The organism is Clostridiales bacterium (assembly GCA_018333995.1).
GTDB lineage: Bacteria > Actinomycetota > Coriobacteriia > Anaerosomatales > SLCP01 > JAGXSG01.
Window position 1 is genome coordinate 114464 of the sequence record JAGXSG010000016.1, and the last position, 41546, is coordinate 156009.

At 64.7% G+C, this 41546-nt stretch carries 40 protein-coding genes and 2 tRNA genes (1 of these 42 cut by a window edge); 12 read left to right on the forward strand and 30 right to left on the reverse strand.

The annotated features are described in order from the left end of the window. From KGZ40_05220 to KGZ40_05250, 7 genes are all read left to right on the forward strand, one after another. Positions 1 to 424 carry the final stretch of a serine/threonine protein kinase gene (locus KGZ40_05220; protein ID MBS3956910.1) on the forward strand. The gene continues 1310 nt to the left of window position 1, outside the view, so only the last 424 of its 1734 coding nucleotides appear in the window; its start codon lies beyond the left edge, outside the window; it ends in the stop codon at positions 422 to 424. 20 nt (positions 425 to 444) lie between these two features. Next, positions 445 to 1203 (forward strand): DUF3662 domain-containing protein, encoded by a 759-nt coding sequence (locus KGZ40_05225; protein ID MBS3956911.1) that lies wholly within the window; start codon positions 445 to 447, stop codon positions 1201 to 1203. Positions 1204 to 1207: 4 nt separating this feature from the next. Then, the gene (locus KGZ40_05230; protein MBS3956912.1) at positions 1208 to 1630 is read left to right on the forward strand and encodes an FHA domain-containing protein; all 423 of its coding nucleotides are present in this window, start codon (positions 1208 to 1210) and stop codon (positions 1628 to 1630) included. Continuing rightward, complete coding sequence (locus KGZ40_05235; protein ID MBS3956913.1) at positions 1627 to 2742, forward strand: Stp1/IreP family PP2C-type Ser/Thr phosphatase; 1116 nt, start codon at positions 1627 to 1629, stop codon at positions 2740 to 2742. Before KGZ40_05230 ends, KGZ40_05235 begins: the two co-directional genes overlap by 4 nt. Before the next feature lie 2 nt (positions 2743 to 2744). After that, positions 2745 to 5480, forward strand: a complete 2736-nt coding sequence (locus tag KGZ40_05240; GenBank protein ID MBS3956914.1) for an FtsW/RodA/SpoVE family cell cycle protein — start codon at positions 2745 to 2747, stop codon at positions 5478 to 5480. 99 nt (positions 5481 to 5579) lie between these two features. Continuing rightward, entirely contained in the window at positions 5580 to 7472 is a 1893-nt protein-coding gene (pknB, locus tag KGZ40_05245; protein ID MBS3956915.1) for a Stk1 family PASTA domain-containing Ser/Thr kinase, read from the forward strand. Between the two features lie 88 nt (positions 7473 to 7560). Further along, positions 7561 to 7636: transfer RNA gene (locus KGZ40_05250), tRNA-Arg, on the forward strand. A 140-nt stretch (positions 7637 to 7776) separates the two neighbouring features. Here the strand turns inward: KGZ40_05250 and KGZ40_05255 are convergent. The 3 genes from KGZ40_05255 to KGZ40_05265 form a co-directional block, all read right to left on the reverse strand. Then, complete coding sequence (locus tag KGZ40_05255) at positions 7777 to 8409, reverse strand: hypothetical protein (GenBank protein ID MBS3956916.1); 633 nt, start codon at positions 8407 to 8409, stop codon at positions 7777 to 7779. Positions 8410 to 8476: 67 nt separating this feature from the next. Next, a complete protein-coding gene (locus KGZ40_05260) occupies positions 8477 to 9103 on the reverse strand; it encodes a phosphoribosyltransferase (protein ID MBS3956917.1) in 627 nt (208 codons plus the stop codon). A gap of 70 nt (positions 9104 to 9173) precedes the next feature. Then, a complete protein-coding gene (locus KGZ40_05265; protein MBS3956918.1) occupies positions 9174 to 9776 on the reverse strand; it encodes a GNAT family N-acetyltransferase in 603 nt (200 codons plus the stop codon). A 143-nt stretch (positions 9777 to 9919) separates the two neighbouring features. Here KGZ40_05265 and KGZ40_05270 point away from each other — a divergent pair, with 143 nt between their 5' ends. Next, on the forward strand, positions 9920 to 10501 hold the full coding sequence (locus KGZ40_05270) for a 5-formyltetrahydrofolate cyclo-ligase (GenBank protein ID MBS3956919.1): 582 nt from the start codon (positions 9920 to 9922) through the stop codon (positions 10499 to 10501). A gap of 8 nt (positions 10502 to 10509) precedes the next feature. Here KGZ40_05270 and KGZ40_05275 read toward each other — a convergent pair whose 3' ends face one another. The 10 genes from KGZ40_05275 to KGZ40_05320 all read right to left on the reverse strand — a co-directional run bounded on the left by KGZ40_05275 (position 10510) and on the right by KGZ40_05320 (position 23179). Beyond that, the gene (locus tag KGZ40_05275; protein MBS3956920.1) at positions 10510 to 11652 is read right to left on the reverse strand and encodes a polysaccharide deacetylase family protein; all 1143 of its coding nucleotides are present in this window, start codon (positions 11650 to 11652) and stop codon (positions 10510 to 10512) included. Continuing rightward, complete coding sequence (locus KGZ40_05280) at positions 11649 to 12158, reverse strand: YbaK/EbsC family protein (protein ID MBS3956921.1); 510 nt, start codon at positions 12156 to 12158, stop codon at positions 11649 to 11651. The genes KGZ40_05275 and KGZ40_05280 overlap by 4 nt, the downstream gene beginning before the upstream one ends. 85 nt (positions 12159 to 12243) lie before the next feature. Further along, entirely contained in the window at positions 12244 to 12870 is a 627-nt protein-coding gene (locus tag KGZ40_05285) for a GNAT family N-acetyltransferase (GenBank protein MBS3956922.1), read from the reverse strand. Beyond that, positions 12867 to 13571, reverse strand: a complete 705-nt coding sequence (locus KGZ40_05290) for a hypothetical protein (GenBank protein MBS3956923.1) — start codon at positions 13569 to 13571, stop codon at positions 12867 to 12869. Before KGZ40_05290 ends, KGZ40_05285 begins: the two co-directional genes overlap by 4 nt. Before the next feature lie 103 nt (positions 13572 to 13674). Continuing rightward, complete coding sequence (locus KGZ40_05295) at positions 13675 to 14139, reverse strand: YtxH domain-containing protein (protein ID MBS3956924.1); 465 nt, start codon at positions 14137 to 14139, stop codon at positions 13675 to 13677. Between the two features lie 101 nt (positions 14140 to 14240). After that, a complete protein-coding gene (locus KGZ40_05300; GenBank protein MBS3956925.1) occupies positions 14241 to 15200 on the reverse strand; it encodes a D-alanine--D-alanine ligase in 960 nt (319 codons plus the stop codon). Further along, a complete protein-coding gene (locus KGZ40_05305; protein MBS3956926.1) occupies positions 15197 to 16468 on the reverse strand; it encodes a PLP-dependent aminotransferase family protein in 1272 nt (423 codons plus the stop codon). Before KGZ40_05305 ends, KGZ40_05300 begins: the two co-directional genes overlap by 4 nt. A 355-nt stretch (positions 16469 to 16823) precedes the next feature. After that, positions 16824 to 19601: a UPF0182 family protein gene (locus tag KGZ40_05310; GenBank protein ID MBS3956927.1), complete on the reverse strand. Its 2778-nt coding sequence runs from the start codon at positions 19599 to 19601 to the stop codon at positions 16824 to 16826. Between the two features lie 42 nt (positions 19602 to 19643). Next, a complete protein-coding gene (locus KGZ40_05315) occupies positions 19644 to 21035 on the reverse strand; it encodes an HD-GYP domain-containing protein (GenBank protein ID MBS3956928.1) in 1392 nt (463 codons plus the stop codon). Then, a complete protein-coding gene (locus KGZ40_05320) occupies positions 21032 to 23179 on the reverse strand; it encodes a HEAT repeat domain-containing protein (GenBank protein MBS3956929.1) in 2148 nt (715 codons plus the stop codon). The genes KGZ40_05315 and KGZ40_05320 overlap by 4 nt, the downstream gene beginning before the upstream one ends. Positions 23180 to 23311: 132 nt before the next feature. Here KGZ40_05320 and maf point away from each other — a divergent pair, with 132 nt between their 5' ends. Next, on the forward strand, positions 23312 to 24004 hold the full coding sequence (maf, locus tag KGZ40_05325; protein MBS3956930.1) for a septum formation protein Maf: 693 nt from the start codon (positions 23312 to 23314) through the stop codon (positions 24002 to 24004). Here the strand turns inward: maf and KGZ40_05330 are convergent. The 4 genes from KGZ40_05330 to KGZ40_05345 are packed head-to-tail and all read right to left on the reverse strand — an operon-like array spanning position 24001 to position 27445. Beyond that, positions 24001 to 24828: a class I SAM-dependent methyltransferase gene (locus KGZ40_05330; GenBank protein ID MBS3956931.1), complete on the reverse strand. Its 828-nt coding sequence runs from the start codon at positions 24826 to 24828 to the stop codon at positions 24001 to 24003. The two genes, maf and KGZ40_05330, sit on opposite strands and share 4 nt — an antisense overlap. A gap of 12 nt (positions 24829 to 24840) precedes the next feature. Beyond that, entirely contained in the window at positions 24841 to 25752 is a 912-nt protein-coding gene (locus KGZ40_05335) for an amidohydrolase (GenBank protein ID MBS3956932.1), read from the reverse strand. A gap of 2 nt (positions 25753 to 25754) precedes the next feature. Further along, positions 25755 to 27041 carry an HlyC/CorC family transporter gene (locus KGZ40_05340; GenBank protein ID MBS3956933.1) on the reverse strand — a complete coding sequence of 429 codons (1287 nt, stop codon included), beginning with the start codon at positions 27039 to 27041 and terminating at the stop codon, positions 25755 to 25757. A gap of 47 nt (positions 27042 to 27088) precedes the next feature. Next, entirely contained in the window at positions 27089 to 27445 is a 357-nt protein-coding gene (locus tag KGZ40_05345) for a hypothetical protein (protein MBS3956934.1), read from the reverse strand. Positions 27446 to 27638: 193 nt separating this feature from the next. Between KGZ40_05345 and KGZ40_05350 the strand changes: the two genes are divergently transcribed. Beyond that, the gene (locus KGZ40_05350) at positions 27639 to 28064 is read left to right on the forward strand and encodes a peptidylprolyl isomerase (protein ID MBS3956935.1); all 426 of its coding nucleotides are present in this window, start codon (positions 27639 to 27641) and stop codon (positions 28062 to 28064) included. A 53-nt stretch (positions 28065 to 28117) separates the two neighbouring features. Here KGZ40_05350 and KGZ40_05355 read toward each other — a convergent pair whose 3' ends face one another. Both KGZ40_05355 and KGZ40_05360 read right to left on the reverse strand, forming a co-directional pair. After that, on the reverse strand, positions 28118 to 28831 hold the full coding sequence (locus KGZ40_05355) for an FAD-dependent oxidoreductase (GenBank protein ID MBS3956936.1): 714 nt from the start codon (positions 28829 to 28831) through the stop codon (positions 28118 to 28120). Between the two features lie 28 nt (positions 28832 to 28859). After that, positions 28860 to 29597: a hemolysin III family protein gene (locus tag KGZ40_05360; GenBank protein MBS3956937.1), complete on the reverse strand. Its 738-nt coding sequence runs from the start codon at positions 29595 to 29597 to the stop codon at positions 28860 to 28862. 200 nt (positions 29598 to 29797) lie between these two features. On the opposite strand from KGZ40_05360, the gene KGZ40_05365 reads away from it, so the two are divergent. Together KGZ40_05365 and KGZ40_05370 are read left to right on the forward strand one after the other, a co-directional pair. Beyond that, positions 29798 to 32107: a cell wall-binding repeat-containing protein gene (locus KGZ40_05365; protein MBS3956938.1), complete on the forward strand. Its 2310-nt coding sequence runs from the start codon at positions 29798 to 29800 to the stop codon at positions 32105 to 32107. A gap of 71 nt (positions 32108 to 32178) precedes the next feature. Next, the gene (locus tag KGZ40_05370; GenBank protein MBS3956939.1) at positions 32179 to 32466 is read left to right on the forward strand and encodes an acylphosphatase; all 288 of its coding nucleotides are present in this window, start codon (positions 32179 to 32181) and stop codon (positions 32464 to 32466) included. A 59-nt stretch (positions 32467 to 32525) separates the two neighbouring features. On the opposite strand, the gene KGZ40_05375 is transcribed toward KGZ40_05370, so the two are convergent. From KGZ40_05375 to KGZ40_05425, 11 genes are all read right to left on the reverse strand, one after another. After that, entirely contained in the window at positions 32526 to 33449 is a 924-nt protein-coding gene (locus KGZ40_05375; protein ID MBS3956940.1) for a DMT family transporter, read from the reverse strand. A 108-nt stretch (positions 33450 to 33557) separates the two neighbouring features. Continuing rightward, the gene (locus tag KGZ40_05380; protein ID MBS3956941.1) at positions 33558 to 35300 is read right to left on the reverse strand and encodes a hypothetical protein; all 1743 of its coding nucleotides are present in this window, start codon (positions 35298 to 35300) and stop codon (positions 33558 to 33560) included. Positions 35301 to 35316: 16 nt separating this feature from the next. After that, complete coding sequence (locus KGZ40_05385; GenBank protein MBS3956942.1) at positions 35317 to 36816, reverse strand: monovalent cation/H+ antiporter subunit D family protein; 1500 nt, start codon at positions 36814 to 36816, stop codon at positions 35317 to 35319. After that, positions 36813 to 38309: a hypothetical protein gene (locus tag KGZ40_05390; protein ID MBS3956943.1), complete on the reverse strand. Its 1497-nt coding sequence runs from the start codon at positions 38307 to 38309 to the stop codon at positions 36813 to 36815. The genes KGZ40_05385 and KGZ40_05390 overlap by 4 nt, the downstream gene beginning before the upstream one ends. Next, positions 38302 to 38646, reverse strand: coding sequence for a cation:proton antiporter subunit C (locus tag KGZ40_05395; protein MBS3956944.1), 345 nt, complete (start codon positions 38644 to 38646; stop codon positions 38302 to 38304). The genes KGZ40_05390 and KGZ40_05395 overlap by 8 nt, the downstream gene beginning before the upstream one ends. After that, positions 38643 to 39371 carry a hypothetical protein gene (locus tag KGZ40_05400; protein ID MBS3956945.1) on the reverse strand — a complete coding sequence of 243 codons (729 nt, stop codon included), beginning with the start codon at positions 39369 to 39371 and terminating at the stop codon, positions 38643 to 38645. The genes KGZ40_05395 and KGZ40_05400 overlap by 4 nt, the downstream gene beginning before the upstream one ends. Then, on the reverse strand, positions 39368 to 39718 hold the full coding sequence (locus KGZ40_05405; protein ID MBS3956946.1) for a DUF4040 domain-containing protein: 351 nt from the start codon (positions 39716 to 39718) through the stop codon (positions 39368 to 39370). Before KGZ40_05405 ends, KGZ40_05400 begins: the two co-directional genes overlap by 4 nt. Continuing rightward, positions 39715 to 40017: a monovalent cation/H(+) antiporter subunit G gene (mnhG, locus tag KGZ40_05410; GenBank protein MBS3956947.1), complete on the reverse strand. Its 303-nt coding sequence runs from the start codon at positions 40015 to 40017 to the stop codon at positions 39715 to 39717. Before mnhG ends, KGZ40_05405 begins: the two co-directional genes overlap by 4 nt. Next, positions 40014 to 40298: a hypothetical protein gene (locus tag KGZ40_05415; protein MBS3956948.1), complete on the reverse strand. Its 285-nt coding sequence runs from the start codon at positions 40296 to 40298 to the stop codon at positions 40014 to 40016. Before KGZ40_05415 ends, mnhG begins: the two co-directional genes overlap by 4 nt. Next, a complete protein-coding gene (locus tag KGZ40_05420) occupies positions 40298 to 40858 on the reverse strand; it encodes a Na+/H+ antiporter subunit E (protein MBS3956949.1) in 561 nt (186 codons plus the stop codon). The genes KGZ40_05415 and KGZ40_05420 overlap by 1 nt, the downstream gene beginning before the upstream one ends. A 147-nt stretch (positions 40859 to 41005) precedes the next feature. Beyond that, positions 41006 to 41080: transfer RNA gene (locus KGZ40_05425), tRNA-Ala, on the reverse strand. Between the last annotated feature and the right edge of the window lie 466 nt (positions 41081 to 41546).

A 41546-nucleotide genomic window follows, 5' to 3' on the forward strand; every position in this document is an offset into this window, starting at 1 on the left:
GGCGGCGCTAACCCTCGTCGCATCAACCCTGTCGGGCGCCGACGTTCCGTACGCTGACGTACGGTGGCACTTCTTCGTCGATCCGTGGGGCGCTTTTGCGCACCCAGACACGGGCGCGAGGCTGGCCGAGCTCATCTCGACTCCAGCGCCCCTCGCCGTCATCGCCGCATGGGGGCTCGCGGCCGCGATCATGTCGCTCGGATGCGCCCGGGCAAGCCGGAGCGGAGCCGTTCTTGGCGGGACGCTCGGCGTGGCAACACTGGCAGCGGGTCACTCGGCGGCTCAACTCATCACGACCGTCGTCAACGGCTCCGTTACATGGTCAGATGAGCTCTTGCCTGTGCGGCTGGCGGCCTCTTCTATACTGATGATGCTTCTCATCGCGGCGGGACCCCCCGTGCGCGGCGAGGAACAAGCGCCGTAGCGACGAGGGATACGAACCACATGAGCCTCCTGTCAGATCTCGAGGACCGCATCGCCGCAGCTGTCGAAGGCGTGTTCGCAGGCGCGTTCCGCTCGCCTATCCAGCCCGCCGAGATCGCTAAAGCGCTCGCCCGTGCGATGGACGACCGCACGGCTGTCGGCGTGGGCAAAGTCTACGCTCCCCACGTCTTCACCGTCGCGCTCTCCGAGGAAGATGACGACGCGATCGGCCCGTTCCGGCCGACACTCGCAGGCGAGCTGGCAACCTTTCTCACCGGTCACGCCGCCGAGCGTGGCTACCATCTTGCGGCGCGTCCGCGGATCACATTTGCCGTTCACGACGACCTTAAGATCGGGCGCATCCGGGCGGCCGCTGAATCGGCGCCCGGCACCGAGCCCGAGCCCGACGCCGATGCCGATGCGTCCCCCGAGCCCGAGCCACTCGAATCACGATCGCCCGCAGCGCCGCCGCCGCTCATCCCGTCGCCGCACACGATGGCGACGGTCACGGTGAGCGGCATCGAGCACGACGTCGTGCTGACCGGTGACCGGGTAACGGTGGGACGGCTTGCTTCGTGTGACATCACGCTCATCGATGCAAACGTATCGCGAGAGCACGCCGCGTTCGTGCGCGAGGGTACCGGTTGGGCTATCGAGGACCTAGGCTCCACCAACGGGACGATGCTCGAAGGTGAGCCTGTGACGTGGTCACGCCTGCGAGACGGTGACCGCGTAACACTCGGAACGAGCGAGCTTACCTACCACGAGCCGAGGAGATAGACCTGTGGTCGACATCGTCTTACTCGTTGGCAAGCTCGTTCTTCTCGCTCTCCTCTACCTGTTCCTTTTCGCGGCGGTGCGTGCGGGACTTGGATACGTCCGCGCCGCCGGACCCGCCGCCCCGGGCGCGCGGCTTGCCCTTGCGGTGGTCGAGGGTCCGCGGGCGCTCATGGGCACTCGCATCCCGATCGCGGGGCCGGTCGTCATCGGGCGTTCACCCGGCGCTGACATAGTGATCGCGGATGACTTCGTCTCTTCGACGCACGCGCGTGTGACCCCGGACACTGAGGGCGGAGCCGTCATCGAGGACCTCGGCTCGACAAACGGGACCGTCGTGAACGGTGTCCAGGTGGTGTCGGCCGTCACACTTTCAGCTGGTGACGTGATCGATCTTGGCACCGTCCGGCTCAAGGCGGTGAAAGAGTGAGCGCGGTATCTCGCAAGCGATGGTACGCCGGCCTGACCGACGTAGGCCGCGTCCGTACCCACAACGAAGACGCTGTCTTGCTCGAGCCGCCGCTTTTCGCTGTCGCTGACGGCTTGGGCGGACACGAAGCCGGCGAGGTCGCGAGCAGTGTGGCGCTCGGCGCGCTCGTCGAAGCCGCGCCCCGCAGGCCCGACGCCAAAGCTCTCGGCCGAGCGGTGCGAGCCGCAAACCGGGCGGTTATCTCGGCGGCGCGCGAGGGACTCGGACGCAATGGGATGGGCACGACCGTAACGGCTGCGCTCGTCGAGGGCACGCGCATCGCGATCGCCCACGTCGGCGACAGCCGGGCGTACCTTCTGCACGGTGACGGGTTGGAGCGCCTGACTGAAGACCACTCGCTCGTCGCGGACATGATCCGCTCGGGCACCATCACTGAAGAACAGTCGCGGACACACCCAAACCGAAGCGTCATCACCCGCGCGCTCGGCACCGACCCCAACATGTACCCTGACACCTTCGAGGTCGAAGCCGGAATCGGCGACCGTCTCCTGCTGTGCTCCGATGGACTCACGGGCATGCTTCCCGACGCCCGCATCGAAGAGATCCTCGACTCATACCGCGACCCCGAGATGGCTGTGCGCATGCTCGTCGACGCCGCCAACGAGGCGGGTGGGCACGACAATATCTCGGTAGCCGTGGTCGACATCGTCACCGGCCAGCATCGCTCGCCCGCAACTGAGCGACCCGGGCGCGGTTGGCTCTCCGCGCTCGTGTGGGTGTTCGCGGTTGTCGCCGTGCTCGGAATCGCGGTGTGGGGCACGTACCGCTACGCATACGACCGCGCGTACCTGGTGACTGAAGACCAGTACGTCGTGATCTACCGCGGCATACCCGGCGATTTCGCCGGCTTGCGTCTACGATGGCTCGAAGCCGAGACGACCGTCACCGCGAGCGCGCTCGATCCGGTAACCGCGCAACGCCTCGCGACAGGCGTGCCCGTGGAGAGCGTCGACGCCGCCTTCGAACTCATCGAGCTGTACCGGGCGCACCTCGAAACCCAAGGTGTCGACCCGAACGCCGGGCCTCCCCCCGCGGAGACCGGGACACCGTAGCGGTGAGAACCCGCCGCCACACTGAGCTGCTCTTGCTCCTCGCGGCAGCGCCGGTGGTCCTACTCGTGTTCGGGCTTGTCAACGCGCGAGCGGCGGCCACGATCGGCTTTGCGGATCTTGCTGTGCCCGCGGGGCTTGTCGCCGCGTTCCTCGGCGCTCACCTCGCGGTCCGCCTCCTTGCGCCAGCCGCCGATCCGGTGTTGCTACCGCTCGCCGCGCTGCTCTCCGGCATCGGACTCGCATTCGTTACGCGCCTCGATCCTGAACTCGGCTCCCGGCAGCTCGTGTGGCTCCTCGTAAGTATCGGAGCGATGGTAGCAACCTTAGCCGCGGTGCGGTCGCTAGAGCGCGCCTCCCGGTTCAAGTACACGATCATGCTCGTCGCACTCGCCTTGCTTGTGCTGCCCACCCTCATCGGTGTCGAGGTCAACGGTGCCCGACTCTGGCTCAGGTTCGCCGGCTTGTCGTTCCAGCCCGGCGAAGTCGCCAAAGTGCTCATCGTCGTCTTTCTCGCCGCGTACTTGGCCGAGAAACGCGAGGTACTCTCGATATCGACCCGCCGAGTGCTCGGCGCGGGCGTGCCAGCGCTGCGCCACCTCGGGCCCCTCGTGTTCATGTGGGCGATATCGTTATTCGTGCTCGTCACGCAGAAGGATCTCGGCTCGAGCTTGCTGTTCTTTGGACTGTTTCTCGTGATGATCTTCGTCGCCACAGGACGGCTCGCCTACGTCATGGTTGGACTCGGACTGTTTGCCGCAGGCGCGGCCGTGGCCTACCAACTCTTCGGCCACGTGCAGTCCAGGGTCGCCATCTGGATCGACCCGTTCGCCGATCCGACCGGTCGCGGCTACCAGCTCGTCCAGTCGCTCTTCGCGCTCGCGGCCGGTCAGATGACGGGCGTAGGCGTCGGGCGCGGACTCCCTGAACGCATCCCGTTTGTGGAGACCGACTTCATCTTCACCTCGATCGCAGAAGAACTCGGTCTGCTCGGCGGCGCGGCTCTCATCATTGCTTACCTGCTCTTCTGCATGCGTGGCCTGGCGACGGCTGCGCGAGCGCGCTCCGACATGGCGGCATTCACCGCAGCGGGACTTGTCGCTGCGTTTGGACTTCAGACCTTCGTCATCATCGGCGGAGTCACGCGCCTCATTCCCCTCACCGGCATCACGCTCCCGTTTGTGAGCTACGGCGGGTCATCGATGCTCGCCAACTTCATGCTACTCGGACTGTTGCTGCGCGCTGGCGACGCCGGGACGGGCCGAGCCGCCGAGATAATCACCCTCGCCAGCGACGGCGGAGCGCTCGGCAGGGTCGCACTCGCGCGGCGGCTTGCGGGCGTGGCCACGCTGATTGGCGTACTGCTTGCGGCACTTGTCGTCAACCTCACCTACCTGCAGGTCGTGGTCGCTCGCGACCTCGACAGCCACCCCGCCAACACGCGCGGTCTCGCCTCCGAGATCCGGTCGCCGAGAGGCTCGATCGTAACCGCGGACGCCGTTGTTCTCGCGGATTCCGTAGCAAACGGCGAGCTGTACGCACGCCGCTATCCGCAGGGCTCGCTCGCGGCTCACGTCGTCGGATATCACACCCTCACGTACGGACGGGCTGGCATCGAGTCCTCCATGAACGGCGCGCTCACCGGGCAGCGGGTCTTTCGCACCTTCCGCGATGCGGTGGATGCCGCAGCCGGGTTGCCAGTGGCCGGCAACGACATCTGGCTCACCATCGACTCCCGGGTACAACAGGCCGCCGAGCAAGCGCTCGCGGGACGTCGCGGGTCGGTGGTCGCGCTCGATCCGCGAACGGGCGCGGTGCTCGCGATGGCCTCGGTGCCCGCGTACGACCCGAACACAATCGATGCCGAGTGGGACGCGCTTTCCTCGGCAGAGGGATCCCCGCTGTTCGATCGAAGCATCCAGGGCCTCTACCCGCCTGGCTCCACGTACAAGATCGTGACGCTTACCGGAGCACTTGCGGCGAACACCGTCTCCGCCCAGACCACGTACACAGCCCCTGGGCGCCTTGAGATCGGAGGCGCTCCGGTCACCAACTACGAGGGCGGCGAGTACGGTGTCACCGACGTGCGCACCGCGACGATGCGTTCGATCAACACCGTCTTCGCGCAGATCGCCGTAGACATGGGCGCCCGGGAGCTCGTCTCGGCGAGTGAGAGGTTTGGGGTGGGCAAGACCCCGCCGCTGGAGATCGAGGCGCGTGCGTCGCTCATGCCTGTCCCCGGCGAGATGACGACGTGGGAAACCGCGTGGGCGGGCGTGGGCCAGCCGGTGGGAGAGCACGAAAGCCCGCCTGGGCCGCAGACCACGCCGCTTCAGATGGCGCTGGTGGCGGCGGGGATAGCCAACGACGGCAACGTGATGCGGCCTCATCTCGTGCAGCGTGTCACCGACTGGGCCGGACGCGTGATCACGACGACCGAACCGCGTCGCTGGACTACCGCGGCGGACCCGGCGGTCGCGGCGACCGTGCGCGACATCATGGTCGCGTCGGTAGAGTCCGGCACGGGTACCCGCGCGCGTATCCCCGGCGTCGCGGTGGCGGGCAAGACGGGGACCGCGCAGGCGGGGCGCACCGTCGAATCGCACGCGTGGTTCATCGGGTTCGCCCCCGCGAACGATCCGCAGGTCGCGGTGGCCGTCATCGTGGAGAAAGCAGGGCCTGGCGGGCGGATCGCGGCACCGGTCGCCCGCTCAGTGATCGAAGCGGCGCTCGCGCGGTGAGACGCGCGGTGAGGCGTGATAAGAGAGTGCGTCGATGCGATAGAATAGCTGGGATGAGACGCCGCTGTCACTCGGCGGCCGACAGCTTGGAGCACGCACGTGGATGACATGGTATTCGGACGTAGATACCGGGTGACCGAGAAGATCGGTTCGGGGGGCATGGCGGATGTCTTCAAGGCCGTCGACGAGGTGCTCGGCCGTACCGTCGCTGTCAAAGTCCTCCACGCTCGCTACGCTGCCGACCCCGGGTTTGTGGCCCGCTTCCGCCAGGAGGCGCAGTCCGCGGCGAACCTGTCCCACCCCGGCATCGTCAACATGTACGACTGGGGCCGTGACGGCGAGACGTACTACATCGTCATGGAGTACGTGCGCGGCACCGACCTCAAGCACCTCATCGAGGAGCGCGGCCCGATCGACCCGATGAACGCCGCCGAATACGCCTCGCAAGTGTGCGCGGCGCTCGCCGTCGCTCACGGATACGACATCATCCACCGGGACATCAAGCCGCACAACATCGTGCTCACGCCTGACGGCGCGGTCAAAGTCATGGACTTTGGCATCGCGCGAGCGGGCAACACGACCATGACGCAGACCGGCTCAGTGCTCGGAACGGCGCACTACGTGAGCCCCGAGCAGGCACAAGGCCGCGCGCTCGGCCCCGCGAGCGATCTGTACTCGCTCGGCATCGTGCTCTACGAGCTCACTACCGGGCGGCTCCCGTTCGATGCGGACACACCGGTCGCCGTCGCGCTCAAGCAGGTAAACGAGCAGCCGGTTTCGCCGCGCCAGCTCAACCCGCAGATCCCCGCGTCACTCGAAGCGGTCATCATGCGAGCGCTCCAGAAGGATCCGGCGGCCCGCTACGCGTCCGCCGAGGAGATGCGCGCGGACCTGAAGCGAGTTCTTAGCGGGGGCGTCGTCGAGGCGGTCGCCGCGGTGGCCGCAACCGGTGCGCCGACGGGCGAGATGTCGTCACACACATCTGTCATGCCCGCGGTCGGCTCTGGCGGAAGAGGCGCATCCGCCCCTTCTACGCCGGGCTCAGGGCCTCCGCGCATAAGGCCGGTGCCACAGCGCCGCAACCCATGGCCGTGGATCGCGGCAATCGCACTCGTGCTCATCGCAGGACTCAGTGCCGCGTGGGCGATGGGCGCATTCGATATCACGCCAAAGGTTCCCGCGCCAGACCTTACCGGAAAGACCGTCGATCAGGCGCGTGAAGCACTCGAAGAGGTGGGCCTCACCCTCGGCACGATCGAGGAATCGCACAGCGATGAGTACGAGCCCGGTCTGGTAATCGACCAGTCGCCCGAACCCGGCATATCGATCCAGGAGGGTTCAGAGGTTGCCGTAACCGTTAGTCTCGGCGCAAACGTGTCCGAGGTACCCAACGTTGTCGATCTTCCTGAGAGCGAGGCCATCCGGATGTTGCGAGACGCCGGATTCGACTTCGATCCCCGCCGCGAATACAACGTGGACGTCGCGGCCGATACCGTCTTCAAGCAGGAGCCTGCTGCGGGGGCAATGGCCGCTCCCGGCGCAATCGTGACGATTTTCGTAAGCCGCGGCTCGGAACTGCGCCGGGTACCCGATGTCGTCGAGCGGACGGCTGAGCAGGCGACAGCGGACCTCGAGGCGGCTGGATTCAAGGTCGCGGTAGCCGAGGAGTTCAGCGACACGGTGCGCGAGGGCCGTGTGGTCAGCCAAAGCCCAGACGGCGGCGTATCGATCGACGTCGGATCGACGGTGACGATCCGCATATCGCAAGGACCAAACACCGTGACTGTTCCGGATGTCATCGGCAAGACGGAAGCCGAGGCGCGAAGCGCCCTTGCCGCTGTCAACCTGCGAACAGAGGTCACCTACCAAGAAGACCCGCGCGACGGTGTCGTGCTCACCCAAAGCCCAATACCGGGCGCCACCGCGCGCCCCAATGATCAGGTGCGCATCACTGTTGGCAAAGCCCCCGCGGTCGATGGCGGCGGCGAGTAGGCGGCTCGCGGCGGCATTGTGCTCACAGATTATTCCGCGCCCTGGAGCGAGCCGGGCTTCTCGGCTACCATGTACGAGCGCGTCATGGGCCCCCGTAGCTCAGGGGATAGAGCACAGGTTTCCTAAACCTGGTGTCGCACGTTCGAATCGTGCCGGGGGCACCACAGAAATTGCAGGCGGGAGAGGACAAGCCCCTCTCCCGCTTCCTGTTTCCCAAACCTCGTACCGGCCCAACACGCAGGCTGAACGTTCGGCCTTGTTGCCGCCGGGATGGGCGATCACCGTCAACGACGTGGACAGACGGTTACGCGATGCCCGTCTGGCGCCAGACCCCCGCAGCCAGCGAAAAAGACGGCAGGTACCACGTGAACGCCCCGGCGAAGTGTCCCACCATGTCCCGCCGCATGAACGTTCCCAGGGTGTCGCCCGAGTCGAGTGTCATGACCACAACCCACCCCACGATCACCATGACGGTTGCCAGCACCGCCAGATGCACTAACCCCCTCGCGCTGAATCCTTGCCGGATCGTGCTGATGAACGAGAACGCCATCGGTGCCGCAAGGATGATGACCGTGATCGCCGAGAGAACCGTCATGACCGCGAAGTTCTCAGGGACGAGAAAGACGCTCAGTGGGATCACGATCAACATCATCGCCAAGAACAGCAAGGTGACGCCGGTCAACGCGACGAGCGGAGCAAGCACCGCGCTGCGGATAGCGAGTGTGCGCGCGTCGTCTCTGGAATCGGTGGCAAAAACGACCGCGGGTCCAAGAACAAATGGGCCGACGATGAGCGCAAGGTAGGCTGGGGTGAACACATCTATCGAAAGAGTGTCGATCAGGAACAGCGCCGGGGCGAGAAGAAGAGCGGTACACGCGTAGACGAGCCCGTAGGTGCCAAGCACACGCGGTGCGAAACCTTGTGGCGGAAAGTCCACTCTGTCTCCTCTCGAAGGCGCTGAAGCCCTACTGAAGCTACCATCGCATCCGAGCTGAAGACATGACCTACGTCAAACCGTACTCCTCAAGCGTGTCGAGCACCTCATCGTCACTTGTCTGGCCGAACTCGCGATAAAACTGCCCGACCGCGTAAAAGATCTTGGGCCTCTCCACCGCGACGACCTCATCGGCAAAAAGCGACACCTCTTTGACCGCCCCGGCGGCAATCACCGGCGCTGCGAGGATTACGCGCGCGGCACCGTGCGAACGTACGTAGCGCAAAGCCGCCAGCGCGGTAAGTCCGGTGGCGATCCCGTCATCGACCACGATTGCGGTCATACCAGCGAGCTCGGGCTGAATTCGACCGCCGCGATACAGGTCTACCCGAGCAGAGACACGTTCCCGGGCGCCGCGGGCGAGGCGCTCGAGCTCGGAGATCTCGTAGCCGGCCGCAGGATTGGGCGTCACCCGTCCGTCGGCGTCCACGGCGCCTACCGCATACTCGGGGTTGCCCGGAGCGCCGATCTTACTCGCGACCACCACGTCAAGCGGTAGGTCGAGCAAGCGGGCAATCTCCCCGCCCACGACAACGCCGCCACGCGGAATACCGAGCAAGATGACATCGTCGCGCCTCGCATGCCCGCCGAGAAGCTCCGCCAAGCGCCGACCAGCGTCGTGCCGATCCCGGAACATGAATCACCCCGCTTCAACAGGGGAACTCTTCTACGAGGTTATGCCCTTTTCGCGACGCGTGGAGCGCGAGTTATCCGGCCGAGACCGAGCGGCGCAGATGAATCTCGTCTCTCGAGGGGATGCCGGAAAATCCAGCGACAGACGCGCCGGCGCGATCGGCAAGCAGGCCCACGGCTACTTCAGCTATGACGAAACCGTGACGCTGATAGAAGTAGAGTAGAGGGATGTCGTCGTTTGAGACCGCGACGCGAATCGATGGCAGCGCACGCTCGCTCGCGAACCCGACCGCCGCCCTCAGCAACGCGGCACCGACACCCTGGCCTTGATACTCGGGATAGACAGAGAGCAGCACGATCACCGCATCGCCGCGATCTACGGCCACTGAGAGCAGACCCGCCAGCTTCCCCTCAGCGTCTGCGATGAGGTTCTCGCCCGTGAGCACGTCGAATGTGCGATCGAACACGTCGACCTCGGTCTCCCCGAGGGCGCGATCGCAGATCTCTTCGATATCGCGGCGATCGGCCGGGGTTGCCTGCCGGACCTCAAACGTCACCGTGTCGGGAGTCTGGTGCTCGGCGCACGTGACCGTCATCCTCGCCTCGTTGAGCGGCAGATCGTTGCTGCACGTTGGACAGCGATATTGCGGATAAGGCAGATCGAAATCGTGAAGCATGATCCACGGCTCCAGAGTATTCGTCGGGACGTTACCGTTATACCGTTTCTTAGCGCCGGACGCACGCGCGCTTGTCCTGATATCCTGCTGCACAAGCACGGCCGCGTGCCGCCGCGACTCGTTCGCAAGCCCAAAGGAGCCCCGTGTCGAGCTCGCCCGCAGACAAGCACGCGTGCCGCGCCCTCGGCCAAGCCGCGCGCCGCCGCGTGCCTGATGGCGACCGGGCGCACCTCGCCGCCACCGCCGCGACACGGCTTCTCGCGTTACCGGAGATCGCTGGCGCACGCACCGTTCTGGCATACGCGGCGTGCGCTGAGGAGATCGACCCGGCGTCCGCCATCACCGCGTTGCGCGAGAGAGGAACCGCCATCGCGTACCCGCGGCTCGCCGGGCCAGGACGCCTCACCCTCCACCTCGTCATCGACGACACCACTCTTGTGACCGGTGCCTTCGAGATACGCGAACCGCCACCCGGCGCCCCAGAAATCAGCCCGACAGAGATTGACGCGGTGATCGTGCCCGGCGTGGCGTTCGACACGGCATGCGAACGCGTCGGCCACGGCGCCGGCTATTACGATCGGCTACTGCCCACGCTCGACCGCGCGTTCACGGTGGGGTACGCGTTCGACGAGCAGGTTCTTGACGCGATTCCTGCCGAGGACCACGACTTCCGTCTCGACGCCCTTGTGACCCCCACGAAAACGCTAAGACGCACGATCGCCTGACACGCGGCCTACCGCACCAGCTCATCTATCGTGAGAAAGACGTATCCGCGCGCCTTGAGCTCAACGATGAGGCGCGGCAGCAGCTCGACGGTCTGAGCCCGGTCGCCTCCTCCGTCGTGCAGCAATACGACCGACCCCGGCGCTATTGCCCTCAGTAGCTCGCCGAGCATGGGATCAACGCCGGGCTTGCGCCAATCCTGGGGGTCGACATCCCACATGACCAATCGCATGCCGAGACGCTCGGCCTCCCGCATGACCTCCGCGTCAATCGCTCCTCCCGGTGGCCGGAACCACGTGGGGGCGATTCCCGTCACGTTCTTGAGCGCTCGATTGCCCTCTGTTATCTCACGAGAGACTTCCTGGGGGGACAGCCGCGTGAGCCTTGCGTGAGAGTAGGTGTGGTTGGCGACAGTGTGCCCATCGTTCACGACGCGTCGCGTCAGCGTCGGGTATCGCTCGGCGAGATAGCCGACCATGAAAAACGTCGCCCGCACCTCGTGTGCACGGAGGATGTCGAGAATCGCTTCCGTGTGTCCCGGCCACGGTCCGTCGTCGAACGTGAGGGCGACCACCTTTGATCCGGGCGCTGGCACGTAGCGCCGGATGAGCATCGGCTCCATGGGCACGGATATCCGATCGGAGACGTGCTTGCCCGACAGCACTCCCACCACCGTCTCGCGCACGCCTACGACCCCAGGCGCCTCAAGGGAGACAAGCGGTCCCTTGCCGATCCGCTCGACGGCAACCGGTATGGGTGTCTCGACGACCTCGGTCGCTTCTGTGACGTCACTTCCGCGTCTGACAGAGACCGTGTCCCCGTCTCTGAGCCGAGCCGCACTCCAAGCCAGACGTCCATTGTGAAAGACGACGGGCGGGTTGCCGCCGCCGCTTTCGATCACTTCGCCCTCGACATCTCGCAGGTCCCCGGGAACAGGCGTGATGAGGCCATCGGAGACAAGATCGCCAAAGGCCGTTCCCATCGGCACTCGAAGCTCCGCGCCTGAGGCGTACACCGTGACAGAGAACGCCGGCGCCGCCACCGCGAGTATCGCGGCCCCCACAACGAGAGCGAATGCCACGTGAAGAAACGACGGTGGCGGATGATGGCGTGAGCGCGTCACCGTGCACAGACCCGTCGATCGTGACGTCATCGCGATATCCGCGCCACCCGGGCGCCAGTCATCTCGAGCAGGTGCGCAAGTCGCATCCGCACCATGGAAGACGGGGTGCCCGCGGCCGGATAGACGATCTCAAATCGTGCAAGTGATTCGTCAGCGAGCACGATGAGATCATCGGGCAGCGCAAATGGCGACACGCCTCCGATCGCATAGCCGGTCTTCTCTCTCACCGTTTCCGCATCGGCGAAGCGCGCCTCCTCCCCGCCGAGCAACTCTCCAATCGCCTCACCGTCACCACGCCTGTCACCTGCGACGAGCGCGACTAGCGGCGTTCCGCCCACAACAAACACGAGCGACTTCACGATCTGCCCAAGCTCGCAGCCCATCGCGTCCGCGGCCATCTGGGCGGTCTTGGTGGAGTGCTCGAACTCGACGATCTCCTCGGCGAGTCCGTGTGATTCTAGAAACGCGCGAACGCGGGCGGCCGAGCCTTTCTTGCGCGTCGGCCCTTCGTGCGCGTGGCAGTCATGAACGGTCACGTAACGGACTTCCTCTCTCGATTGGACGAATGATGTGCCCTTAGCGCCGACCACGCAATGGCGTGCGCACGGTCGCGCTCGATCACTACTCTACCGTTGGAGACGGCATGCGGCGAAGCAACGGGGCGCGCAGCGACTCAAGCACGGCTTCGAGGTTCTCGGTGATCACCGCGAGCGATCGCAGATCAAGACGCATCAGCGGGTACGCCGGATGCGGACGCTCAACCGTAAACCCGTTCCGCAGGAGGAAATCCATCCCCACCATCGGCGAGACCCGCACATCCGCCGGATTCGCGAGCGCATACGCCCAGACACGCCGCTCGCCGCGCCCATGCATGTCGCGCAACGCCGCATGCAGCAGCAATCTGCCGAGTCCGTGTCGACGCGCGTTATCGCGGATGTGAAGACACGCTATGAGCGGCGCGTCCGGATCCGGCGGCCGCACCGGCAGGTGCGCGGTCTGGGGGAAGTACTCGACCGGAGCGTACTTGATGAAGCCGAATACCTCGCCGTTTGCTGTAGCCGCCCGGCCACACTCTCCCCACTCCTCGTGCACGCGCCGGAACCACTCCCGTTGCGCTTCTTCGTCGCAGGTAGAGCCACACACGAACTCCTGGACCGCTACCGACTCCCAGTACATGCACCCAGCGCACACGTCATCGACCTGCGCGATGTCCGCCACACCGAGCGGCGCGAGGCGCCTGCCGCTCACTTCCGCGCCTCCCCGTCCCGCATACCTTCCTTAATGCCTTCCGCAAAACCCTTCCACGCCCCGCCCATACGCCCACGGCCCTTTGAACGCCGTGCGGCCTTCACGGCGGCCACTCCCGCGCTCACCGCGCCTTTCGCAGCCGCAGACGCGACGCGCTCTGCCGTCGACTTCGCCACGGCCGCACCTTTTCCGGCGCTCGCGGCAACGCCGCCGCTGAAGTGGGCCTCAAGAGCACTGTCGGACACACGAAGGACTTCGCCATCGAATCCAAGCAGGTGCTCAGCGGATATCCGCCGCGTCCCCACCGCGACGTTACGCGTCGCGCCGCCGGTGAGCTCTATCTCAATGACTGTTCCATCAGACGCCAGCTCGACGTCGCCCACGCACCCCATGTCGACGCCGCTCTCGGTCAGAATCTGCTGGCCGACCCACACGACCGAACTCTCCCACTCCTCCGTGGTGCGATTAGCACCCTCTCGTTCAGGCTTCTTTCGCGCGATAAGCCGCACGCCTGAGCGCTTGATTGAGGCCTGCGACGTAGCGACGTAGCGGCGAGGCCGCTCGATGAGGTGCAGCCACGGGCGCATGCGCACCTCGACACCGATGAGCACGGGCCTTTTGGCATCGAATACGCCGCGCGTGACCGTGCCCACGAGACGGTCCCGGCCGTCGTAGACGTTCACACCCTCGAGTTCCTTCACGCGCATCTGTACCTACCGTCCCGCTCGACAGCACACGAAAACAGGCCGACCGCTACAGCGGGAACGGCCTGTTCGCGCTTGTGCGCACGGATATCCTGGCTCCTTACCGCGCGCCTTCTCCGGGCCTTGTCGCCTTCTCCTCGACCGCTTCGAGCGCCTCGTCCACCTTTGCCTCAGCCTTGTCGAGCCCGGCCCTCACTACATCGCCGACCTCATGCATCTTTTCCCTTGCGACAGGAGCGACCGCAGCTACCTTCTCGCGCGCCGCCTCGCCCGCGTGACCAACCTGCTCCCTTAGACGCTCACGAGCCGAGTCTATCTTGACCTTGAGCTCCTCGGCCTTCTCGACGGCTGTCTCGCGACCGGTCTCGTAGACCTCGCTCACGCGCGCGCGCCCGGTCTCGTAGATATCCTTGCCCTCGTCAAAGTACTTGGACGCCGTCTCCGCGATCATTTCCCTGTTCTCCCTGCCAGAACGCGGCGAAAAGAGCAGACCTAACAGCGCGCCCACAAACCCGCCGAGAAGAAACGCGCCGATGACACTTCCTCCACCACGACGATCACACATATCGATGCACCTCCGCTGGGAACGGCCCGGACATAATACGCCACACAGGACGCGCGGCTCCGCCTGAATCTCGTCCTGTCAGTACTCTACTTTGTACCCGATTATCCCCGCTCTCCTCGCCGCTTCAGCGCACCCGCCAATACCCGTTCTACCACATCTTGGAAGGTCATGCCGCACGCGGCGGCGGCCATGGGCAGCAACGACGTCTCTGTCATGCCGGGAGAGGTGTTGCACTCAAGCACCCACACTCCGCCGTCACTGCCGACGACCATGTCGGCACGGCTCACGTCCCGGCAACCGAGTAGCTCGTGCACCTCTTGCGCATACCGCCGCACGGTAGCCGTCGTGTCATCTCCAAGACGGGCAGGCACGTAGTAGTCAGTCTGGCCCGCGGTGTACATCGCGTCGTAGTCGAACAGTCCGCTCTTTGCGACTATCTCGACCGGCGGCAGTACCTGGGGGCCCTCGATCCCGTCGAGCACGCTCACCGCGAGCTCGGTTCCCTCGATCCACTTCTCGATGATCGCAGCGTCTCCGTACGACAGCGCCGAGAGAAGCGCCTCCGCGAGCTCCTCGGCAGTATCGACACGTGTCAGGCCGAGCGCTGAGCCCTGCTTCGACGGCTTCACAACGACTGGGAATCCGCCCACCGCCCCTGGAACGAGATCGAGAGCCGTGGCCGCACCCATCTCCTTGAACGCGTCGGCCGTCAGCGTGATCCAGCGCGGCGTCGGGATGCCCGCATCGACGAAGAGGCGCTTGGCTACCGGCTTGTCCCATGCGAGTGCCGATGCCGTGACGCCGGGTCCCGTGTACGGTATGCCGAGGAACTCGAGCAGCTCCTGGATGGTGCCGTCCTCGCCGTACTTGCCGTGCAGCGCGATGTAGCAGGCGTCCGGTCTCTCGGCGCGGAGCGTCTCGACGAGTGCGGGTGTCACGTCAAGCGGCAGTACCCGGTAGCCAGCGGTTTCAAGCGCCTCGGCCACGCGCTTGCCGCTCGAAAGCGAGACATCGCGCTCAAGCGAGCGCCCGCCCATGAGCACCGCTATCTTCTCTCTCATGCGGCTCCCTCCTGCGCTTCCGGTAGCGCGCCCGCCGCGATGAACGCCCGGTACAAGCCGAGACGGTCCTCGATCACCTCGGCGAGCCGCCGGATGCCCTCTTCAATGGCCTCCGGTTCAGCGTAACAGAAGGCCAACCTCATGCAGTTGCGTCCGCGCCCGTCAGGAAAGAACGCTGAACCAGGCACGAACGTCACCCCGTGCTCGACCGCCTCGGCGAGCAGCGTGCCCGCATCGAGAAAGTTGGGCAGCTCGACCCAGACAAAGAATCCTCCCTCGGGCCGTGTCCACCGGACCTCGGCCGGAAAATGCTCGTGAAGCGCTGAGAGCATCGCGTCGCGGCGGCCGGAGTACGCCCGGTTCAGTCCCTGCAAAACGCGCCGCCAGCGGGTGCCGGCGAAGTAGCGCTCGGCGGTCACTTGCGCAAAGGCGCTGCCACACAGGTCGGCGGCTTGCTTGGCGAGCAGAACCTTGGCGAGGATGGGATGCGGCGCCGTCATCCAGCCAAGCCGTAGGCCGGGCGCGAAGATCTTAGAGAAGGTGCCCAGGTAGATGACATCTTCATCAAGTGCACGGAGCGGCTTTACGTGCCCGCCGTCGAAGCGAAGCCGACCGTACGGATCGTCCTCGATGACGGGAATGTCGTACGCTCGCGCGAGTTCGAGCAGTCGCCGACGACGCTCGGGAAGCAGGGTAACGCCGGCGGGGTTCTGGAAGTTGGGAATCGTGTAGATGAACTTCGCGCCGCGCGGCCCTAGCCGCGTGAGCGTCTCTTCGAGCGCATCGACCCGCATCCCGCCCTCGTCCATGGGCACGCACTCGATGCGCGGCTCGTACGCCGAGAAGGCCTGCAGCGCCCCCACGTACGTGGGCCCCTCGGTGACCACTACGTCACCCGGGTCGATGAATACCTTCGCAAGCAGGTCAAGTCCTTGTTGCGCGCCCGCGGTCACGATGATGTCATCGGCGCCGAGGCGCACGCCTATCTCGGCCATGAGCTCGGCGATAGTGACACGCAGCGCAGGGCGGCCCTCGCTCGAACCGTACTGCAACGCCGCCGCTCCCTCGTGCAAGACCGCCTCGCTAGCCGCCATCGCGGCCGCTTCCGCTGGTACGCGCGCCACGTCGGGCATGCCGCCGGCGAAGCTGATCATGTCGGGACGGCTGGCTGCCGCAAACAAGTCCCTGACCGCGCTTGAGCGCACACCCGCCATGCGCCGGGCGTAGCGCCCGTCCCACCTGTCGAACACGATCCTGGCGGTACCCATCTCGGCTCCCCTTTCCTGCCGAAGAAACACAAAAGCCCCTCCCTGGATAGGGCGAGGGGCTCTTCGCGGTACCACCTATCTTCGCCCGCCTGCACTCTCACCAAGTATCGTTGCGCTTCATGGCGCGTGCGGTGGGCCTCGTTGATGCCGGGATACCGGTCCGGCGCCGATCCGCTTCCAGCGCCCGCAGTCTGCGAAGCGCCCTGGCGGAAGACATGGGAGGGGTGGCTGGGCTGATGGCGCCCTCTTCCCTCACGTCTGTGATGTTGCTCTATTCGCCCCGGAAGCATTCCCGAGGTTGGGCGCGAGGATAGCACCGGGCCGCGTGCAGGTCAACGCGCTCAGTAGCTACAGGCTACTGCGTTCCGGAGTCCGGGGCGGGAGGAACCGCTTCCTCGTCTGTCGGCGGCGTTTCGAGGAGTGGGCCCGCGAGCTCTTGAAGCACCTCGCCCAGTTCATCGATGAGCCGTCCGTACTCTGCCCAGTCACCCGCACGCTGGGCTTCGATCGCCCGCCCGTACAGGTCAGCTGCGCGAGCGGCATCCGCCGGCAATGCGGGAGCTCCGGGGACCTGCGGCTCTCCGGGCTCTGCTGCGGACCCCTCGCCAAACACCGAGAGCAGCGCGGCTTCAAGATCAACCGCCATCTCGACCTTGTCTGCATAGATCACGAGCACACGAACGAGCTCAGGAATCGCCGTCTGTTCAGCTTGGAGATAGAGTGGCTGCACGTACACCACGGAATCTTCCAGCGGGACGACGAGCATGCTGCCAAAAATGACGCTGCTGCCACGCTGGCTCCACAGCGTCAGTTGTGGCGCAATCACGTCGTCTTGGTTGATTCGAGCGCTCACCTGCTCGGGCCCCAAAACCACACGGCCCTGCGGGAACGTGTAGACGACTCGCTTGCCGTAATCCGCTGGATCGGACTTGGCAGACATCCATCCGATCATGTTGTCCCGATTCCGCGGCACGAACGGTTGGATCATCTGGAAGTCCTCGACGGTCTCACCCGGCAAGCGCATGAGAACGTAGAACGGCTCCATGGGATTGCCCTCCCGCTCGCCGGGAAGCTCCCACGCGTCCTCTTTGTTGTAGAAGTCCCGCGGGTCGGTCATGTGGTACGTCTTGTAGACCTCGGCCTGGAGGGAAAAGAGGTCTTCCGGGTATCGAAAGTGGCTGCGCACCGAGTCCGGAATATCGGCGTATGGCGCGATGAGGCCCGGGAATATCTCGCTCCACGCACGGAGCACGGGGTCGTCTGGGTCGAAGCCCCACAACGTCGTCGTGCCGTCGTAGGCGTCAATGGTAATCTTCACCGAGTTGCGTACGTAGTTCACCCCTCTATAGAACTGCGAATACGGGTAGTGGCTCGAAGTGGTGTACGCATCGATGATCCACACGATGCGGCCGTCGATCAGCGCGGGATACGGATCGCTGTCGAGGGTCAACCAGGGAGCGAGCTTCTCCACCCGGGTTGTGATGTTGCGATCGAACAGCACGCGGCTGTCCGGCTTGATGAACTCGCTGAACATGATCTGCGCGTCACCGAAGCGCAGCGCAAACGCGGCGCGGCGTGCGAACGATCCCACCTCGACCCCGGCCGCGCCTTGGTAGAACGTCTCGGCGCGCCCCTCGCCTACCGGAAAGTCAAACTCGGGGATGCCGGTGTTGATGACGATGTAGTCTTGCGTCATCTCTCCAAAGTAGATTGCTGGTTGTTCGATCTCGAGCCCCTCTTTTGAAACAGGGGGGATGTCACGAACCCAGAAGTTAGGCAACCCGCGCCCGTCCACCTCATTGGCAGGACTGATCACGAGCCCGTATCCGTGAGTGTAGACAAGGTGCCTGTTGACCCACGTTTGGGCCTGCTCGGCGAGTTGCGAAAGGTCAAGCTCCCTGGCCGAGACGAGCACCTGGCGCATCCTCCCGTCAACCTCGTACCGGTCGATGTCCACATCGGTGAACTGATAGTAGGTCCGGATGTTCTGCAGCTGGCGATAGGTCTGCGCGGCTATGCTCGGATCCCACAGGCGCACGTTGTCGAGCGTCGACCGGTTCGCTGTCACGTCATCGGCGGTAAGTGTCTCGGCTGCCGGAAACGGCCTGGTCTCCACGTCGGTCAAGTCATACGCCGCACGTGTCGCCTGGATGTTGCGAGCGATAAACGGTTCTTCAAACGCGATCTCGTTGGGAGTGACCCGGAACTGCTGCACCAGTCCGGGGTAGACGCTACCCAGCAGGAACGAAGCCACCGCCCAGACTCCAACGGCGGCGATCGGCAGACGCCACCCTTTGAACCAAATGTTCACTAGCAGCGCCGCCGCCGCGAGCAGGGCAATCACGATAAGAATCTGCAGGGCGGGCAGTTGCGCGTTGACATCGGTGAAGGAAGCTCCTGTCACCTGCCCTCGTGGCGAGAAGTTGAGCTCGAAGATGTCCAAGTAGTAGTCGAACGCCTTACTCGCGATAATTAGGCCGAGCAGGGTGGAAAGGTGGGCCTTGACATGGGGGGCGAATCCTTTAAGACGCGCCCACGGCTGGATCGCGCCGCCGATAAGGTGAACCGCGGCTGTTGCAACGGTGGTGAGCAGCAAGATCGGGGTGAGCCAGTCCGCCACAAGCCGGAGAGCGGGCAACGTGAACACGTAGAAGCCGATATCACGACCGAACTGCGGGTCAACTTCGCCAAACGGTACCGCGGCAAACGCAAGGCGCATGATCTCCCAGTTGATCGAAGCGCCAAACCCTAGCAAAGCGGAGAGCGCGAGCGCGCCCCAAAGTATCACCTTGTCGACGATCGGGCTGACAGTTCCGCGGAGCTGCGCGACGAACTCCTCAAGCTGAGGCGGCACGTCAGGACCCATCGATGTCAGTACGACACGCGGTGCCATCGCACGGGCTACTCGCAGGTTCACGTAGAGAAGAACGAATGCTACGAGCCCGAAGGCCGCTCCCGTCGCGGCCCTGCTCGCCAGGGTGGTGACAAACACATCCCGCTGCCCGACATCGATGAACCACAGGTAATCTGTGACGAGCGTCGAGAGCGCCGTCAAGGTGGGGAGCCCAAAGAAGAGCAACACAAGCACGGTGGTGGTAAGCGCGCGTGAACGGCGTGGGGGGTTTGTGGACACGATGGCAGACACTCCTTTTCGAGACTCGCTAAGCTTAGGGTCTTAGACTACGTACCCCTCGACATCGATGTTTAGATCCGCAGTGTCGAGACAACGCACGACATCGAGCCCGCCAACCACTCCCAAGTCGATCACAACGGGATCCGCGAGCATCGCTCCGCTCCCATCAGCGATCAGATTCACAACTGGGCGCAGCGGGTTGCCTCTGTTTGGACGGAGCACCACGGCGGTCGATCCGTCGTTTAACCGTACCACAGAGCGTGGAGGATAGACCCCCATTATCGTCACGAACAGCCGAACGAGCGCCGGATCGAGCGCGGTGTCCGCGCTGCGCACGAGCAATTCCATCGCTTCATCGTGGACGCGGGCGGCACTGTATGCGCGACGCGAGGTCATCGCGTCGTACGCGTCGGCGACCGCGACTATTCGTGACGCGAGGTGCTGCGGCCTCCGCGAAGTCCTCGACGGGTAGCCCAAGCCGTCGTAGCGCATATGGTGCTCGAGAATGATGACTATCGCCGACTTGTCCAGCCCTCGTATGCGCGAGGCGGTTCTCGCTCCCGAAACCGAGTGGTTGCGGACAGCGGCCCACTCATCGGGCGTGAGGGCGCCGGGCTTGTTCAGTATCTCCAAATCGACCGTCATCTTCCCGAGGTCGTGAAGGAGCGCGCCTGCGCCAAGGGATGAGAGGAACCGGTAGTCGCTCGTGATAGCCGACCCAAGCGCGAGCGACAGAATCGCCACATTGGCCGAGTGATAGAAGGTGTACTCGTCATGGCTCTTCAAGCCGGTAAGCTCAAGCATCGCCTCCCTGCTTGCGATGACGTTGTCCACCAGCCCTCTCACCACGCTCTTGATGCGGCCGCAGCCGATCGCTCGATTGCGTCGTACGATGTCGTCGATCTCCCGCACCAAGTCGACGGCGCCCACGTAGGAGTCCCGTGCCGCTTTCTCATCGAACTCGCCTTGCTCGACCCTCTCAAACGCGCGAACCTGACCAAAGCGCACGCGCGACAGGCCCGTCTCGGCAGCCATCCGTTCGATCCCCCCGTGTTGCTCAACCGCGTGAGAATCGGCCGCAAGGATGGAGATTGCGGCGGCCAGCTCGGCGCGAGTACACCCGCGCTCAATCTCAATAACGCCTATGCCGAGCGCAGTGATTTCGCGAATCAGCTGATCGAATACGATGCTCTCTTGGGGCAACTGCTGCTCGTGGAAGAGTATCTCGCCCTCGTACAGAGAGAAGACGACGTCAACCCCTTCGTCATGGAAGCGCTCGATGACCTCAGCGAGGGCGTCGACGCCATCGGTCACCGCAGGGTGGTCGAGCGGATAGAACTGAGCCGCCCGGCGAGCGGCGTGCACTCGAGCAAGAAGCTCACTCACCCGTGCAAGTTGTTTCACCGAGAATGCCGTGGTTTGCTCGGCGCTCATCCGTCCGCCTCCGTCCTGCCCGTCGCTTTGATGGCGGCGACCGCGGACTCCGCTACCGCCCGCAAGCCCTTTGAGCGCCCACCCCCTATCAGACGACGCTTACCCGCGATAGTCTCGAGTGCGGGCAGCGCCTCGCGTGCCCCGATGACGCCGAGCGCCTCAATGGCTTCCGCCCGCGGAGCATGTTCTCGATTCCCGCGTCCGTCGCCCTGAGCGACCCTCAGGAGCCCGGGAACCGCGCTGCGAACCCTCAGGGCCCCCAAGTAACGAGCCGCGAGCTGGACATTTTGAGCGTCCTGGTCATCCAACGCGACCGCGATCATCTCGCGCGCCATCGCATCCGGTACGCTCGCGAGCGCACGGATGGATTCGCGGCGAACCCGTGCGTCGGAGTGGCGTACGGTTCTGCCAAGGTACGGCAGAATCGCCGGTTCGCGCGTGGCCCCGAGTATGGACACGACGTTGCGCACGAAGTACCAGCGAGGATCGGAGATTCGCTGGCCAAGCTCATCGATCTTTCCCGCCGCGACCGAAGAGATAAGGTCGACAAGAAACTTCCGGCCCGACATCTCCGGCTCATCTGCGAGAACCTCCAGTAGCGGATCGACCGCGTACATTCCAAGCGTCGCCAGCAAGCGTCCGCAGGCGTCGTGTTCAGGCGTGCCCTTCTCGTACATCTGGAGCGCGCGATACACGGTCCGCATCGCGTTTGTGCCGGTCATCGTGCACACCACTTCAACGAGGCGCGCGCGCTCCCGCTCGGACGCCTCCGTCACACCGGTCATGAGCGCCTCAGCGACGTCGGCGGCGACCACGTACTCACCGCGCTCGACAAGTAACCCCAAACCGACCTCGAGCGCGGCGACCGATTGGTCGAACTCTTCACTTCCCACATCGATCGTCGTGAGCACCACGAGTGCGGTGACCACATCGCCGTCGGTGATCCCCGCGCGCGCTTCTTCCTGAAGCGACACGATAGAAGGATCCTCCGCGCTGCTCATGACCTGCGACGGCGCCAGGTCCAAGAGCCGCAGGATCGAGTCCGCGGGGCGCGTTTCCCCAACGCCCCCGCCGCCGTCCGCGACCAGCAGGCGGCTCGGCGCGACCATCTCGAGCACCTTTTCCACCGCGTCCTCGGCAAAGCCCGCGCTGCGCATCGCCGCACCTGAGGCGTTGAGCACCTCCTCGCGGCTAGCAAGAGCGATGAAAGAGAGGTTGCGTATCGCCCTGGCCACTCCGCCAAGCGACACGTCATCCTCACTCGCCCCATCGACGAGAACACGGCAGAGCTCGTCGACCCCCAGTTGCCTGATGACAGAGGCGATCGACTCGTCGACCCGCACCTCTCTGAGCATGTCGCTAATGAGCAGCTCGCGACGTTCGTCCGCCGGTAGTGCGATGATCGCCTCGACAAGGGTTTGAAGAGCTGACGAACGCAGATCGCCTGGTTGTCCGTCAGCCGCGCGCGCGAGATCATGAATCGCGGCATGCCGTACCCCGGAACCGGTCGCGCTCCCGCCGTCGTGAAACGACTCCTGAAGGTATCGACGTAGCACGTCCACGTCGTGGAGCGCGCGTATCAGCACACGCCTATCCCGGGGAGCCGGTGGCCGGTCGCGCAATAGCTCGCGCATCCGCTCGTAACTCGGCGGCCACTCTTCTCCGTCCTCGATCTCCTCCGCCACCTCGACGTCAGCGATACGGGTAACCGCCTCGACAACGGTAATCGTGTCCACACCGGAGTCCCACAACCGCGCCGCGAACCCACCGGAGCGCGCAAGCTCCTCCGGTGCGTGCTTGAGCATGCCAAGAAAGGTCACGAGCGCTTCCTCGGTCACGCCCGCATGAAAGCGAACATCGGAGACTCCGCGCGCATAGAGGTCTTGCGCGAACGCGGTGAACGCCGAGCGGCCCGGGAAGATTTGCGTGTCGGCGTAGCAGAGTCCGTCCTTGTTGACCACCAGGCGCATCTCTGGCACTTCGACGAGGATGTTGCTGAGCATCTCTACCGTCTTGACAGCGTTCTCGTGCGGGATGTTGCTGGCCACAGGGTAGAGCATGACGGCCTTGTGGGTGATGACGAGCTGCTTTGTGAAGCGCTCTACCGAGACCGGCACATCAGCGGCGGCGTCCGGTGCCTGCACGGTTCCTCCTTGGTCACAGTGCGTCGCGGGTCCACGTCATCGCACGGATCGCGCGCCACGGCGGCACGCTACAACGCCGGTTCCTATTATATCTCCGTATCCTCGGCTGAACGGGTGATATCATCTCGCCCGATGACTTCACACGCTCATACACCGCTCACCCTCGCATCGGCTTCGCCCCGGCGCAGGCGTCTGCTCGCGTTGCTCGGACTCGGATACGACATCACCGCCGCCGACACCCCCGAGACGCTCGACCCGGCGTTCGCCGACGACCCTGGGGCGCTTGCCATGCGACTCGCGGCCGCCAAAGCACACGTCGCGCGCAATGAGGGCGCACGCGGCCTCATACTCGCTTTCGACACCATCGTCGTCAACAGCGGCGAGCTGCTCGGCAAGCCTGAGGATGAAGCGGGTGGGCGCGCCATGCTCCGCTCGCTTAGCGGCCGCACCCATGACGTCGTGACCGGAGTAGCGATGCTCGCTCCAGCCAGTCGCGACGCCCACACGTTCGCGGTCGCGACAGCGGTACGCATGCGCGCGCTTTCAGCGGCCGAAATCGACACGTGGCTCGCGAGCGACGAGTTCCTCGGCTGTGCCGGCGCGTACAACATCGAGAGCTGCCTGGCCGAAGTTGACGCGGATCAGTGCTTCCAGAACGTGGCTGGGCTCCCACTGTGCCACCTCTACATCGCCCTGGCTCAGCCCGAATACCGGGCGTTAGTGGGCGACGCCGAGTGTCCCGTCCAACGATGCGACGCGATCCGCCACACGCGGTGCGCCCTCGGCCCTCGGCTCGTGGCTGGCGCCGGAGGCGACCGCGGCTAATACGCGCGTCTTGCCACGACGATGACCGATTCGTCAGCCTCCACATCGAGCACGCGTCCTGAGTGGTCGCCGAGAAACTCGATGTCGGCGAAGCCGACACGCTCGAGCGCAGGTTCGAGCAGGGACACCGGAAGCGCCGTGTGCACTGAGCGGCGTGAACGCAAGTGCCAGCCCGTCTCGGCGGGGTCGTCCTCGGCAAACGCGTTGCCCGCGCTTGGACCCGCGCCCGGTTCGCGAGTCAGGGTCACGAAGTCGAAAAGAATACCGTCTTCGACATAATCGAGCACTTTGAGAAATACGCGGTCACCGTCGGGCGTCTCCCGGAACACCGGCGGCATCATGCGTACCCGCCCATTGATGAGCCTCTCGTGATTGAGCAGGTGCAACACGAGGACACCCGCGGGCCTCAACGCCGCGGCAAAGTCGACGAGCGCAACACGCAACCCGTCTTCGCCAGCGACGTGCGGCAGCCCGTTTCCAAGTGTCACAACAGCGTCGAACCCGGTGCCAGCCCGGTCGGCGACCTCCCCGAAGCCGCCATCGATCAGCGCGAGATCAACACCGGCTCGCAAGGCATTCTCACGTGCCTGCGCGAGCATCGGCGGGCTCGGGTCGATGCCCGCCACCTCGATCCCCCACGTGCTGAACAGAACGGCGTGTTGTCCGCTGCCGCAGCCTGCGTCGACAAGGCGCGAGACGCCAACGCGCTCGAACAGATCGCGGAAGAACGGCCCCTCCCGCGCCAGCCGCTTACCCCAGTTGACCATCTGGTCGTAGTCACGAGCCGGCTCGACACCGGCGCCTGGCGTTACTCCGTCGGTCATCCGCTGATCACCTCATTCGTCAAGGCGGAAGATCCGGACCGCGTTGCCCCGGACAATGAGGTCACGATCACCCTCCGACAGGCCCATTCCTTCTATGATCTTGAGCTGAGAGTACGCTATCCATCGCCGGTAGGGCGCGATGTTGTTCGAGTCGGTCCCAAACAGCACTCGCTGCGGACCAAGGGCCATGATCGCCCGCTCGTAGACCTCGGCAAGCGTCATCTTGTACGGCAGATAGTCAATCCAGTTGTTCGTCCCCGAGGAGTCAACGCATACGTTGGGACACTGGTAGGCGACTTTCAGCACGTGATCAAAGTAGCCCGCCCCGAAGTGCGCGACAACGAACGTGAGTCCCGGAAAATCACGCGCGACCGGCGAGAGATCGGTGGGATCGGCAAAGCGCAGGTCGCCTCCGGGATCCACCGTCACGCCGTAATGAACGATGATGTGCGCGCCAAGCTCCTCCGCGCGCGCGAAGAACGGACGGCACGCCGGATCGGAAAGACGGAAGCACCGGTTGACCGGAAGGAGTTTGACGCCCTTGAACCCCGCGGCCATCTCCCTTTCGAGTAGCGCCACCGCTCCTTTATCGCGCGGATCGAGGTTGCACAGAGCATGGAACCGCCCGTTGGCCGCCGCGATGAACTCCCTGGTATATGCGGAATCGGGCACGATTGAAACGACGATCGCCTTGGCGATCCCCGCCTCGTCGAGCCGGGCCGTATAGAGCCGGGCCGCCTCGGCGGGCGCGATCTCCGGTAACGTGTCGCCTCGCCGTCCAAACTTCCGGTCATCGAGCACTTGTCTGAAACGAAGAGCGCCGTCGGGATGGGCGTCTACGTACTCTTCGATGATGCGCACGGTGAATAGGTGCACGTGCGCGTCAACAACATCTCCCGGCGAAGTGGGCCCCGCTCGTTTCATCGTCACGACTCCGCATCGCGGGTGACGAGAACCCTCGCGATGCGTCTGCGGCGGACAGCCTGCACCTGGAAGGTCACACCGCCGGTTGCTACCTGCTCTCCCGGAACCGGTATGTGCCCGAGCCTGACGAGCAACCAGCCCGCGAGTGTCTCGTACTCATCGGACTCCGCAACCGGCAGCCCCAACCTCACCGCGTCTTCGATCGAAAGGCGCCCGTCAAGTACCCACCGTCCCGGACCCGACTCGGTTATGTAGCGCAGGTCAGGGTCGAACTCGTCAACGATCTCGCCGATGATCTCCTCGACGATGTCCTCGATCGTCACGATCCCGGCGGTGCCCCCATACTCGTCGACGATGATCGCCATATGGTTGCGCATCCGCTGCATGTCCGAGAGGAGCGGCAAGATGGGCTTGGTCTCGGGCACGAACACCGGCGGCCGCATGAACGCGGTGACCGGTTCCGCGCTCCTTCCCTCGGCCACCGGCATGACGAGATCCTTGAGCAACACGACCCCGACGACCTTGTCCGCGTCTTCATGGATGACCGGCATGCGCGAGATGCCCGTCTTGCCCGACAGCTCAAGCGCGTCAGCGATCGACGCCGCGTCTTCGATAAACACCACGTCAACCCGGGGGATCATCACCTCGCGAGCCACCGTGTCGCCGAGTTCGAAGATCTCATGGATCATGCGTTTTTCTTCTTCGAGCAGCGTCCCCTGCTCGGTGACGAGGAGCTTGATCTCCTCCTCGGTCACCCCCTCCTGACCGCCGCGTCCTTTCACGCCAAGAAACCGGCCGGCGACATCGGTGGAGCGCGCGAGAAACCACACGAGCGGCGAGAATACCGTCGCCATGAAGCTGACCGGGCGCGCGACAGCAAGTGCCACACGTTCTGCACGCTGCAGGCCAAGACGCTTAGGCGCCAACTCGCCAAACACGAGCGTGATGTAGGCAATAACGAGCGTTACGAGCGTGACCGAGAGGCCTCCAGCGAAACGGCTGACGATCGGCACGCCAAGGGCGCGCAGCCACTCGGCCAGCGGGCCTGCGATGCTCACCGCGGCGGTAGCGGAAGCCATGAACCCGACGAGCGTGATGCCAATCTGGATCGTCGCCAGCAACCGTGATGGGTCTTCAACGAGCCGAATCGCTCGTCTGGCGGCTCTCGAACCTTCCTCGGCGCGCCTGATGAGCGCTGCACGCCTCACGCTGATGAGCGCGATCTCCGACGCCGCAAAGTAGCCGTTGAGCGCGACAAGCGCGAGGACGAGCACGATTTGGCCTGACATCTCCTCCATGGGGCCGAGTATACCAGTCCGGTTTCCGCCCCACGGTGTCACTCCTCAGAGCTCGCGCCAATCCTCTGCAGCACCCGGGCGATGAGTGAAAGACGATGGGTGCGATTGCGGCACGCCTCCACAAACGCCGTAACCATCGGCGCAAGCGCGGAATCGGAGCTGAACCTGACAAGTCCACCCGCCGTCTGCAAGATACCCTCGGCGCTCAGGGCCTCTACCTCGCGGATGAGCTCCGCTGGTCCCCGCCCGAGCTGGGACGCGAGGACCTCGGGATCGAACGCCTCGTCAGGATGCCTATGGAAGAACACGATGATATCCCACGCGAGCAACGACCCCACGTGGTCCTCCACGAACCGTATGACCTCGTGTTCGAGGGCCCCTTCGCTGTCACTCACAACGCTTCCGATCTCGTGGCAGCGCTCACCTGACTCGTGCGTTCCATCACTAAGTCTACACCACTTCTCCTGCGCGAAGCGCGCAATACACTGGCAACACCTACACCGATGCGTTACGTTACGGCCTGTACTCTGCCCACTCAACACACGCGGTGTGTTTTGATCCGCAGTTCACCGCGCAGGAGGGAGTCTTGTGTCGCACCCCGAAGGAACGACGGTTCGCGTGCACTACACCGGCAGGCTTGATGACGGATCCGTCTTCGATTCGAGCTTGGGACACGCACCGCTGGAGTTTGCTATCGGCGCAGGTCAGGTGATCCCTGGGTTCGAGTCCGCCGTCATCGATCTGAAAGTGGGCGACATCGCGACCGTGTCCATCGCTCCTGAAGACGCGTACGGCCCCCGGATGCCAGATGCCACGCAGGCGGTTCCCGTGACATCGTTCACCGAGGAGCCATACCTCGGGGCGATGGTCCAGCTCGTAGGTCCCGCGGGCGAGCGAATCGCCGCCACGATCACCGAGATTGACCAAGAAGAAGCGCTGCTCGACTTCAACCATCCGCTAGCCGGGCGCACTCTTACATTCGAGATCGAGCTGGTCGAACTCGTGACGGAGTGATCGCGTCGAAACGCGCGCTATCCCGCACCACGGCCGCGCCTCCCGGCCAGCGCTCACCGGGACGCGGGTCCGGCTATTGGACCGAACCGCTCGATAAGCTGGTCGCCGGGATCGACACCCAACTCGCGCAACACGCGCTCCATAGGGCCGACCATTGGCGGTGGCCCGGCGACCACGAACAACCAACCTCGATCGATGTCCACGTGCGCCCGCACGATCTCCGCGGTGATAAATCCGTGCTCGCCGCTCCACTCGGGCGGGGTCTCCTCGAGCACGTGCACGAGAGATAACCGCTCGCCAGCAACAGGAGCGATCTGACCGGCCAACGGAGTACAACCAGCGTCATGATTGCCGAGGAACACGACCACTTCGGGCATGCGCTCACCACTTGAGCGCCACGTTCGCACCATGCTCGCAACCGGAGTGACTCCAACTCCGCCGACCAAAAACGCCACCCGAGCCACTTCGCCGGGAACAATAAGCCTGCCCGCGGGTCCAACCACTCTCACCCGAGTACCCGGCGTCGCGCACGTAAGCGTCCGCTTATACGGAGACTCGGAAACTCGTGTCGTGATCTCCAAGAAGGGGTCGTGCGCGCCGGACGAGATGGTGAACGGTTTGCGTTCAACAGCGCCACCCGTGTCGAGCTCGAGTACGAGGTACTGTCCCGGCCTGAACGTAAATGGGGTCGGTCGCGTGAAGCGAACCGAGATCACATCAGAGCAGATCCATTCGTGCCCCGAAACTTCAACCTCATACGAGTGCATCCGCGTCCCCAAGGGCCTTACCCTGCCGCTACCAGCCCGGCGGGATGACAGCGATCATCACAGCCAGCACGTGACACGCGCTGCCCCCGAGTACGAAAAAGTGCCAGACCGCATGGGTGTATGGCACGCGCTTGAGCACGTAGAAGATGGTTCCCACGGTGTAGGCAAGACCGCCCGCGATGAGCAACCACAGCCCAGCAGGTGCCAGGTTCTCGGCGAGCGGGCCGATGGCAAAGATCGCGAGCCACCCCATGCCCAGATAGATAAGCGCCGAGAGCCACTTGGGCCGGTATGTCCATGCCGCCTCGACCGCGATTCCAAGGATCGCCAACGTCCAGACGATCGCAAAAAGCCACCAGCCTCCGTCGTCCCGCAGCGTGACGAGTGTGAACGGCGTGTATGTGCCCGCGATCAGCAGGTAGATGCCGGCGTGGTCCAACACCTTGAACACATGTTTCACGCGCGGCCACGGGAAGCTGTGATAGAGAGTCGACATCGTGTAGAGCAAAACGAGAGCGACGCCAAACACGAGCGCGGCGGCGAGGCGCCATCCGTCACCGTAGCGTGCGGCAAAGTAAACGAGCAGCGTTAAAGCAGCGACGCTCATGACCGCGCCCGCACCGTGCGTCACGCAGTTCGCGATTTCCTCGCCGAGGCTGTAAGGCCGCTTAGACCGGCCGTCACTTCTGCACGCCGTCGCGCTCACAACACTCCGTCCCCGCACCCAGTGTTCAAGATGTGATGCTACCACGGGTACGCCGCTCATGCGTGGTTCTTGCGGTCGAACACCGGCACAACCCGCTAAGTGCTCGCATGCGCCGCTTGTCGGCATCAAAATCGCGACGGTTGACCGTTCGTCGCGCTCGGACTTCCCTTCGCGACGAAGTGTGTCGATTATCCCAATAGAGTGCTTTAATCGGGTGCGTTTCGCTTGGCTCGTATCAGGGGCGTCCAGGAGCTCTGCGCATGGCCATGTTCTTTACCACTTCCGCTCGCCGCCGCGCGACGGCCGCCGTCGCGTTCCTCATCGCGCTCTGCGCGTTTCTCGCCGCTCCTCTCCCGGCCCTCGGGCTACTCGTCGAGATGGAGGTCGAGGAACTCTCGGCTGCCGCTCGTGATGTCGTGGTAGGCGCCGTGCTCGCCACGGCGTCTCGCGCCGATGCCGAGCACGGAATCGTCACCCAGGTCACCGTAAGGACTGAGCACGCCCTGAAGGGGGCGCGAAGTGGTGACGTGACCTTCCGAGTACCGGGAGGAACGCTCGATGGGCGCGTGGTCTACGTACCCGACGCACCGGTGTTCACCTCCGGGGAGCGCGTCGTAGTCTTCCTCGACCGCTTCGGACGGGTTGTCGGCGGACGGCAAGGACGTCTCGGAGTGATCGGCGAGCGCGTGCCTGAGGCGGGAAGCACCCTTAGCCGGATACAAGCCCGCGTGACCGGCGTGCCGTACACCGGGGCGGCATGTCACGGCGGCGGAACTACAGCGGCACAGACCAACCAGATGGAGGCCGCTGCGTCAGGAACGGTAATCGCTGCTGCTTCAGGACCGGTTATTTCCGGAATCACCCCCGGTACGGCCGCAGCGGGAATCGGCGACGAAGTCACCATCGTCGGCAGCGGCTTTGGCTCCCTGCGAGGCGAGGTTCGCTTCTCCACCAGGAGCGGAGGACACATCACGGGCGATGTGATCTCCTGGAGCGCCTCGACCATCCGTGTACGCGTTCCCGCCCGTCGCCACTCGGAACCCGTAGCGAGTTCCCTCGTCGCCGCCTCGAGTGGGCCGGTGCGCGTAGTCACGAGCACAGGCGCTGTCTCCGCGGGGCACGAGTTCACTGTGACGTTCGCGTACGGCGGCGCAAAGTGGACCACGCCCGTTAGAGAGTTCTACTACGACGCGAGCGGTGACACATCGGGAGGACTTGCAGCTGTGCGGGCTGCCGCCCAGACGTGGTCGGCGGCGAGCGGCCTGGAGCTTCGCTACGCTGGTCTCAACTGGTTGAACACGGCAAACCACCAAAGTGAGGTGGGCTGGCGTCGGCTCGAAGAAGGCGTACTGGGCCGAGCACATCTCCTGTTCTTCGCGAGCACCGGCGTGATGGTATCAGCGGACATGTCGCTTAACACGCTGTACAGCTGGGGTGATGGAAGCGGTGGGTCGCGCGACATTGAAAGCGTCGCGCTCCACGAGTTCGGCCACTGGCTGGTGCTGCTCGACCTATACGGTGAGGCCGACAAGCCCAAAGTCATGTACGGCTTGTACTCCACACCCAAACGGAACCTGCACGAGGCAGACTTCGCAGGCGTGCAGTGGCTCTACGGTGCCGGTGCCGGCCCTGATGTAGTGCGAGTCGCGGGATCGAACCGCTACGAAACCGCGCTCGCGACCTCCCGCACAAACTTCGCGGATGGCTCTGCGCGCGACGTCGTGATCGCTTCTGGTGCCAGCTTCCCGGACGCGTTGTCGGCGTCTGGACTCGCTGGCTCTTTTGGATCCCCCCTGCTTCTCACCCCTCCCACGACGCTCAACGCCGGCCTCCCCGCGGAGCTCGCCCGCCTGGGGGCGACTCGGGTATGGCTCGTAGGCGGGACCGCGGCGATCTCGGCGGGTGTTGAAGAAGCGATCCGGGGGCTCGGGTTGGCGGTCGAGCGTGTCTCGGGCGAGGACCGCTACGGGACCGCGGCAAACGTCGCGCGCGCGATCGCCTCGGTGCGCGGAGCTTCGTTTGCCAACGCCGCATTCGTCGCGCGGGGAGACGATTTTGCTGACGCGCTCGCGGTAGCACCGTACGCGTACCGCTTAAACAAGCCAGTGCTTCTCGTACGTCCGGCGGACACCAGCTACGACACCCAGGACGCCATAACCCAGCTTGGAATCACCGAGCTTACGCTGGTCGGAGGCACGGGGGCCATCTCCACGGATGTCGCGACTGAGCTCGCGCTCCTTTCTGGCGGCACGCCGGTACGGCTTAGCGGGGCGACTCGCTACAGCACCGCACAATCGGTCGTCCAGCACGCGATCGCCAACGGGTGGGCTTCGCCCGCCGAGGTCGGCGTCACCGCGGGCAACAACTTCCCCGACGCTCTCGGCGGCGGCGCGGCGATGGGCGCCAACGGCGGCATCATCCTCCTGACCCCTCCGGAGGCATTGTGCTCACACGCGCGGGGGACGCTGGACGCGCACGCTGCCGCGGTGAGACGGGTACAGATCTTCGGAGGCCAAAACGCGGTCGGCTCGGCCGTCTACGCGGAAGTGACCCAGGCGGTCGGCTACTGATCCGCATCGCGTCGTTCACGCTCTCACGCGCGCGGCGGTCTCGTCGGCAGTCAGAACGGGAGGCGCGCAACATGGAGAACGCGACGCATAGGGCGCACGTCTGGGTGAGCGGACGGGTGCAAGGCGTCTGCTTCCGCGCCGCCACGAACGCTGAGGCGGTGCGCCTCGGCGTATCTGGATGGGTGCGTAATCTGCCGGACGGGCGGGTAGAGGCGGTACTTGAAGGCTCTCCAGAAGCGGTCGCCGCAGCTATCGAGTGGTGCCGCACCGGTCCGCCGCGGGCGGCGGTCGCCTCGGTAGAGGTAATCGCGGAGGATCCGGAGGGGCTCTCAGGATTTGGGAGCGGTCCCCCGCTGTAGGCACGTCCCGGTACCCGTGGATGCCGCCCCTGCGCGCCGCCCGCCATCCGCCGCCCGCCTCACGTCGAGCGCGCAGACACCCGCTGAACTCCTTTCGCGTTTACTACCACCACCCCTGCAAGCGAGATGAGTCCTCCGGCGATGGTGAGGAGTGCGGGTATCTCGGCGAGCCAGAACCACGCGATTATTACCGCGATGACAGGTTGCGCGTAGAGGAAGCTGGAGAGCAACGATGCCGGCATGCGCGCAAGCGCGTACGACCAGAGCGCGTAGGCGATAGCGCCAGGAAACACGCCCAGGTAGAGGACGGACAACGTCGCCGAGTGTGAGGCGACTTGGTGCTGCTCGATCAGACCCGGAGCGAACACCAGCATCGGCACCGTGCCAGCCCAAATCGCGTACGCGGTGAACTCAAGCGCCGAGTACTTCTTGAGCAGCGGTTTGGAGACGATGAAATAGAGCGCGGTGGCCATCGCGGCGAGTAGCACGAGGAGTGCGGCCGGCTCAAAGGACACCGTTCCGCCCTCGCCAAACGCGATAAGCGCGACGCCAAGAAACGAGACGGTCACGCCGCTCCAACCCCACCCGGAGAGGCGCTCCCCAAGAAACATCGTCGAGAGGACCGCGGTAAAAATCGGGTTCGCCGAGATGATGAGGCTCGCCGCGCCGGCCGTCACCGTCAGCTCTCCAAAGTTGAGTGCGACATGGTAGACGGTGATGCCCAGGAGTCCGGCGAGGGCTATGTGCCAGATGTCGCGCGGGTCGGGTGCACGCATCCGCGTTGCGAGCGCCCACGCAGCCAACACCATCGACGCGGTCAGAAACCTGCCAAGGGCAACTTCGCCGGCACCATACCCCAAAGCGTCGGCTCCACCATGGCCTCCAAACGCAGCCCGGATCCCCGCGAAGGCGGACGCCCAAAACAGGAGCGCCGCCACGATGGCGCCCCACACCTTCGGGTCACGTTTCCACTCGGATTGCACCGCGCTCCTCTAACCATCTCAAACGGTCAGACGTGTAATCGTGGCGGAGCAGAAAGCTAATCGCAAGCACTCTAAACGCCACGTCGAGGCGGTGGGACGCCTCCGCGATCACCGCATGAAAGCCATCAGCAAGACGAGCAACGTCAGTACGCCAGCGGTGAGCATCGCAACCGCCCATACGAGCAGCCCTGCCTCGGCCCGCCCTACCGCTTCGAGCAGAGCGCCCGCAAACGCGCGTGTGGGAAAGCGGGATTCCGTCGCAACTTTGCCGGCATCCGGTCTGGTGGTCGAGACGTCACGTGCTTCAACAAACTTATGCGCGGCGGAGAAGACCGGTGCCCAGACGTCCCCGGGCGGGATCGTCCCGGCGATGCGGCCCACAGTCGCTCGGGCAGCCCACGCCGTGCTCGCGAGCGCGACTCCGAGCAACACCGGCCACGTCGCAAGCCACACGTACGCCGAGGTGAGCGAGGTCTTCGCCGCGTACGCGACACCCTCGGCCGGCCATACCCACAACGCGGCGGCCACACCGGCAAGCAGTGCCGCCCATGCGGCGAAGGCGATCACGGGACGGCTCGGTGTCTTCGTGGGCGCGCCTTCTGACAGCTGCGTCGTAGCCACGGATCGCCTAGAGCTCCACGCAAGGTAGCAGAAGCGAACCACGAGCACCGTCGTGCCCGCCGCGGCGAGCGGAAGCGCGATCTCAAGGACGCGGAGCCACGCTCCGGGCGCGAAAGCTGTCGAGCTCTTGAGTGCGATCTTTGCGACAGCACCGCTCGTCAACGGAAGCCCGGCGAGCGCGAGGGCCGGGAGCGCGAGCCCAACGATCACCCAGCCGCGCCGTGCTGTACGCGCGGCGATATCTCCACCTAAAAAGAGCGCGGCTTTTGCAAGACCGTGATGCACCGCGTAGATCGTCACTGCGGACACCGCCACAGGCCACGCTTCGCTCGACGTCAACCCGGCGCCCACAGCTACGGTCATCAGACCGAACTGACTCACGCTGGAGTATGCGAGCACCACGGCGGGCACGCGCTGGGCGACCCCTGCGAGCACGCCACCAAACGCGGCCAACAAGCCCAGAGCCATCACCGCAACACCGATGCTTGCCGGGATGCTCTCCGTCCCCGGAACGAATCTGATGACGCCGAGCACTCCCGACGTGCTCATCGCGCCGCTGAGCGCGGCTGCCGCAGCGGGAGGGGCCGCAGCGTACGCAATAGGCATCCACCCATGAAGGCCCGGCGTGCCCACCTTAATGCCAAACGCGAGCAGTATGAGAACGGTAGCGCCTACAATGTGCTCCACTCCGCCTGCGGCGAGCAAGAAGAACCCCGACAGGAGAACGGCCTCGCCCACAACGGTGAACGACAGGTAGACGCGACCAGCGCGCATGCCGCTCTCGAAGGTCTCCTCGGCGGGGTGCGTAACGAGCGCGTAGGTGGAGAGTGCCATGAGCGAGAAGAGCGTGTAGAAGGTAGCGGGATCACTTGTCACGGTGAGCGCGAGGTTGCCCGCCATCGCAAGCGCGAAGAAGCCAAAGAAGCGCTCACGCCGGTGGTGCACTGTCGCGTACGCGTACGTGCCTGCCGCCACCCAGATGAATGCCGTGAGAAGCAGGAACGTCCGGGACGTGGGATCGAGCACTACATGCGCGCCGGTGCCGAGCCATGTAAGCGCAGCCGAGCCGTCCGGCGCGAAGACGCCAGCCAGCAGAGCAGGCAGCGCGGCGGCGGCGGAAAGCAGCGGAGCGATGCGTCGCGTGACGGGCGTTGCGCACGCGGCGGCAGCGATGAGCGGCAGCAGGGCCGCCGCGAACGCAATGAGCGCGCCGCTGGCCTCATATGTCATCACGCTGTCCACCGCATCACGCCCCCATCGCCGCGATGAAGCTGGCCCAGCGGGCCGGCGAGAACACCGTGGTCGCGAAGATGCCCATCAGCAGACCCGCAAGCGCAGTGATGATGAGCGGTACCACCATCCTCAAATCGGCCTCAGCCCGACCGGATCCCGGGCCGTCTGCCCACTCGGCGCGTGGCGTCCTGAAATACGCTCTGTGGATGATGGGAAAAAAGTACGCGGCATTGAGCACGCTGCTCGCTGCGAGCACGGCGAGCACCCATCCCGCGCCAGCGTCGAGCGCTCCGGCCCCAAGCATCCACTTGGTCGTAAACCCAGCGGCCGGCGGAATACCTACTATTCCGAGTGCCGCAACAGAAAACGCGGCCATCGTGAGCGGCATGCGGCGGCTGAGGCCGTCGAACTGGCTTACGCGGTACGCCTTGACCTCCTCGGCCACGACTCCGGCCGTGAAAAACATGGTGATCTTGAGGGCGGCATGGTGCGCAAGATGCGCTATCCCGGCCGCCACCGCGAGCGGCGATAGCAGCGCCACACCCAGCACTACATACGACAGTTGCGCAACCGTGGAAAACGCGAGGCGCTTCTTGAGATCATCTTGGACGAGCGCGCGCACTGAGCCATAAATGATCGTGAACGCGGCGAGCGCGGCTAGTGGCACTGTCACGCCAAGGAGCGCCGCGACCGGGCCGTACACGTCGAGCACGATTCTCGCGACGCCAAACACGCCCGCCTTCACAACCGCGACCGCGTGCAGAAGGGAACTCACCGGCGCCGGAGCGACCATCGCGGCGGGAAGCCAGCCGTGCAGCGGAAAGATGGCGGCCTTAACGCCAACGCCGAGCATGAGCAACGCGAAGATGATGATGAGCTGGGTCCCGTGCGTCTCCGCGAGCCCAACCGGCAAGGCTCCGCCGGGCGTGAATGGCACCGGACCCGCGAGCACGTGCAGCCAGACAACACCAAGCGCAAGCGCGGCGCCTGCGGGAAGCGCGTACGCCAGGTACGTCCGGCCACCCTTGAGCGCCGCCGGTGTCCCGGAGTGCACGACGAGCGGATAGGTTGCGAGAGTAAGAATCTCGTAGAAGATGAAGAAGGTGAGGAGGTTCTCGGAAAGGGCGATACCGATCGCCGACCCCACGCATATCGAGAAAAAGCCGAAGAATCGCGCCCTGTCGGCGGCGTGCGACATGTATCCGATAGCGTAGACGGTGGTTGCGAGCCACAACACGCCCGCAACGGTGGCGAAAAGCGCCCCGAGCATGTCCGCTCGCAGCCCCATCCCGATGTCGAGGAGCTCAATGCCCGCCGAGACGGGCATGCCAAGCGTGCCCGTGCGCCACGCCGAGACCGCCACCGCAAGCACGGCCACCACGGTGATCAGCGCGCCGGTCAGGTTCGCCGCCGAGCGTGCCGCTCCACGTGCTTCGCCTGCCGCAAACACCGCGGCGGCGGTCGCGAACGGCGCTGAAACAGCGGTCACGAGGGCTACCGTCTCCCAACTCATGGCGTCATCCCCGGCCCTGCGAACGGCGCCCCGACCGCCATGAGATCGAGAAGGGGTTGCGCAACGATTCCAAGCGCCAGCGCGCCGACCGCGAGAGCGAGGGCCACAAGTTCCATCGTGCGCAACGACGCGGTTCTGCCAGCGTCAACCACGATGTCCCCACCGGGGGCATCCGCCCTCCCAAATGCGGGTCCGATCACGCGAGCCATGTAGAGAGCCGCGAGTAGGCCGCCTGTCAGAACTACCGCCGCCCACCACCACGCGCCAGATTCGATCGCCGCAGTAATGTAGAGCCACTTGACGACGAACCCGCCACTCGGCGGCAGTCCCATCATCGTGACGCCAGCAAACCCGAACGCCATCACCGCGAGCGGCGAGCGGCGAGCAAGACCCGCAAGCCCATCGAGTCGATCGTGGCCGAGGCGAACAAGCACCGCCCCGGCGGCGAGGAACATGCCGCCCTTCGCAAGCGCGTGCGACACGACGTGGAAGACTCCCGCGCTCCACGCGTCCGCAGCGTATCCTCCCCCGGCCGTGACGATTGGAAAGAGGATAAACAGGTAGCCTACTTGCGCTACAGTCGAATACGCGACGAGCATCTTGAGTCGCACTTGACGTAGCGCCTGCAGAGAACCCCAGACGATCGCGACGGCCCCAAGCACGCCCAGCATGAGACCCGCGCCGGGGATGTATGAGGGGTCAGCCACCTCGGTCCACAGTCGCAGCAGGATGTAAAACGAGCCCTTGATGACGAGCGCTGAGAGCGCAGCGCTCACCGGTGACGGTGCGTTGGCGTGCGCGGGAGGAAGCCAAAAATGCAGCGGGAAGAGCGCCGTCTTCATCATCATGCCAACGGTGATGAGCGCGAAAGCCGCTTGGCCTGTGACGCTTACCTCAATGACATCGGCGAGCGAACGCATGTCGAGCACACCAAAGGCCCCGTACAGGAGTCCGACCCCGAGCAGGTAGAAGAGCGAACCCAGGATCGCCGCGAGCAGGTAGCGCATCGCCGCAATGAGGGTTTCTCGGCGGCCTGACAGGCTCACCAGCGCAACCGCAGACACAGTCACGAGCTCAAGGCACACGTAGAGGTTGAACACGTCACCGGAGAGAAAGAGTGCGGCCATCGAGGCGAGCAGGAACAACCAGAGCGACCAGAAGAACCGGTACCGGTCCGCGTCGGTGAAGTACGCGAGCGCGTACACCGTGATACCGAGACCCACCACGGAAGTGATGAGAACGAAGGTGGCCGAGAGGCCATCCGCGACGAGGGAGATGCCGAGCGGAGCCTCCCATCCGCCAATCTGATAGACGCTTTCGCCGCGCTCGGCCACCGATAGGGCTAGCGCGGACGCGGCCACAACAAAGAGTAGCGATGTGACGAGGGCGATCGGTTTTCCCCATCGGAAGCCCGCGAGAAACGCGATAGGCGCACCGGCGAGTGGAACGGAGATCGCGAGCGCCGACAAGTGTGGCAGTATCGCCTCAGTCACGGGACGCCTCCGATGATGCGGCGCCGTGATCCAGCATGTCTTCCGGATCGAGAACCGCACTTCCGGTCACCGAGTAAATGCGCTTCGCGAGCGCGAGCGCATACGAAGTCATGCTCACCGCAACGACGATTCCGGTCAGTACCATCGCGTGCGGAACCGGGTCGGGATCCGGGCCGTACACACGCCTTGCGATCCCTACGAGAATCAGGAATATCCCGCTGCTCATGATGTTGAGCGCGAGGATCTTGTGAAGCAAGTGCGGTCTTGTCATGAGCCCGTACAGCGAAAACGCGAACAGCGCGGCACCGGCCACCGCGTAAAGGTCGGTTTGACTCATCCGCGATCCGTCTCCATGAGCTCAGTGCGCTCGTCGATAGGCGTAGCGGACGCGAAGAACAGGCTTACCAAGATGGCGCCTATTGAGACGGTAAGCCACGTCTCGAGGAGAAGCATGAGGGTCTTTGCATGCTCGCGCGGATACTCGAGAAACGCGCCGCCGACCATCATCCCACCCAGTGCGATGGCCACGAAAACGATGAAGCCAACGGCGATGACCGCGCGCAGCGCCAAGTGGCTCACCCATGCGGGGCGGCCGTAGCCGGACAACGTGAGCAGCACGCCGGCGGCTCCTATCAACGAACCAGCCTGAAACGCTCCACCCGGGGCATGCTCTCCTGCCCACAGCAAATATCCGGCGACGAGCACCATCACGGGAGCGAGCAGGCGAGTAAGCGCCGAGAGGATCGGATCGGCTTGCCTCGCGAGCGGCTTCCAAGCGCTTGCGTGTGATCCGCCCACGGCCATCACTCCTACCGCGGCGAGCACAAGCACAGCAATCTCGAGCAGCGTATCGTAGCCTCTGAAGTTGAGCAGGCACGCGGTGACGGCGTTTGTCACCCCGCTCTCGGGCAGCCTTTCCGCGACAAGCGGAGCGAGCCCGGTCTCCCCCTCGGGAATGGCGAGGGTGGCCTGGATGAGCAGTGCGCCAAACGCTACACATACCCCTCCCGCGACGACTCGGACGCCGAGGGGGCTCTTTGGCAGGGCGTCGACGGCCTTCACTGCATACCACCCCCCGCAGTCGCCGACTCGTCCGGGCGCTTCGTCCCAACGGACTCCGCGCCAGACTCCGGATCCGTAACCGGGTAGGGCGCGGCGCGGCCCCGCATGTGCCCCGCGGCGTCGAGCAGGAGCGCCCCTGTGATCCCGGCGCCTATCGCTGCCTCGGCCAGGGCGATATCAGGCGCTGCCAGTCGCACCCAGGCAAGCGCCACGAGGAGTCCGAAGGCAATGAAAAGCACAATCGCCTTGAAGAGCTTGACCTCGGCAAGGATTCGGAACGCCAGCCACAGCAGAGCACTCACGATGACGAGGTCGTAGACCAGCCCCGGATAGACGCCTGTGATCATGGCTTCCTCCATGGCCGGACCCTGCTCGTTCGGGCCGCCTCGGCCACGAGGTAGCCAGAGGTGGCTCCGGCGGCGATGACGAGCCCCCATATGATGAACGTCTTCGCGATCACGATCCACGAATCGGTACGGAGCGCAAGGCCGACGATCACAAACCCCAAACCAAGGTTGTCCGCCTTAGTCAGCGCATGGATTCGCGTATAGACATCGGGAAACCGCACCACACCCACGGAGCCGGCGATAAAGAAGAATGCCCCTATCGAGAGAAACGCGATGGAGACGTAGTCCATTGGGCTCACGGGGCACCTCCTTCCGAGTCCGAATGTCCGCTGTGCCACGCGCGCTTGACGAACGCGACCGCCGCCATCGCCGCAAGAAGCGCGAAAACGAGCGCTATGTCGCGCAAAGCGGGCTCTTCGAGAGCCTGCGCGAGTATCAGCAGCGTGGCCACTCCTGAGGTGCCGAATAGTTGAGCGGCTAGCATTCGGTCCGCCGGTGTTGGTCCGCGCTCGACGCGATACAGACCAATGATGATAGTGATAAGCAAGACGACAGCAAAGCCCATAAGCACCGCGCTCATCACCCCTCACCCCCAGTCAGCTCGCACGAGCCAAGCGCCTGCGTTTCCTTGGGCAGCTTCTCCCCGAACATGTGCGCGACGCGTTCTTCGAGCTCAATGAAGCTCTCCAGGAGCGGCAACGTCTTGTCGAGCGCGTGAATCGTCACGTGTGCCCCGTCGATGCCCGCGCTGAGCGTGCCAGGCAACATGCTCACGGTGTTGGCGAAAAGTACACGGGCGTGTTGCGGCGCTAGTCGCATCCGGTATCGGACGATGTCAGGCTCGAGCGGCATCGAGGGCCTGATCGCGCGCATCGCGACGTCGACTCCACCCACCACTGACTGGTGCAGGAAGTAGATCGCAAAACGCAACGTGCCAATCGGATGCAGCCGCCATGCCCTCTCGGGAGTCAAAAGTAGCGAGGCTGTCGTCGCGAGTACGACGAACGGAACACCAAACAGCCAGCTCCTCGGATCGCCTTCCGAGATGATCCACCACGCGATCGTGAACCCGACCGCCCTCTTGAGCGATCGTACGCTAAAAGATACTAGTGTCTGTGTCGAGGAGGCTTCCTTGCGCATCGGTCTCCACCTGCACGGTTCAGGGTGGGAGCCACTATACCATTAGCTCGCAAGAGAATCTCGGCATGCGGATCCGAGCCTCTCAGCAGGCGCAAAACGCCCCTCCGCGCGCCTGCTGAGAGGCGGCGAAGGGGCGTGTCGAACCTGTGGTGGACGAGAAGGGATTCGAACCCTCAACCCCCTGCGTGCAAGGCAGGTGCGCTCCCGTTGCGCCACTCGCCCGTCTCGGCGTGTTCAGCTGAATTCCGTCGACTCAGGCTGAAGCCGCGTGATTATAGCACGCTGTGAAGTCGTATTGCGGGATCAAGACGCGAGAAGACCGGGATGGCCTTCGCACCGCCCGAGGTTCCCCTCCAAAGGGATATCCTTGAGAGCTCTTGCCCGAGCGGAGCTTAGTCTTCCTCTCGGACGCACCCTCACATACCCAAGGGCTTTTGCCCGACTCTCCGAGGCCTTGACCAAAACATACAACGATCGTGTTTCGCTGCCCTCATTGCGGACAGCACAACCGACAGTTCACAACTCACGAACTCGCTTCCTAATCGAGTACCGACTCGCGACTACCGGCCGTTCGGAGGTCTTCATCTGCCATCCCGGTCAAATCCCGGTGTTGCGTCTCATTCACTGAGATGCCTCCACCTCACTTGACCGTCTCGGTTGTCAATAGACCACGGATCCTACGGTGGGG

Bases quoted from the DNA above. Each gene is read 5' to 3' on its own strand.
- KGZ40_05335 (MBS3956932.1), bottom strand. From the start codon at position 25,752: ATGAAACGAGCGGGGCCCACTTCGCCGGGAGATGTTGTTGACGCGCAC.
- KGZ40_05305 (MBS3956926.1), bottom strand. From the start codon at position 16,468: ATGGGTACCGCCAGGATCGTGTTCGACAGGTGGGACGGGCGCTACGCC.
- KGZ40_05260 (MBS3956917.1), bottom strand. From the start codon at position 9,103: ATGTTCCGGGATCGGCACGACGCTGGTCGGCGCTTGGCGGAGCTTCTC.
- KGZ40_05295 (MBS3956924.1), bottom strand. From the start codon at position 14,139: ATGTGTGATCGTCGTGGTGGAGGAAGTGTCATCGGCGCGTTTCTTCTC.
- KGZ40_05265 (MBS3956918.1), bottom strand. From the start codon at position 9,776: ATGCTTCACGATTTCGATCTGCCTTATCCGCAATATCGCTGTCCAACG.
- KGZ40_05360 (MBS3956937.1), bottom strand. From the start codon at position 29,597: ATGAGCGGCGTACCCGTGGTAGCATCACATCTTGAACACTGGGTGCGG.
- KGZ40_05275 (MBS3956920.1), bottom strand. From the start codon at position 11,652: ATGACGTCACGATCGACGGGTCTGTGCACGGTGACGCGCTCACGCCAT.
- KGZ40_05225 (MBS3956911.1), top strand. From the start codon at position 445: ATGAGCCTCCTGTCAGATCTCGAGGACCGCATCGCCGCAGCTGTCGAA.
- maf (MBS3956930.1), top strand. From the start codon at position 23,312: ATGACTTCACACGCTCATACACCGCTCACCCTCGCATCGGCTTCGCCC.
- KGZ40_05420 (MBS3956949.1), bottom strand. From the start codon at position 40,858: ATGCGCAAGGAAGCCTCCTCGACACAGACACTAGTATCTTTTAGCGTA.
- KGZ40_05365 (MBS3956938.1), top strand. From the start codon at position 29,798: ATGGCCATGTTCTTTACCACTTCCGCTCGCCGCCGCGCGACGGCCGCC.
- KGZ40_05355 (MBS3956936.1), bottom strand. From the start codon at position 28,831: ATGCACTCGTATGAGGTTGAAGTTTCGGGGCACGAATGGATCTGCTCT.
- KGZ40_05385 (MBS3956942.1), bottom strand. From the start codon at position 36,816: ATGAGTTGGGAGACGGTAGCCCTCGTGACCGCTGTTTCAGCGCCGTTC.
- KGZ40_05380 (MBS3956941.1), bottom strand. From the start codon at position 35,300: ATGACATATGAGGCCAGCGGCGCGCTCATTGCGTTCGCGGCGGCCCTG.
- KGZ40_05415 (MBS3956948.1), bottom strand. From the start codon at position 40,298: ATGAGCGCGGTGCTTATGGGCTTTGCTGTCGTCTTGCTTATCACTATC.
- KGZ40_05315 (MBS3956928.1), bottom strand. From the start codon at position 21,035: ATGAGCGCCGAGCAAACCACGGCATTCTCGGTGAAACAACTTGCACGG.
- KGZ40_05395 (MBS3956944.1), bottom strand. From the start codon at position 38,646: ATGAGTCAAACCGACCTTTACGCGGTGGCCGGTGCCGCGCTGTTCGCG.
- KGZ40_05300 (MBS3956925.1), bottom strand. From the start codon at position 15,200: ATGAGAGAGAAGATAGCGGTGCTCATGGGCGGGCGCTCGCTTGAGCGC.
- KGZ40_05405 (MBS3956946.1), bottom strand. From the start codon at position 39,718: ATGATCACAGGCGTCTATCCGGGGCTGGTCTACGACCTCGTCATCGTG.
- KGZ40_05330 (MBS3956931.1), bottom strand. From the start codon at position 24,828: ATGACCGACGGAGTAACGCCAGGCGCCGGTGTCGAGCCGGCTCGTGAC.
- KGZ40_05370 (MBS3956939.1), top strand. From the start codon at position 32,179: ATGGAGAACGCGACGCATAGGGCGCACGTCTGGGTGAGCGGACGGGTG.
- KGZ40_05340 (MBS3956933.1), bottom strand. From the start codon at position 27,041: ATGTCAGGCCAAATCGTGCTCGTCCTCGCGCTTGTCGCGCTCAACGGC.